Source organism: Shewanella fidelis ATCC BAA-318 (assembly GCF_000518605.1).
Taxonomy (GTDB): Bacteria; Pseudomonadota; Gammaproteobacteria; order Enterobacterales; family Shewanellaceae; genus Shewanella; species Shewanella fidelis.
The window spans coordinates 125,412-183,082 of sequence record NZ_KI912460.1 but is presented as its reverse complement, the minus strand read 5'-3'; the positions used below and the strand labels follow the sequence as shown (position 1 = coordinate 183,082).

Here is a 57,671-nt window from a genome sequence, read left to right as displayed (position 1 = left end):
CTCCAAAAGAAAGAAGCTGGCAAACACTAAGGTGATGACTAACAGCGAATAATTGACAGCGCGATGGGACTTTAGGTAATGGTCGACAGGCTCAATCAAGTTAACCCCCATTTGCCGACGCTCAAACTCAGCACAAGCACTAGAATTGAACATACAGCGTTCAAACAGCTGGCTAATATTAGAAGAAAAATTGTTACTAACCCACTCAGCGTTAAAGCCCTTATCGGTAATGTCTGAAGAGATAGGTAGGAAATCTCCGCTAAAACTAGGATGTGGCCAAGATGATGCCATTTCAATGCGTGACTCTTTGCCGATAGGGCTTACTTGCAAAGAGCCCATACCTTGTAATAAAAAGCGATAATCAAACTTAAGCGGTTGTATCTGCTGTTGAGCTGAGCGGCTATCGCTTGCTCCCAACAAATCAGTCAAATCGAGTTCAGTGTGAAAGCCCTGAACAAACTGATTTAAACCCGTACCAGGCTGCACCTCAACATTTTTACCATTGAGTGTCATATTATTTAGTTTAATTAGTCCCCTACTGTCGGTGACTCCAACAACCATAGAAACTGCATTGATCTTTTGTTGGTCTATGTTTAGTAGCGGCGCTAAATCAAAGCTGCCAGTTAACTGACTCTCAGCTTGATACAATCTAGCTTGATAGATCCCGCGATATTTAGCAAAGCTCTCAAGCTCTGCGCTGAAATTAAATGTCTCAGGCAATATATACTTACGATACTCGGTCAAAAAGCTCTTGCCTTCTCGATAAACCATCTCGGTGTAATTAACGGCAATAAATGGCCCAATAATTCTTTGCTCACCAGTACTACTTCGCGCTATTTCGCTACGCACCTCTTCTAAGCGGTTGGAACGTTCTGAGATCAAACTACTCACCATAGATAGCGGGATCTGTAACAGTACGAAAAGCAGAAGCACAAAACCAAATTTAGCTAAGGTTTGATTATTAAATATATTTTTCACGATTGACTCTCCAAATGTTGATAAAGTGAGCTTAAAACCAACAGTTGGAGATAGAGTGGAGACAATATGGAGATTAGATGGAGTTTGGCGCTAAAGGCAGGATTATCGTGACTTTAACTCCTTTAATCACATTTTCTATGTTAAGCGTGCCATGGTGAAGTTTCACCACCTGTTCGACAAAATTAAGTCCAAGCCCCGTGCTTTTACTGCCGTTTTTGCGAGGTAGTGAATAAAAGCGCTCGATAATTCTGGGCATAGCGTATTCAGGGATCTGTGAGCCTGTATTATAAATCGCTAGCTCCAGGTGTTTTTGCTCCCTTTTCAAAGACCACTTAATGGTGCCCTGCTGATCAACAAAATCAATGGCGTTATCCATCAAGTTATATAAAGCTTGTTTGAATAAAAAGTTATCACCCAGTACGCAATAATCAGCGGAGTTATCGGCTAATGAGCTGCCATCAAATTCGCATGTTACCGATTTTGTAATAAAACGAACCTCAGATGCAGCGTTAATCTCATTAATTATTCCCACAAGATCCAGTGTTACTAATGAATCAAGTTGCGGCCTCTTTTCTAAGCGAGCTAGCTCTAATAATTTATCAATTAAAGCCTGCATTCGATCAGTTTCACGCTCAATGTTGGCAGAAAATCGACTGACTTTTTCTGACGGTAATGGCGTTTGCAATATCTCACTGGCGCCTTTTATCGCAGATAACGGGCTTTTAAGTTCATGGGTGAGAGTCTCAACATACTGCTCGACATATTTTTTACCATCAATTTGCTCACGCATCTTTTCTAGTGCATGACTTAAATTGCCATATTCATAAAATACCCGAAATGTCGGTTTAACCACTTTTTCACCGCGGCCCATTTTATCGGCATAATCTTCTAACTTATGCAGCGCTGAATGGATCCGCCAAGAAAACAGTGCCCCAGCAACCAATACAAGGCCACTCATTAAGATCATCCAATAAAATACATTTCTTTTAGACAAATCAATATAGGGCTGAACTGAACGGTTGGCTTTTGCTACAGTGACGCTACCGATAATCGTTTGATTATGATAAATCGGCGCGGCCACGTGCATAACCGTAGAGAGTGGATCATTGGGATCTTCCGTGGTACTGCGCGCACCATATTGACCACGTAAAGTGAGATAAACATCATTCCACTGTGAATAGTCTTTACCAACGTCCTGCTGCCAAGAGTCAGCAATCACAATGCCGTTTTTATCGGTAATATAAATACGATGGTTAGCAGCCTTCTGACCAAACTCCCACATTCGAGCCTGAGGTTCACGCTGGCCATAAGCAGCCAGCAATCGTGAGAAACGGCTCTGTGAAATTTGCCCTTTGGCAACCTCCTCTTCAGCTAATACAGCTAACAAATTAGCCATATCGATAAGGGTTTCTTCTGTCGTTTGTCTTACCGTTGGCTTCAGCTCCTGGATCACTGTGCTACTCACCATATAAGCGGTGATCCCCACTAAAATAAAGTATAATGAGAACAGTCTTAGTCCTAGTGGGATTTTTGGCCAACGCATCATGAACTTGGACTCTGTTTGTAGAAATAACCAAACCCACGTTTAGTTTGAATAGAATCAGCTAAAGCAAACGGTTTGAGTTTTTGACGGATCGCTTTGATATGTGAATCGATATTGCGTTCGTACGAAGCAGATGGCGCAATATCAGCAGCAATAAGTAACTGCTCGCGGCTCAATACATTCGCACAGTGGCTAATTAACTTATCTAAGATCTTAAATTCAACAGCGGTTAATCCCAACATTTTCCCGTCAACACAAAAGTCAAAATTAACAGATGTTAAGCGGTCAGTGCTCGGTTGAGTTGATTGACTCTTAAGCTCAGTAACCGATACAGCACCTTGAGTAGCAGCTAGCAAAGTAGGTTTTTTAATTCGCAATTTAATACGGGCAAGCATTTCTCTTGGACTAAAGGGTTTAGTCACATAGTCATCAGCGCCAATCTCAAGTCCAACAACCCGATCTATTTCATCATTTCTAGCGGTTAGGAAAATAATCGCAACATCAGAGAACTCGCGGATTGTTTTGCAAAGCTCAAAACCATTTACATCTGGTAAGCCAACATCAAGCACCACAAGGTCAACTGCATTATCGGCTATATAAGCCAATCCTTGCTCACCTGTTGCAAACCAACAAACGTTAAAGCCATCCATTTCCAAAACATGGATCAAATTGTCTGCAATGGCTGGTTCATCTTCAATAATTACAATTGTCGCTTTAGCGCTCAACGAGTTAATCCTTTTTTATAATTTAAGATCTGCAAGCTTAACGTACAGCGAGCGTATAAATCGACATATAATTGATGCTAAACCTGCCTAATCATGGCGTAGCAATGTCGGCCAATGACCTCAATATTCACCCTAGTGTCATTTACAAATGAAAATCCGCCATGAATAGACATTCATAGCGGATTAAAGTCGATATCTAATAGCTTAACTAATTGGAGCTAACTTCAGCCTTTGCCTGTTTACGGTAAGCATGCAATAACGGCTCGGTGTAACCCGAAGGTTGCTGTTTACCTTTAAAAATCAAGTCACACGCAGCTTTAAACGCAACGCCATCGAAGCTTGGTGCCATATTAATATAATGACTATCGGCTTGATTTTGCTTATCAACCACCAGCGCCATCTTTTTAAGAGATGCCATCACCTCCTCTTCTGTACACACCCCATGATGTAGCCAATTAGCTAAATATTGCGACGATATGCGCAGTGTCGCTCTATCTTCCATTAAACCCACGTTATTAATGTCGGGTACCTTTGAACAACCTACACCTTGGTCAATCCAGCGCACCACGTAACCTAAAATACCTTGCGCGTTATTATCAAGCTCAAATTGCTTTTGCTCGGCTGTAAGCACATGGTCTGCTTCCATCAAAGGCAACGTCAGCAGATCATCTAAACTTGCACGTTGTCTATTTGCTAACTGCCCCTGAACTTCAGCTACATTGACTTGGTGATAATGAGTTGAATGTAACACCGCGCCATTTGGCGATGGCACCCATGCGGTATTTGCACCAGCTTGTGGGTGACCAATCTTTTGTTCGAGCATTGCTGCCATTTCATCAGGCATAGGCCACATGCCTTTACCTATTTGCGAGCGGCCTTGTAGGCCACACTCTAAGCCTATATCAACATTCCAATCTTCATAGGCTTTAATCCATGGCCGCTGTTTCATTACTGACTTGGCGACAAATGGACCAGCCAACATTGAGGTATGAATTTCATCGCCAGTTCTATCCAAGAAGCCAGTATTAATAAATACCACTCGCTCTCTTGCCGCACGAATACACTCTTTAAGATTTACCGTTGTGCGACGCTCTTCATCCATAATACCTACTTTAATGGTATTTCTGGAAAGCTTTAAAGCATCTTCAATACGACTAAACAGTTCGCAGGTAAACGCAACCTCTTCAGGACCATGCATTTTCGGTTTAACAATATTGATTGCACCTTTGCGACTATTAGCACGTTGATTATTATTGCCTTTTAAATCATGTAAAGCAGCAAAAGCGGTTACCATGCCATCAAGAAAGCCCTCAGGCACTTCATTGCCATCTTTATCAAGCACCGCATCTATGGTCATTAGATGACCAACATTGCGCACAAACAGCAGGCTTCTGCCCGGTAAGCTTAACTTTTGTCCGTTAGGTGCAATATAGTGGCGATCATCATTTAACTCTCGCACTATCTGTTTGCCATTCTTATTCAGTTTTGCAGACAAGCGCCCTTGCATTAACCCGAGCCAGTTTCGGTAAACCTCGACTTTATCTTCGGCATCAACCGCGGCAACAGAATCTTCGCAATCCATAATCGTTGTTACCGCAGCTTCAACTAACAGATCTTTTACGCCGGCAAGATCAGCTTTACCGATAAGGTGATGGCGATCGATTTGGATCTCGATGTGCAAGCCGTTATTAACAAGAAGAATCGCTGAAGGGGCTGATTGCTCGCCATTAAAGCCCACGAACTTAGCAGCGCTGCGAAGTTCTGTTATATCGCCACTTTGCAACTGTGCTTTTAAAACACCATTTTCGATAAAATATTGCGTCACATTGGCGTGTGAGCTGTCTTGCAAAGGCGCTGCTGTATCGAGGTGCTGCTTAGCAAAAGCAATCACTTTTTCGCCACGCTTTGGGTTGTATTCTTTGGTCAGTTCAGCGCCGTCATCTTCATCAATAGCGTCAGTTCCATATAACGCATCATATAAACTGCCCCATCTCGCATTAGCAGCATTTAGGGCAAAACGGGCGTTTTTGACAGGTACAACTAATTGTGGTCCAGCTTGGCTAGTGATCTCAGTATCTACATTTTCGGTACTGATCGTAAAATTGGGGCCTTCGGCTACTAGGTAACCTATATCATTCAAAAATGCTTTATAGGTCGCAATATCAAACGGCTTATCACCATTACCAAGATGCCACACATCTATCTGTTGCTGTAATTGCTCGCGTTTTGCTAACAATGCCCGGTTAATAGGACCAAGATCGTTGACGATTGATTCAAACTTTTTCCAAAACAGTTGTGAACTGATCCCTGTTGCTGGGCAAATCTCGCTATCAACCAACTCCCACAATGATTTAGCAATTTGCAAACCACCTACTCGAATACGTGCTGTCATAGTGTGCCCTTCTTGTTTGTAAACCATTTACACTAACGATGTCCGTTTCTGTTTCGAAACCTTTTGTTAACCTTTATCAGCCTATACTGTTAAGCCAGCATTTATAAAATTTATACTCTTTATCCTCACTATTCACCATAGTTATCAAAAAGCCCTGTTTTACGTATAAAACCGACAAAAATGTAAATTGTTTACTTTTGATATTAATTGCGGCCAAAACTATCTGCAGTTTGAGTAATAAGTTGACGCATCCATTTGTGGGCTGGGTTATGCTGCAACAATGGGCTCCATGCCATAGTAAGCGCTATAGGTTGAATAACAAATGGCGGTGGAACAATACAAACTCTATCGTTATTTTTATGTTGGTTGGCCATTTTACTTGGTATGGTTGCGATCAAATCTTGTTGCTCAGCTAACAAACAAGCAGCCTGATAGTGCCGAGTAAAAACGGTGATCCGTCGTTGTACACCTATTTTAGTCAACGCCTCATCAACCCAGCCCAAGCGCTGCACGTCATCAGGATCCATACCAACGCCAACTCCCATCCCCGTCTTACTTACCCATACATGATTAGCTTTCAGGTAGCTATCTAAAGAAAACTTATCTAAAACAGGATTTGTTTTACTAATCAGACAACTAAAATCATCGTTCCATAACACTTTCTGATGAAATGATTGGGGAATACTATCAAAACGGTTAATCACCATATCGACTCTACCCTGCTCTACATCAGGAAAACTCACATCACTTGGAGTCATAATATCTAAAATTACATTAGGTGCCTCAGTACGTAATCTTGCTATGAGTGGTGGCAGCAACGTGGCTTCGGCATAATCACTCGCCATTACGCGAAACACCTGTTCACTCTCAGCAGCATTGAACTCAGCCCTTGGCTGAACGGCTTTCTCTAAACCGATAATCAGCTCACTTATCATCGGTTGTAACTCTTGTGCTCGTTCAGTAGGGGTCATGCCCTGGCTGGTTCGGATCAGTAACGGATCATCAAATAATGTACGTAACCTTTTCAAGCCATTACTCATTGCTGGCTGGCTAATCCCTAGCTGATCTGCAGCCTTAGTAACATTTTTTTCACGTAGCAAAACATCCAAATAAACTAACAAATTCAAATCAATACGAGATATATTCATTAAACAAATACCGATAATAGAGACTATAAATTAGACTTATTTAAGCAAATGTAACTACTATTTTCAACGTAATCAATCGCCGCTAATCACATTGTTAAAGGAATAGACACATGAGCAATTACAGAACAAATATCGATGAAGCTGCTACCTTGATTAATGCTGAAGGTAGTGCATGGAATGCAATCAACCCTGAGTCTGTAGCCCGTATGCGTCTACAAAACCGCTTTAAAACTGGTTTGGATATTGCCAAGTACACTGCAAAAATCATGCGTGAAGATATGGACAACTACGACAAAGATTCGTCGCAGTACACCCAATCTTTGGGTTGTTGGCATGGATTTATTGGTCAGCAAAAAATGATCTCTATTAAAAAGCACCTACTTAGCACCAAGCGACGCTACCTGTATTTATCAGGTTGGATGGTCGCAGCACTAAGAAGTGAATTCGGCCCGCTACCCGATCAGTCTATGCATGAAAAAACCTCTGTCGCAGCACTGATCAAAGAGCTTTATACTTTCCTAAGACAAGCTGATGCCCGTGAACTCGGCGGACTTTTCCGAGAGTTTGACGCAGCATCTGAGGCAGAAAAGCCTGCGATTCAAGCTAAAATTGACAACTTCGAAACCCACGTTGTGCCAATCATCGCTGATATTGATGCCGGATTTGGTAATGAAGAAGCCACTTACCTAATGGCTAAACAAATGATTGAAGCCGGTGCTTGTTGTATCCAACTTGAGAACCAAGTATCTGACGTTAAACAATGTGGTCACCAAGACGGTAAAGTAACCGTGCCTCATGTAGAGTTCTTAGCAAAAATCAATGCGGTTCGTTATGCCTTCCTAGAGCTTGGCATTGATGATGGCGTTATTGTTGCTCGCACAGACTCATTGGGTGCAGGTCTTACCCAAAAAATTGCGGTAACTAATGAAGCTGGCGATTTAGGTGATAAATACAATTCATTCTTAGAGGTAGAAGCAGTAGATGCTGCTAACCTTGCAAACGGCGATGTGGTTTTCCAGCAAAATGGCCAACTTGTAAAACCAGCGCGTTTGCCAAATGGTCTCTTTAAGTTCCGTGCAGGCACTGGTGAAGAGCGCTGTGTACTAGATTGTATTACCTCACTACAAAACGGTGCGGATCTGCTTTGGATTGAAACAGAAAAGCCGCACGTTGCACAAATTGGTGGCATGGTGAATAAGATCCGAGAAACCATTCCAAATGCAAAGCTTGTTTACAATAACTCGCCTTCGTTTAACTGGACGTTAAATTTCCGTCAGCAAGTATTTGATGCTATGACAGAAGCCGGACAAGATGTGTCTGCATACGACCGCAATAACCTCATGAGTGTGGAATACGATAATACCGAGCTTGCTGTACAGGCTGATGAGAAAATCCGTACCTTCCAAGCAGATGCTGCACGTGAAGCGGGTATTTTCCACCACTTAATTACGCTACCAACGTATCACACAGCGGCGTTGTCTACCGACAACCTAGCTAAGGAGTACTTCGGCGACCAAGGTATGTTAGGTTACGTTGCCAATGTTCAGCGAAAAGAGATCCGCCAAGGTATTGCCTGCGTTAAGCACCAAAACATGGCTGGCTCTGACATGGGTGATGATCATAAGGAATACTTCTCAGGTGATCAGGCACTGAAGGCATCGGGTAAAGACAATACCATGAACCAATTTAGCTAAGTTGTTCTTGGACAGTAAGTTTTTGAAGTGGACTTATTGAGCCAATGAAGCTATCTCTAAAAAGCCTGCGCATTGCAGGCTTTTTTTTATCACAGCTCATAACTAAAGTAGTACAAATTCAACAAGCTTTAATCATTGCACAAGCTAAAGGGACATTTTTACACAACCTGCCATCAAAAAAGAAGCGAGTAGTAATCTATTGTATTTAAAGTAATAATAGTAATTAACAGTAGGCAAAACAGTATTTAATCTCTTTTTAAATCAATTTAATTCATCGTACAGCAAGCGTTTTACATATCAACACAATTAACTGCTAGTACAGCTAATTGATAGCACAATAATCGTACACTTTCGTTTTTAAATAGTGATCTATATAACAATTAACAGTATTTATATCCATATGTATCAGCGGTTACTTGAACCAGTGACATCGAGTGGTTAACCTGCGCGCTTTTATTTTATAGGCTTTCAATATGCAGGCTATTCGCAAATTCTCACTTGGCTTTACATTAATTGAGCTGGTTATTGTTATTTTGATTGTTGCTATTATCTCGGTTATCGCCTTGCCAAAATTTGTTAAATTTGACCGTGACGCACAGATCTCGCAGCTTGAAGCAATAGCAGCCTCTATCCATGCTCAAAACCAAATTACGTATAGCAAAAGTGCCATCGCAAATATTGAAGCGTTAGAGGGCTGTTCATTTGCTTGTGGCAACCATCCCAATTGGGATATCACCCAAGGCGAATATTTTATTGATGCCAGTGGTACCCGGCTCTATGTCAGTATGGGTTACCCTTTACCGCCGTTAACCTCTAACGCAACGGTAAATAACAATTACCGCACAGTTTTTGGTTTACCCAGCTCGGATTATTTATTTACCAGTGTGACTCGGCATTTATCTGCAACTGCAATTGTGCCGATAAAGTGGCAAGAAAAATTAAACCAGATTAAAGATGGAAATTTCGAATGCCATGTAGAATACAGCTCACCAACTTCGATTAGAAAGTACAGTGTCAAAGCATTTACCAAAGATTGCTAAGCCAATTCATTGATAAACGGGTTTATGGCCTCAGTATCGATAAGATTATCAGGCGTGCAAGCTTAGCAGCCAGACGCCTAGAGCCTAAGATTACTGTTTGCTGTGAGTTCTCCGGCTTTGATGAATTAGTTGCTTCAGCCGTTAAATGAGTATTCACGTTCTACTTTTGCTATTCGTAAGGTAAACGATGCATACCACTTTTCACGGCCTAGTCGCTGTGCTTCTAAGTGATCAGCATTTAATTTCCACGCTTTGATATCGGCAAGGCTGCGCCAATAAGACACAGTGATCCCCAACTGCTCTCGGGCTGACTCCATTCCAAGAAAACCATCTTGCCGCTCGGCCAGCTCAACCATGGTTTGCGCCATCGCTGCGTAGCCTTCGACGCTTGCTGACATTTCAGAGCTGAACACAACACAGTAGTAAGGCGGCTTAGGCGTGTTTGCTATCTGGCTCATCTTGTTATTCCTTTATTACCTGTAGAAACAAAAAAGCCAGAATTTTCATTCTGGCTTTGCCGTTTTATTTACTTTTCTGTCCAACGGTCCATCCAACCGAGCACATTTGCATACCATTGCTCAAGGTTGTCAGGGTTTAGGATCCAGTGATTCTCATCAGGGTATATGAGTAACTCTGATGGAATACCATTGCGCTGCATGTAGGTAAATGCCGCTAGACCTTGACCATAAGGAACACGGAAGTCCTTCTCGCCATGGATCACTAGCATAGGTGTCTGCCAGTTTTCTACGTAATTAACTGGGTTAAACTTCTCGTATAACTCTTTATTCTTTTCGTAAGTTCCACCAAATTCAAACTCAGGGAACCATAGCTCTTCAGTTACATAGTACATAGAGCGCATATCGAATAGACCAGCATGGTTAACTAGACACTTAAAGCCATCATTCCAGTTACCTTGGATCCAGTTCATCATGTATCCGCCATAAGAGCCACCTAGCGCACATGCATTGTTACCGTCTAACCACTTTTGCTGTTTAGTTACTGCAGCCAGACCTTTTTGTAGGTCTTCAAGTGGTTTTCCGCCCCAATCTTGAGTGATTGAGTCTGTAAAGGCTTGGCCGTAACCCGTTGAGCCGTGGAAATCAATCATCACCACACCATAACCGGCACCCGCCCATAACTGTGGATTCCAACGACTGCTAAATGAGTTACCAAATGAGCCTTGCGGTCCGCCGTGTACTAAGAAGGCAATCGGGTACTTCTCACCTGCTTTATAGTTAGCAGGCTTAATCCAGTAACCAAACACTTCTTCGTTATTCCAACCTTTAAAACTAAACTGTTGGTACTCGCCAAATTTGATCTTAGCTAGTTTTTCTTTGTTGATGTCGGTTAGACGATTTAGGTTTTGACCATCTAGATTAATGGTATATAAATCACCCGGCTCAACCAGCGACTTATGGCTGAAGATAATTTGGTCGTTGTTCACACCAACAATGCTGTTGCTGCCTTCGTTATAGATGGTCTTAACATCACCAAACTGAGTGTTAACTTCAAAGATTGACACCTGCCCCACATCTTGAGCAGTTACATAAAGCGTTTTGTTATCTTTACCAAAGGCAAGTGAACTTGGGCTGCGATCCCATAACGGTGCAACTTCTTTTTCTTGGCCGGTGACTGTATCACGCAGCATGATGCGGTAACGGTCAGCTTCAAAACCCGGCTTTGTCATTGCAAAGTAGGCTAAATAACGGCCGTCCGCTGAATAAGTTGGATGTGCATCCCACGCTTTATTCGCTTCGGTTAGGTTTTCAGCCTTACCACCTGTTACGCTGACTTTCCATAAATCATAGTTAGTGATCCATGCTTGGTCTTTACCAGGTGCTTTAGCGGTATAAACAACATGTTTACCGTCTGGAGTAAAGGTTACTTCTTCCATTCCTGAGAACGGCTTAGGTGGCGTTTCCGTATCAAGACCAGCGGTTACATCAACAGCATCAGTCACTTTAGTACCGTTCAACTGAGCAACAAATAAGTGGCTTCTTGAGTGGTCGCTCCATGTATCCCAGTGACGTACCATAAGCTGCTTATATTCGCGGCCAGTAGTATCACGCTCAGTTTCAGCGGTAAATTTATCTTTTGAGCAAGCAAGATCTTGACACTCTGGGAATACACGCATATTAACGACAACTTGTTTGCCATCTTGCGATAGCTTAAAGCCTTCAACGTCAAGCGGGAAATCGGTAACTTGAATCGCTTCACCACCATCAAGTGCAAGCTTGTAAATTTGGCTTGAACCATTACGTGCGGCGAGGAAATAGATATTTTTATCATTTGGGCCAAACGCCACACTGTGTTCAGTACCAGCTGCGCTTGTAAGCTGCTTAATTGCCGTAGAGCCGTTAAGTTGTTGCAAATAAAGGTCTGTGGTCGACTCTCCTTCTGCATCAATATTTTTCACGGCATAAACGATTTTTTGACCATCACTCGACAGAGCAGCCGAATGAAGCTTATTCATTTTTACGAGATCTTGAACGGTAAAAGGTGCTGTTGATGCAGCCTGAGCGCTAAATACAGCGCCAGCAGACGCAAGCGCCATTATGATTGCAGTTTTTTTCATCGTAGTAGTCTTATTCTTATCGTTAATCGTTATTTTTATTGAAAGGTTTTCAGTTCAATTTGCGACTTGCTTATTAATACCAAAGCTATTTACATAACTATCCACTGCCTATACTCGCTAAACACAAACCAATTGTTGCTTGAGTGCGCTCTTATTATGTGAGTATTTATAGAGTAAATATTTATCTAAATAGTCAGTAATTTGTGCTAGTTGACCAGCACATTAGCCAAAATTAAGGCCTGAATCAATACGTTCAGGCCTTAGATTGAAAGCTGACTGCAACAAATTATGTCCACCAGCTTAATCATTGACTAAACAGCTCTGCTTGTTTGAAGCCTTTAGTTTAGCCTTCTAACTTGACCTTCCAAATGGCTGGGCCAGTTTCATGGGCATTAACACCATCAGAGTCAACAGCGACTGTAACCGGCATATCTTTTACGTCGAACTCATAAATGGCTTCCATACCAAGATCGGCAAACGCGACAACGCGTGATTTCTTAATCGCTTTAGATACAAGGTATGCCGCACCGCCAACCGCCATTAAGTAGCAAGACTTATGCTTTTTAATCGACTCAACGGTAGCAGGACCACGCTCAGCCTTACCAATCATGCCCATTAAACCTGTAGTTTCAAGCATCAAATCAGTAAATTTATCCATGCGCGTTGCTGTAGTCGGGCCTGCTGGACCAACAACTTCATCACCTACTGGATCAACCGGGCCTACGTAGTAAATAAATTTACCTTTAAAATCGACCCCTTCAGGTAAACCTTCGCCGCTCTCAATTAAGCTTTGAATACGTTTATGAGCGGCATCACGACCAGTAAGCATCTTACCGTTAAGCAGCAAAGTATCACCGCTCTTCCACTGTTCCATCTCTTCTTGCGTCACTGTATTTAAGTCAACACGACGAACGCTCTCACCCACTTCCCAAGTGATCTCCGGCCAATCTTCTAGAGATGGAGGACTTAGATCCGCAGGTCCCGAACCATCTAAATGAAAGTGAACGTGACGTGTTGCAGCACAATTTGGGATCATCACCACTGGCTTAGAAGCTGCGTGCGTTGGTGCTGATTTAATTTTAATATCAAGCACTGTTGTAACGCCGCCAAGACCTTGCGCGCCAATACCTAGCTTGTTTGAACGCTCAAAAATATCTAAACGTAGTTTTTCATCGGCCGTTTCAGCACCACGGGCTTGAAGCTCATGAATATCGACAGGATCCATCAATGACTCTTTAGCCATAACCGCTGCTTTTTCAGCAGTACCGCCAATACCTATCCCCAACATACCCGGTGGGCACCAGCCTGCGCCCATCGTCGGCAAGGTTTTCTCAACCCAAGCGGCGATATCATCAGATGGATTTAACATAACCATCTTGGATTTATTCTCAGAACCACCGCCTTTAGCGGCGATGGCGACTTCAACATGGTTACCCGGCACCATTTCCACATGCACAACCGATGGCGTATTGTCTTTAGTATTCTTACGTCCGCCGGCCGGATCAGCAACAATTGACGCTCGTAATGGATTGTCTGGGTTGGTATAAGCGCGGCGCACACCTTCATCGACCATTTGTTGTACGGTTAGATCGGTTTTATCCCATTGAACTCCCATGCCGATTTTCACGAAACAGGTTACAATACCCGTATCTTGGCATAGAGGACGTCTGCCCTCAGCCGACATACGAGAATTAATTAGGATTTGTGCAATCGCATCTTTAGCGGCTGGGCTTTGCTCACGCTCGTAAGCTTCGGCCATCGCATCGACAAAATCTTTTGGATGATAATAAGAGATATATTGTAGGGCATCAGCAACGCTTTCAATAAGATCGGCTTGCTTAATAACAGGGACTTCTTTACTCACAGATACTTCCTTTTTAGCAGACACTTATTAATCGGCTTAAGTCATACAAGGGTAAACCAATATGTATGACTCTCCGTTAACACTCAGGTGTTTTTGTTTTTATTACTTGTTTAACCAATATGATACTCTTTCGCGACTTTGAGTTAAACATCACATTTTAGATAGGGTCAATAGATGAACAATTTGGCGCAAAATGCCGTTTTTAGTAAGCGTCTTGATTGGAATTTAACCACTAACCAAGTTTTTTCACACTTTGCGGCTACGCCATGGGCTATTTTGCTCGATTCAGCCAATGCAAGTCACGCTGACGCAAAAATAGATGTGATCTGCGCCGAACCTGTCGCCACAATTGTGACCCAGGCAAATACCACAACAATATCCCGCGGTGCTAATAGAAACAGTCTATTCCCTCTAGAGCTGCCATCAACAAACATTCATGTTGAGCAATCTCAAACTAATGATGACCCATTTCGTCTACTTAACGCTCTCATCAATGAATACTATCCAGATAAGAAATTGAGCCCATTTGTTTTTAGCGGTGGTGTCATGGGTAGTTTTAATTACGATCTAGGCCGTGTCATTGAGTCACTACCGGAAATAGCAAACAATGACATCTCTTTGCCAGAGATGAATCTAGGCTGTTATGACTGGGCACTTATTTTTGACTATCAAGATAAAAGCTGGGATCTAGTGCACTATTGCTCGCAACAGGCACTTGATAAGCTTGCAGCTAGACTCACAGAATTAGTTCACCGAACCTGCACCCCTACTACAGATAGCAAAATTCAGCCTTTTACCTTAACCAGTGATTGGCAAAATCAACTTAGTGAGCAAGCTTACAAGCAAAAATTCGCTAAAGTGCAAGATTACCTATTAAGTGGCGATTGTTATCAAATCAATCTGACTCAGCGTTTTAGTGCTGAGTACCAAGGTGATGAATGGCAAGCCTACATAGCACTGCGAGAGTCTAATGGCGCGCCTTTCTCGGCCTTTATTCGTCTTGAACAGCATGCGTTATTGTCTATTTCACCTGAGCGCTTTATTCAGCACCAAGACGGTAAAGTACAAACGAAACCGATCAAAGGCACTCTGCCCCGAGATACTGATCCGGCTAATGACTTAGCTTTAGCTGAGCAATTAAAAAGCTCTGAAAAAGATCGGGCTGAGAACTTGATGATTGTCGATCTACTTCGTAACGATATCGGTAAAGTGGCAGCTGCAGGTAGTGTTACTGTACCGAAACTTTTTGATGTAGAGAGCTTTCCCGCAGTACATCATTTAGTAAGCACGATTACCGCTGAACTCGACTCAAACCTCAGCCCTGTGGATCTCCTCAAAGCTTGTTTCCCTGGCGGATCAATCACTGGCGCCCCAAAAATCCGCGCTATGGCGATCATTGAGGAACTTGAACCCTCAAGAAGAAGCCTCTATTGTGGCTCTATTGGCTACATAAGTCAGGACGGCACTATGGATAGCAACATTACTATCCGCACCTTGGTCGCGCAGCAAACAGCCTCCTGCACAAATGAGCAAACAAGCAGTGGCATTATCCATTGCTGGGCTGGTGGTGGCATAGTCGCAGATTCTAAGGTCGATGCTGAATATCAAGAGAGTTTTGATAAAGTAAGCCGTATTTTACCTGTGCTTGCAAAGCTAAACCGCTAATTGCTACCTGTGCCTAGTTAAACCATAAGTAACAAGGTCGCGGCGAACATTTAACGTAAGGAAGAATATGCAACTGGCAGAGTTTACAACCCGCTTTACCCTTAGCGCTTTGCCAGAGCTAGACGCTATTCATGGTGAGTTAAGCCATTTAGATAACACACTGCGCCAAGCAGCTGTTCTTATTGCAGTACATGAAATAAACGGTGAATTACAGTTAATTTTGACTAAGCGCCCTACTCACCTTAGGGCGCACCCTGGGCAAATTAGCTTCCCAGGGGGCAAAGTTGAGCGTGCAGATCTAAACTATCAAGCCACAGCACTTCGAGAGGCACAAGAAGAAATAGGTCTACTCGCTACTAATGTCGATGTCCTTGGGGCATTACCCGCCCATAAAACGTTCACAGGTTTTGAAATTACCCCGTTTGTTGCAACGGTTAAACACGCTTTTGAACCAGTAATAGATCCCGGTGAAGTGGCTGAATATTTTACCGTGCCCTTGTCATTTTTATTGAAGCCTTATAATCGTCACACTCAACTATATAGCCGCAAAGGTGTGCAATTCCCAGTGCACTTCATTCCCTATAAACAGCACTTTATTTGGGGCGCTACCGCCGCGATGATAGACCTCTTGTGTCGGCATTTAGAAAAACACTAGTCAGCTACACCACAAAACGAATATAAAGCCCTGCAGCTAAGGAACAAGTGAATAATAGCGGAATATTTACCCACCAACCGATTTTGCTACGCTGAGCGATATAAAGGTTAAAGCCAAGATTGATAAAACTGAGTGCGGCACAAATCCATATGATGTGTTCCAACAATACAGTCTGCTCTGGATCCCACTCAAATCTTACCTCTGCGCCATGACTTTGGAAGTAACCAATAGCAGCATCGGGGCGCGCCTTATCAAAAATCATCAAAGCATAAATCGCTAATGACCAGCCGATAATCGATAGACTAGAAAGTAAAAAGTGGAAAATTTTTACTCTATTCATGGGTGCCATCCGTAGTTTTTGTCATGATTGTCGTCAGAATACCAATTTAGACACTAAGATACCCTACTTTCCACTTGAGAAAAGTGTTTATACAGGTAATATAAACCTCCAAATTATTTAAAAAAACGTTTCGTTGGAGAACTAAGCAACAATGAGCATTACATCTGTCGCTTCTGTGTTTAAAGGTGAGTTTGCGATTGGTTCGCAAATCACAGTACGTGGTTGGGTTAGATCCCGCCGCGATTCTAAAGCAGGGATTTCTTTCCTAGCTGTTTATGACGGTTCATGTTTCGATCCTATTCAGGGTGTTGTGCCAAATAATCTAGAAAATTACACCAACGAAGTGTTAAAGCTTACTGCTGGTTGTTCTGTAGTAATGACTGGTGAAGTTGTTGAATCTCCAGGTCAAGGCCAAGCGTTTGAGTTACAAGTCACTAAAGTTGAGGTTGCTGGCTGGGTTGAAGATCCAGACACTTACCCAATGGCAGCAAAGCGTCACTCAATTGAGCACTTACGTGAATTAGCACATTTACGTCCACGCACTAACATCATTGGTGCCGTTGCCCGTGTACGTAACTGTTTGTCTCAAGCAATCCATCGCTTCTACAACGAGCAAGGTTACATCTGGGTTTCTACACCGCTTATCACTGCATCTGACACTGAAGGCGCTGGTGAAATGTTCCGTGTATCGACATTAGATCTAGAGAACCTACCACGCACTGATAAAGGCACTGTTGATTACGGTGAAGACTTCTTCGGTAAAGAGTCATTCCTTACTGTATCAGGTCAGCTTAACGCTGAGACTTATGCTTGTGCATTATCAAAAGTTTACACTTTTGGCCCAACATTCCGTGCAGAAAACTCAAACACAAGCCGTCATTTGGCTGAGTTCTGGATGGTCGAGCCTGAAGTTGCTTATGCTGATCTAAACGATGCAGCTAAACTTGCTGAAGATATGCTTAAGTACTGTTTCAAAGCCGTACTTGAAGAGCGTCGTGATGACTTAGAGTTCTTTGCACAACGTGTAGAGAAAACTGCGATCACTCGTCTAGAAAACTTCGTAAACAGCGATTTCGCACAGATCGATTACACTGATGCCATCGAAATTCTGAAAGCCTGTGACAAAGATTTCGAGTTCGACGTTGAATGGGGTATCGATTTACACTCAGAGCATGAGCGTTACCTTGCAGAAGAGCACTTCAAAGCACCTGTAGTTGTTAAAAACTACCCGAAAGACATTAAAGCCTTCTACATGCGCTTAAATGACGACGGTAAAACAGTTGCTGCAATGGATGTACTAGCTCCAGGTATCGGTGAAATTATCGGTGGTGCACAGCGTGAAGAACGTTTAGATGTGCTTGACACACGTCTGGCTGAAATGAACCTAAGCAAAGAAGATTACTGGTGGTACCGTGACCTACGTCGTTACGGCACAGTACCTCATGCTGGTTTCGGTCTAGGTTTCGAGCGTTTGGTATCTTATGTGACTGGTGTTGCTAACATCCGTGACGTGATCCCATTCCCACGTTCACCTAAGTCAGCTAACTTCTAATAAGCGCTAGATTGCTTTTTAGTAAAAGCCTCTAAGTCAATTTAGCTTAGAGGCTTTTTTGTAGCCGTTGAATCTTGATTACCCATCATATCCCAACCCATTCCAGCACATATCAAAGTTGCTCACACAAAATTTTTGCGTAGCAGCAATACCAATCAGTATAAGAATTTGATCAACTCAGAACGATTTTTGGCAATCTAATTCAAGGCGAATAACTGAAAGAATGGTTGCTCCCTTGTGAAGTTATTCAACGCAGAAGTAGGTAGCCAAAAACGTTCCAGAATGGCGAGTTTTAGCGATTCTGATGCTGTGTTAACGAGCTTAACCGTAGAACAACTATGCTCTTCGCTCGTTGCGAGCTGCATGGATGCAGCGAATGTCATTAAAGCAGGAGCACTTAATGACCTTGCCTCAAAACCGCTAAACTCTCGCTGAGTGACTAAATGTTTATACTGATTGGTATAATAAACCACCACAAAAACGTGATCAGCATCACACTAAAATTGATATTGCGTCATTTTGACCCAGCTAAAACACTTTTGATGATCTAACGCAAGAGAGTAACATCCACTATCAGAGCTAAGCCTCAAAGCTCGGCATAACTTGACCCACATCAACATTCAATGCCATTTTGAGGCCTAGACTATCCATGTTGAGCAAATTCCTTACAATAAAAAAGGTTTAAACATGGAAACACATGAAGCCCTTTATCAACAAGGCCTCGCCCGAATAGAGCAACTTCGTCAGTTAGAACCTCGTAGTGGAGAATCCCTACAACAAAAAATGCAGCAAAATGGCATTACTCGCCGCGACTTCATGAAATGGAGCGCTGCGGTTACCACCATGCTTGCATTGCCTCTGCCTTTTAGCACTCTAGTTGCTGAAGCAGCAGAGCTTGCTGATAGGGTGCCATTAGTTTGGCTGCATTTAGCTGAATGTACTGGTTGTTCCGAGTCCTTGATCCGTACCGACACCCCCAACCTTGATACACTGATCTTTAAACACGTTTCACTCGAATATCATGAAACCCTTATGGCTGCTGCCGGATGGCAAGCTGAGGAAAATCTAGAACATGCCTTAGCTGAATATAAAGGTAACTATCTGCTGGCAGTTGAAGGTGCTGTGCCGACAGCAAACAACGGTGCGTACCTCACTGTGGGTTGTAAAGGCCACACTGGGCTGCATATTGTTCAAGACGCAGCAAAAGATGCCGCAGCGATTATTTCTGTTGGTACTTGTGCAGCCTTCGGCGGTATTCAAGCTGCTGCGCCAAACCCAACAGAGGCCAAAGGCGTTTATGAGGTTGTAGATAAAACCGTAATTAACCTTGGTGGCTGTCCACCAAGTGAAAAGAACATTGTCGGTACCTTGATGTACTTCATCATGTTTGGCAAGTTGCCTGCTCTTGATATGTTTAATCGCCCTAAGTGGGCTTATGGCGCTCGCGTACACGATAACTGTGAACGTCGCGGCCGCTTTGATGCCGGCGAATTTGTCGAAGAATTTGGCGATCAAGGCGCAAAAGATGGTTACTGCTTATATAAAGTAGGTTGTAAAGGACCTTATACCTATAACAACTGCCCTACAGAACGTTTTAACCACCATACTAGCTGGCCGGTACTTGCAGGCCACGGTTGTATTGGCTGTTCAGAACCTAACTTCTGGGATGATATGGCCGACTTTGAAAAGCCTTTAGGTAGGCAATTGTTGCACAGCTTAGACGCCACCAGCGACACCATAGGTGCCGTCATTTTAGGTGCAACTGCTGTCGGAATTGGCGCACATGCTGTAGCCAGTTTATTTGCCAAATCTGAAGAGGAATAATCATGAGTAAACGTGTTGTTATCGATCCAATCACGCGTATTGAAGGTCACCTTCGCGTAGAAGTCGAAGTTGATGAAAATAATGTTATTAAAAAAGCTTGGTCATCTTCCACTTTATGGCGCGGCATTGAAGTGATTCTAAAAGGCCGTACACCTATGGATGTAGGCTTAATTGTACAACGTATTTGTGGCGTATGTACCTACTCTCACTATCGTTGTGGTACCGAAGCGGTTGAAAACGCCCTAGGGGTAAAAATTCCCCTTAACGCAAAGTATCTTCGTAGTTTGATGCAAACCTCTTTGTATATGCATGATCATATTGTGCATTTTTATCACCTACACGGATTAGATTGGGTTGATGTGGTGTCTGCATTAAGTGCAGATCCAGCTTTAGCGGCTCAAGAAGCAATGAAATACACCGCGAACCCAATTGCCGCAGGTGAAGGTGATCTACGTGCAGTACAAGAAAAAGTTAAAGGGTTAGTGGCAACAGGCAAGCTTGGTCCATTTGCTAACGCCTACTGGGGTAACGGCACTTACAAATTTACTCCAGAGCAGAATCTAATCGCCCTATCACATTACCTCAAGGCATTAGAAGTGCAGCGCGTTGCCGCTGAGATGCTAGCGATCTTTGGTGGCAAATCACCTCATCCGCAATCTATTGTGGTCGGCGGTGTCACAGCGGTTCGCGATATGCTAAGCCCAGCTCGTTTACAAGAGTGGAAGCAAAAGCATGAAATCGTACAAGACTTTATTATTAGAGCTTATAAAGCCGACGTTGTAATGGCGGCAGCCGCCTTCGGTGGCGAGCCTAGTGTATTAGGCGGCGTCAATATTAAAAACTTCTTAGCCTGTGATGATTTTTTACTTGGTGATAACCAGTACATGTTTAATCAAGGTGTGATCATGAATGGCGACTTAGCCAATGTTGCTGATTTAGATCCACAGATGATCTCAGAAGACGCCACCCACGCTTGGTATAAAGCCGATAAACCAGAGCATCCATATGATGGGACAACTGTGCCTGATTATACCGGTTTTGTTGAGCGCGACACTGTCTACGGCAAACTGCCAACTGTTGATGGTGACGGTAAATACACTTGGGTTAAATCTCCTCGCTATAACGGTGAACCGGTCGAAGTTGGTCCACTTGCTTGTTTACTTGTCAGTTACGCTCGCGGTAACCAAGTGGTAGTTAATGCAGTTAACGGTTTACTTGAAGCTACAGGTTTACCTGTAGAAGCACTGTTTACTACATTAGGTCGAACTGCAGCGCGTATGCTACAAACCGTTATCGTGGCTGAAGAAGGTCTAAAAACCTTCGATGCCATGCTAACCAATATGCAGTCTGACGAAGCAACCTACATCAAGCCTGAAATTGACTCAAATAAAGAGTATGTTGGCCACGCCATGATTGAAGCACCACGCGGTATGCTCAGTCACTGGATCCGTATTAAAGGTGGCAAGGTTGAAAACTATCAAGCCGTAGTACCAACAACTTGGAACGCAGGTCCTGTTGATGCCAACGGTAAGATGGGGCCTTATGAGGCTTCACTCATCGGCCTAAAGCTTGAAGATCCAACCAAACCTTTAGAGGTGATCCGCATAATTCACTCGTTCGATCCTTGTATGGCCTGTGCTGTGCACGTTATGGACTACAAGGGGCAAAACTTAGGTGAATTTAAAATTGATCCCAACGGATTTTAATCAAGGGGGATAACATGGCAACTCAATCTGCGCCCTACCAAAGGGAACTGATCTTTGGTGCTGCAATACGAATATTTCATTGGCTAAGAGCCTTAGCCATTTTTGTACTCATAGTGACAGGGTTCTATATCGCGTGGCCGTTTTTGGTTGCGCCAGAAAACTCTGACGTATTAGTACAAGGTTATATTCGTGCAGCACACCAGATCTTTGGTTTCATGCTTGTGGCAATCACTATCGTACGAGCTTACCTGTTCTTTTTTGGTAAAAGTGATATCGAACGACGCTCTTTTAAAGATGTCATGAGCGTACAAAGTTGGATCACTCAGTTAAAGTCTTACCTATGGATGGGACATTTAGACAAAGCCGGGGTGTATGGACCGCTACAATTTGTGACCTACTTTGCAATCTCTGTCGTTGCATTGTTGATCTGCATTACAGGACTCGTCTTGTATGCCAATGTATACCATGAAGGTCTTGGCGGGTTAATTGCCCCAATGGCGAATTGGTTAACGGCATTGATGGGGGGCTTAGCGCCTGTACGAATTTGGCACCATTACCTAACCTGGGTATTTATCATCTTTGTGGTAATACATGTATATATGGCTGTTTGGTCAGGTATTCGCTTTAAGCACAACTCTGTTGACTCTATCGTCTCAGGTTATGACTACCATAAGAAAAAATAAAAGGAAAACATGAAGATATTGCTACTTGGTATTGGCAATGTCCTGTACGCCGATGAGGGCATCGGCGTACATTTCGTCAATTACATCCAAGAAAATTATCATTTCCACCATCCAGAAGATCAACTCGATATCCTAGATGGTGGAACATTAGCCCAAGGACTTATCCCTACTCTCTGCCAGTATGACAAGCTTATTGTAGTTGATACGGTTAACGCTAATGGCGTTGCTCCAGGCGAAGTATATTTCTTTGACTTTGATAAAGCGCCAGCGGAAATCGATTGGCAAGGCAGTGCCCATGAAGTCGAGATGTTACAAACCTTAATCATGATGGAGATGGTGGGTGACCGTCCAAATACCTATGTATTAGGCATAACCCCTACGGTACTCGAGCCGATGTTGTTAGGATTAACCGAACAGATCCAAGCGGCCGTACCTTTGATGGAAAAGACCTTATTACAACATTTAACAACATTAGGCTTTACTCACAAACGCATTGCTAATATCGATATCAACAGCCTAATTCCCGACTCCTACAAACGTGGCTTAATTTGCGATGAAGAAAATTAGATTCGAGTTTAATTGTACCCGCGACGTGCCTTTTTACGCTCACTTATGTGATCAATACCTATTAAAACCAGATTATAATATTGCCATTGGCCGAGAACAAAACAGTTACTATTTAGAAGCCGAAGGAGAGCAAGTTATCTTAGAGCAACTCGCTGATGAAGTTGCCAACGATTTTCTGTTATCGGTCTGCCTAACAAAGCCCGATATCAAACTGGTGGACGACTTTAGCGGCAGTAAAACCCCTTTCAACAATAACGGCTTAACCACTAGCAATTTAGGCCTAGAATATTGCCAACATTGCCAACCCAAGTTCGCCGATAACCAGTCAGCCCAGTTTGGTGAAATCGATCTCGCCTGCCCTTGTTGCCAAAGCCATTTACGCATGACCAAGGCTGAAAAATCCTTTAGTCTTGATAATGTTAAAGCCTTAGCAGCACAACTTAACTCTCAAGGCTATATTGAACTTCCAAGTCCAAACGACACATTGCCCATTATCGTTAGTTTTCAACCAATAGATAATAAAGTTGTTAACAGCTCGCAGCAGCGACCACACTTAGTGATCTGTAATCCTAACAACCTTAATGCGCACTTTTCTCTATCAGGTAGCCAAATACTTGGTTTATCCAGCATTGAAAAGCCTTTTATTAGCGCTAAACCCATTGCTAAACACCCTCGCTTGCATCACGCTCTTTACGAAATCTGTTTTGCTAAGTCACGCTTATTATTGGTGCTTTGTGAAGTCTTACGCCAACAGGGAATTGATTACCTTTATATCGCGCATTCAGACAATCCACATTTTGCGATGGTTAATGGCCATTGGAGTGAGGTTACCAGTCAATTGGGGCCTGCTCCGCTATTTATCCCAGCCAATCAAGCGCCACTGCACGATGATGCACAAGTAGGCCCTTATATTGCGAAGTGGCAAAAACATGTCATTAATGTAGTTCAGGAGCCACTTTTTAATCATCAACCTTTAGGACAAACACCTGATAATGCCGCGTCCTGTGCCCTATTAGCAGCCAATATCCGCAATAAACATGCTAAAAATACCGCAATAATTTATCTCAGTAACCAATATAAAAGTCAGATTGTGACAGCAGATAAGCAACAGAAAATGGAACTATTTTTTGAGTTTCCAGAGCTGCCCGATAATGGATATGAGATTGTCCATCAGCTATCCGATTCTCCTCAAAAAGTACTGTTAGAAAAATTTAAAAGCCAGTACCCGGAGGATTACATTCGGCTGTTATCGCTAAAACTTACCGAGCCATGCAACAACATACAAACACTTTGGGCAATCGTAGCCATCATACTTGGAGCTGAAACCACTAAGGAAACATCCAGCACGATAAAAGAGCTCACCACTTTGCATACTAAAACTGCGCTTTGCGATTTTGTTATTGCTAAAGCCATGGCCCACAAAGGCAGCAACGCTCCAAGAATTGATTTCCCATTAACCAAAGGCGAAGCCGCCCGTAGTCTAAATTGGTGTAAAACCTTAGGTAGTATTATTAGCTTTAGGCTAGCCGAACAAGGCAATATTGAAAAACTCGCCTTTGGTTTACACGACTCACTCGCTGATTACATTGCCAATTGGATAGAACATTTAGATCAAAATATCGGTTTGAAATCGATTGTACTCGCCGGTAATGAGTTTAGTAATCCTATGCTCGCCGAACGAATTGCACTGCGACTCGTTAATAACTTTACCCTAAACACCAATCCAGCAATGGATCTTGATGGCGTGAATCTCGCAGTAGGTGGACTGTTCTTAAAGCAACGTAGGCGTTAACCCTAGCTTTTGTTAGCTAAACCGAGTTAACGAAACGAGTAAACAAAGCTAGATAGCCTTTAGTAGAGCGCTATCTGGCTTTTACATTAACCACAGCCCCCCTAGTCGTTAGAGTATTGAAGTATATGCAGTCAACCAGCAACAATCCGGCCAATGCTCCACAAGCTGAAATCGAGCAAGCAAAACCCGCTCGGATCCAACTTAATATCACCGGCGTAGTTCAAGGAGTTGGGTTTCGCCCCTTTGTATATCGCTTAGCTCATGAACTTGGGTTAAGCGGTAGTGTATTAAATAATAATCAAGGCGTATTGATTAAGGCTCAGGGCTCAAAAAACGCGTTAACTCAATTTGAGCAAGCCTTTGTGTTATCACCGCCACCACTGTCACGCATCGATAGCATCACCAGTAAACCACTTGCCATTGTCGCTAATGAAACTGGCTTTAGGATTATTGCCAGCGATAATACTCAAGAAAATGGCGATAACGGTATCAATAACAATAACGGCGATGTTAACAACAGTGTCGTAGCTGTTTCGCCAGATAAATGCACCTGCAACGATTGTTTTAATGAAATAAGTAACAGTAACAATCGCCACTTTAGGTACCCGTTCACCAATTGTACAAACTGCGGCCCAAGATACACCTTAATTAAAAACCTACCCTACGACAGACCTAACACTGCAATGGCAAATTTTGCTATGTGCGACAGTTGCGCCGATGCATACCAAAACCCATTAGATAGGCGATACCACGCACAACCTGTCAGCTGTCCAGAATGTGGACCGCAGTTAAGTTTTAATAACGCTGCACTTGAGAGATTGAGTGTTAAGCAACAGGCATTAACCGATGCGGTTAATGCCTTAAAAGAGGGCAAAATACTCGCAATAAAGGGGCTCGGTGGCTTTCATCTTGTTTGCGATGCTTGCAACGATGCCAGTATTGCCCTACTTCGTGCACGTAAACACAGACCAGCAAAACCTTTTGCTATTATGGTCGAAAATCCACAAATGGCTGGCCAATATGTTTGTGGCGCTAAAAGTGAATGGCAAACCCTTAGTTCTGCCGAGCGCCCTATTACACTAATGCAGAAAATACCCGTGCCACTCTGCACTGCAATAGAATATCAACAAAACAAACTAAGTGAATTGGTCGCGCCAGCGATTGATAAACTCGGGGTATTTTTGCCCTATACACCGTTACACTTTTTACTTTTGGCGCAACTAAAGCGCCCACTAGTGATGACCAGCGCTAACCTATCAGGTGAGCCAATTATAATTGACGCGCGAGATATCAAACAAAAACTTGGCCATGTCGTTGATTTTATATTGGATCATAACAGGCCAATTCTAAATGCTTGTGATGACAGCGTGGTACAAGTCATTAACGATAAAGTTCAAGTGCTTCGCCTTGCTCGAGGCTATGCACCGTTATCTCTGTATTGTGATCAAGCAATTCCTCAAGCAACGCTGGCTGTTGGCGCACAGCAAAAAAATAGCGTCTGTTTCGGCTTTAAACGAAACATCTTTTTAAGTCCACATATCGGTGATTTGGGCTCTATTAAAGCGTTAGACTACTTTCACCACACTCTTGCGACTTTTAACACTTTTTATGGATTTGAAGCTAAAAAACTGGTTCACGATACACACCCTGACTATGCCACCAGCGTATGGGCAGAGAAACAACCACAGAAAAAACTCATGGTGCAGCATCATTATGCCCATGTACTGAGTGTAATGGCGGCAAACAATTATACAGATTCTGTATTAGGTTTTGCTTTTGATGGCACAGGTTTAGGTGATGATGAAACACTTTGGGGCGGCGAAGCACTACTGTGTAATAATCAACAATATCAACGTCTGGCCCATCTAATGCCTTTCCAATTAATCGGCGGTGAACAAGCGATAAAACACCCTAATCGAGTATTGCTTTCAATCTTACTTGAAAAATATTCACCGCAGCAGATCCTAGCGCTACAGTTACCAGCATTCACTAATATGCCAAACTTTAGCTTTAACAACCTGACAAAACTCTGGCGGGCAAATATTAGTGTAAAAACCTCCTCTATTGGCCGGTTATTCGATGCGGTAGCGGCAGCATTAGGCTTAGTTTCTGAGATCCAATATGAGGGGCAAGCGGGTATGCTGCTAGAAGCTGCTGCTAATTCTTTAGCACAGCATGCATTATTAGATACTGATAACAAGCTGTCCAAACAAGCTTTCAGTACAAGTAATCTACAAAATGACAATACAGGAGTGAATAATTCTGATGGCAGAACTTCTATTAGTAACCAATATCTAGGCAGCCCAATCCATTTTTCGATAAAATCGAATAACAATGTATGGGATAGCACCGATTTAATGGTGCAGATCATCAATGCCATTACTGCGCAACCTTTAAGCTCTTTGCGCGTTGCCCTCATAGCCAAAGCGTTTATGGATGCACTGAGTGATATAGTTTGCCTGACCGCCAAAGATCATCTTGAGCTGCCTATTGCCCTTTGTGGTGGTGTGTTTCAAAACAAATACCTATTGGGACGCTGCGAAGCTGCACTCATCGCACAAGGTAATCGAGTGTTAGAGCCTAAATACGTGCCAATTAACGATGCTGGGATCGCTCTTGGCCAACTTTGGCACTCCCTTGCCACAACAGCAAGAGATTAAAACCGAATACATCTCTAATGCCTGCTAGTGCAAGCCGTTGGATAATTTAGCAGGTGTAAAACAACACAATTAGCAGCCAAAATGCGACACACGTCTCACATACACCTTGATAAAGCTGATTTAAATCAAAACGTGCTTGCGAGGTGTGATCGACAATGGCTTAACTATAATAAACGGAGTTTCCTATGTGCCAAGACTGCGGCTGTTCTATTGCCCGACACGATCCCCTACTAAAAACTGGCCACTCGCATACTAATGGATCCCATTCGAGACATGATCAAAACCTTGCCAGCAACCCACAATTAAACGATAAAACCACCTTGTCGGTGATCCATAAAATTCTTGATAAGAACGATATTGAAGCACAGCACAATCGTGACCACTTCGAAGCCAAAGGGATCACCGCCTTCAACCTTATGAGTAGCCCTGGCAGTGGCAAAACCACACTACTTGAACACTTGCATCAATATACCGATCTAAAATATGCCGTTATTGAGGGCGATCTAGAAACTTCTCGCGATGCCGATAGATTAAAAGCCAAAGGTATTAATGCTTATCAAATTCAAACGGGTGCAGCCTGCCACTTAGATGCATTTATGGTACATAGCGCGCTACACCATATCGATTTAGATACAATCGATATTTGTTTTGTAGAAAATGTCGGTAATCTTGTCTGTCCTGCAAGCTATGACGTTGGCACCCATAAAAATATCGTTTTGCTGTCTGTTCCTGAAGGTGACGACAAAATCGAGAAATACCCGGTGATGTTCCGCCGTGCTGATCTGGTATTAATAACCAAATCCGACTTAATGCCCCACTTTGACTTCAGTATTGAAGAGTCACGTAAGCAGCTACAAAAACTCAACCCGAACGTAGAGCTGATTGAGATCTCAGTTAAGCAGCCTGAATCTTTAGAAAAAGTGGTGCAATGGCTTAATAACAATGTGGGAGTGACTGGTTAATGTGTCTTTCTATCCCGTCAAAAGTGGTTGAGCTTCATCCAGATGAACAAGCCGTTACCGTCGATACTATGGGGGTAAAACGCAAAGTCAGCAGTCATTTGCTGGCAGAACCGTTAGCGCTCGACGATTACGTACTGATCCACATTGGCTTTGTAATGAACAAAATAGACAAAGCTGATGCTATGGAAAGCTTAGCGCTATATAAGGAGATAGTCAGCAAACTTGAACAGCAAGAGCGGGAGGCATAATGATTGCCTTAGCCGATCTTTATCAAGGTTTTCGTGATCCTAAGGTGATCCGCTCGCTTGCTCAGCAAATAAGCCACTATGCCAGCCAAGTAGAAGGTAAGATTAATATTATGGAGGTGTGTGGTGGTCATACCCACACCATAATGAAGTACGGCCTTAATCAATTACTGCCAAGTAATATCGAGTTTATTCATGGCCCCGGCTGCCCTGTCTGCATCATGCCTAAAGAGCGCATCGACCATGCTGCCACGCTCGCCAGTCAACCTGATACCATTTTAGTGACACTAGGTGACATGATCCGCGTGCCCGGTTCAAAAGGCAGTTTGGCGCAGTTTAGGGCTAAAGGCTGCGATATAAGACCGATTTACGACCCGTTAGATACCTTAACCATAGCTGCTGACAACCCTGACAAAACCATCATTTTTTTTGCCATCGGCTTTGAAACCTCAACGCCAATGACAGCAGTACTAATTGACCAAGCAAGCCAGCGTGGTATCAATAATCTGCTGTTTCATATAAACCATGTGTTAGTTCCACCCGCTATAGATGCGGTCATGAGCGATCCACTTGTAAAAGTTAATGCCTTTATTGGCCCAGCCCACGTCAGTGTCATTAGTGGGGCAAAGATCTATCGACAAGCCGTAGAGACATATAGCACCCCTGTCGTGGTATCCGGCTTTGAGCCGGTAGATGTGATGCAATCTATTTTAATGCTGGTAAAACAAAAAGCTGAGCAGCGTGCCGAACTTGAAAATCAATATAGCCGCTCAGTATCTGAAAATGGTAATCAAACTGCCCAAGCCTTGATTGATAAGTACCTGACGATAAGGCCCGAGTTTCGCTGGCGAGGATTGGGACCCATTGAAAACTCCGCACTCATGCTCAAACCTGAATACGCACATTTAGATGCCGAGCGTGTTTATGCCAATGTATTACCTCAAGTAGAGATCGACGACCATAAAGCTTGTCAGTGCGGCGATATTCTAAGAGGCCTTTGTAAACCCAAAGATTGCAAAGTCTTTGGTCGTGGCTGCAGTCCAGACACTCCCCTTGGTAGCTGTATGGTCAGCTCCGAAGGTGCCTGTAATGCCTATTACCGCTATAACGGAGTCAATTTATGAATTCAGTGACAAACGATAAAGTCATTCAGCTCAGCCATGGTGGCGGTGGAAAAGAGATGAACCGCCTGATCAAAGAGATCTTTTTCAATGCCTTTGATAATGCCATTTTGCGTAAAGAGGAAGATGCCGCAGTACTGCACTTTGATGGTAATGTTGCCTTTACAACGGATTCCTTCACCGTCGCGCCGATCTTTTTTGCTGGTGGCGATATTGGCAAACTGGCTGTCGCCGGTACCGTAAATGATTTAGCCATGATGGGGGCTGAGCCGCAGTTTTTAAGCTGTAGCGTGATTATTGAAGAAGGCTTTGAAATCACAAAACTTAAAACCATTGTTGCTAGCATGGCGACTGAACTAAAAAAATCCAATACTCGTATTGTCTGTGGTGATACTAAAGTGGTTCCAAAGGGCTGCGTTGATGGCTTGTTTATCAATACTTCTGGGGTTGGCCAAATCATCAAGCCTGATGTTTCTGTGAGAAACCTTGAGGCTGGAGACTGCATTATTGTCAGTCGTGATATTGGCCGCCATGGCGCAGCGATCCTCATGGCACGTGAAGGACTCACTCTCGAATCTGAACTCACCAGCGACTGTGCCAATTTATGGCCAATCGTTGAGCAATTAATTGCAGCCAACGTTGAAGTTCATGCAATGCGTGATGCCACTCGCGGTGGTATGTCTGCAGTATTAAATGAGTGGGCTAAAGCATCAAATGTCTGTATCGAGGTGAAAGAAGACGCAGTACCTGTCAGCGATGAAGTCAAAGGCTTGTGCGAACTCTATGGTTTTGAACCATTTGATCTGGCTAATGAGGGAACATTTATTGTGGCTGTACCTGCTGATAATGCAGAGAAAGCACTGAATGTAATGCAGCAATTTTGTCATTGCCAAACAGCCAGCATTATTGGTCAAGTTACCGAGCAGCAAAACAATCAAGGCAAAGTCATCTTACAAACACCATGGGGCAGTGCCCGCTATTTGGATGTACCTCAAGGTGAATTGCTACCGAGGATCTGTTAATGCATGAGTATTCGATTGTTACGGCGTTAATCGAGCAGTGCGAGCAACTTGCATTAGATAATAATGCTCACGCTATTACTCGTGTGGAAATTAAGCTTGGGATCTTAAGCGGCGTGGAGCCAAGCTTACTTAGCACAGCGTTCGACACGTTTAAACTTGAGGGGATCTGCCGCAATGCTGACTTGGTTATGCAGATTCAACCTCTCGTTATCGCCTGCAATGAATGCGGTCAACAGAGTGAGCACAATCAGCGTAACGTGATCTGTAGCCATTGCCAAAGTAATAACACCCGCGTACTTGACGGCGAAGATATGCTACTGATGCAGTTAGAGCTAGAGCAAGGCTAAAAGCAATAGTTAAAGTAAAAGAGCAAGCAAGATAAACACCTTATGGACCCGCATGTTGAAACTCACTGGAGATTTCTGCTTTGGCCCTCTTTAGATTTTTCTGTGCTTGCTCAAAATAACTAGGTGACATATCAATAGCTCGCTCAAAAAGACCTACCGCTTGTTGATACTTACCTTCAAGCATTAAAAAATATCCCAAATCGTTAAGGGCGTCTGCTTCTGACATTGTTTGCTCAAAAGTTGCTAAAGCTTTCTTATAATCTCCTTTACGCACATAAACTAAACCTAAGTTCGTCCAAGCACGACTGTAGTTAGCATCCTCTTGAATTGCCTGACGTAGGTAGTTTTCAGCCATGGTTAACTCACCTGTTAAGTAGTATGAATAACCTAAATTAGTCATTAGCACCGGGGAATAAGGCTCTGTCGTCAATATTAATAGGAAATACTCTCGGGCTTTTTGATGATGATTTTCCACATCTTCAAGTATAGCGATGGCATTATAAGCTCTCGCAGGTGACTCACTATTCGGAACATAAAAACTACTTAGTTTATTAGCCATTTCGACCATAGCAAGCCGTTGTTGATCAAGGTTAATCGCCCTTTCTAAGTGGAAGCGAGCTTCTCGATATTGACGGCTATCCATACTGATCACTCCTAAATCAGCATGAGCCATCATCAATTCAGGGTTAAGTGCTAACGCCTCTTTATAAGCTTTTACACCAATATCTAGGTTACCTCTCATGGTATGTAGACGACCAATTTGATAAAAAGTATCAGCATTCTTAGCATTAAAATCTAAAGCCTGAATATAACCATATAGTGCTTTTTCTAAGTTACCTGATTGTTCCTCATTACGTGCCTTTTCAAGAGCTTCAAGCTCGTTTTTTGGTGCCGTATAATCATCAGATATTGACGATACCGCTGCAACATCTAACAGATCTTGTCTATCCGGTGCTTTAATTGGCGTAATTTCTTCGACTTCAGGCGTGGTGCTACACCCTTGAACAAATAAAATAACCCATAAGGAAACCAACAATCTTAAACTCATTTTTCGACCGTGGAGAACACACCTCGCTATATTCATCTCTGTCCCTCAAATGCTTGGTTCCAAGTGTATTTAACTAATATTCACTTACGATATTTCAACTCTAAAAAGCTTGTCCCCATACTTTCATTACTTTAAGCACCGCTGGGCCAACGGCAACGATAAAAAATGAAGGCCAAATACAACACATCATCGGAAATATCATTTTCACCGCCAATTTAGCCGCTTTTTCTTCTGCCGCTTGTAAACGTTTATTACGGTACTCGTCAGAAAACACTCTTAATGTTTCCGCAATTCCGGTGCCTAATCGCATACTTTGAGAAATAGCGGAGTTTAGCCCCTTAATATCTTCAAGGCCTGTTCTATCAGTAAACTCTTGCAAAGCAACTTTAATCGTCAACCCCGCCCTAACCTTACTGCACACCAGTTCTAATTCACTGGCTAAGCTTGGATGACTAAATGCGAGTTCTCTTGCTACTCTTTGCATCGCGGCCATCAAACCTAAGCCTGCTTCACAACATACGACAAGTAGATCCAATGCATCAGGAAAACCAACACTTAGTTGACGCATACGTCGATTAGCCAAACTTTGTAGCACTACAGAAGGTAATAAGAATGCTCCACCAATAAAAAAACAAACAATGTAAATGACCCACATACCTGAAATTTCGTGAAACACATTCAGCAGTACCACAGCACTAATGGCACCGAGTAACAAGAGAAAAAGACGTGCTGCGTTAAAAATCGCTAAGGCATTTTCGGAATGTAATCCCGCATGGATCAACAATCGCCTTGTTTCATGATTAGAAATATTGAAAAAAGGCTTTTTAGCCATCTCTCCAATACCATGTTCAAGCGTACCAGTCACATCATGTGGCATTGTTTTTCTCGAACCATCACTATTAATTGCTTTTAATCGTGCCTTTATTGGTGAATATAAACCGCTAATAAGGTATGAAATGGCAATTGCTAACATCACACCAGCCACTGCAGCAATAAAATAAATAGCCCACTCTACATGTACCGGATCATCAAAAAACTGTTCGAACAAACCAATTAAAAAGTCCATATCAAATATCGATCCTTATTAATCTGCTTATCCACATGCCACCAACAAACATGCCTATGGCTCCCCACATCAATAAACTATTGCCCTCTTCTGTTCCCGTTAGTTCTGCAACATAGCCAGGGGTTTGTAGGTAAATCACAGCAAACAGAACAAAAGGCAGTAAAATTAAAATCCAAGCAGATAAGCGGCCTTCAGCAGATAGGGTTCTAACTCTTCGTCTAAAGGTGAACCTCAATCTGATAATTCTTGCAAGATTGTTGATGTTTTCAGCTAAGTTACCACCTGTTTCTTTTTGAACCATTACGGCACTCGCAAAAGCCATAGCGGAAACGCTTGGGACTCTTTCGATAAAGCCAAGAATGGCTCGCTTCGTGTCTTTACTGTAATTAATATTGGCAAACATTAACGAAAATTCTTTGGCTAACGGCCCCTGCATTTCTTCCGTTACCAATTTCACCGCATCAGAAAAAGAATAACCTGCTAACAGAGCTCTACGAAGAACATCTAGTGCGTCAGGAAAATCCTCTTCTATTTTGTCCATTCGTTTTGCTGTATCTCTATTTAGTTTCAAATTGAATAGTAACAAGGTAATAACGAAGCAAAACAGTGCCACTGTAATTTGGGGCAACAGCAACCAAGCGACTACGCTAACAAACGTTGCGCTGACTACAGCTAATACAATGAATTGATGACCCATTAATTTATAATCAGCAAGCTCTAAGCGATAACTTAAGCTTTCAATAAATTCGATACTTTCAAGCCAACGACCAATTACACCTAACTTCTCTAATCTACTCTTTCGCAGTAACGAAGTTTCAAAGCTATTATCACCGGCCTCTTGTGATAGCTTTTTTAATCGCTTACGTACTAAAGCTGTATTGGCACGCTGAGGACTATAAACAGGCAGAAAGAGAGCTTGAGTTAAAAAAAGCACTGCAATAAAAACCAGACCTAAAAAGATAACTTGATCAGAAAACATAAAGGTCTCTCCTTAAAATTCGGCAAATGGATCACCACAATTAAACAATTGATAAGGTAAATCGATACCATGTTGTTTAAGTTTTTTGTGAAATCCTGGCACAACTCCAGTTGCTTCAAAATCGCCAATAATCATCGAATTTTCATCAATACCAGCACGCGCAAACCGAAATATCTCAGACATAGTTATCACTTCGCCTTCCATACCGTTTATCTCTTGAATACTAGTAACCCGCCTACGTCCATCTTCTTGACGCTCTAACTGAACGACTAAATCAATAGCTGCTGCTATTTGTGACCTAATATTACTCACCGGCATGTCAAACCCCGCCATACACACCATATATTCCAGTCTCGCTAATGCGTCGCGAGGGCTGTTTGCATGCAGTGTCGTTAACGAGCCTTCATGACCAGTATTCATGGCGGTCAACATATCGAGTGCTTCACCACCACGAACCTCGCCGATAACAATTCTGTCAGGACGCATCCTTAAACAGTTTTTAACCAGATCACGCTGAGAAACTTCTCCTCTTCCTTCAATATTTTGTGGCCTTGTTTCTAATCGGACTGTATGAGGTTGTTGCAACTGCAGTTCTGCAGAATCTTCAATCGTAACGATACGTTCATCCGCTGGAATAAAGCCTGACAACATATTTAACAGCGTGGTTTTACCGCTACCCGTTCCTCCAGACACCAATATATTTAACTTGCCCTTTACTCCGCCTTTAAGCAGTTCAATCATTGATTCCGTAACCGATCCAATATCGATTAACTGTCTTGCATTTAATTTTTCAACGGAGAAACGCCGTATCGAAAGTGACGGCCCATCTAATGCCAGCGGCGGTATGATGGCATTTACACGAGAACCATCGGCAAGCCTTGCATCTACCATAGGTGAAGACTCATCAATTCGACGGCCAACACTCGATACAATACGATCAATAATATTTAATAAATGGGCATTACTGTGAAATTGAATATCGACAGCTTGGAGTTTGCCGTGACGTTCTACATATACTCGGTCAAATGAGTTAACTAAAATGTCAGAGATAGAAGGATCAGCAAGTAATACTTCTAATGGACCCAATCCGAGTACCTCATCGATAATAAGATTAATGATGCGCTTTCTGGTTGGTAGGGTAATAGGTAAACTGAGTTCATTGAGGATCTGTTCACTAATTTCACTAATCTGCTCTTTTGCTTGTTCTTTGGAGATAGTTTCAATTAAGGAAAGGTCCATTACTGTGAGCAACTTTTCGTACAAAGCCACTTTTATCCCTTGTTCTTCTGCCGTTAATGGCTGAAAGGCGACAGTTTGTTTGGGCTGATGATTACTTTCCATTTTTACTTCCCTAGTACTCGTTGCCAGAACCCTTTTTTCCCCGCTAACTCACTGGTTTCATCTGCAAGAAACTTTTGGGCTAAATTTCTAAAATCTGCAACCAACTTTTGTTTTTTGCCAAGTTCAGTTATTGATTTACTTAACTCAACACACTCACTTGCGAGTTTATAATCATTGATAATTGTATAAACACGCTCAATGCCGATTGTTTCTTTTACATCGGCAATAGAGATGCTCGAATTTTTGTCATAACGATTAACAATTAAGTGAATATTGTCGATCGCAATTCCCATATTTTGAGTTAACTGTGTAACTAAGTCCTTGGTTTGTCTTAAATGCATAATATGCTGCTGAGTAACAATTAAGATCGTCGCATCAGTTAAGAGTTGGTAATTCCATAATTCCGGTCCTCTAGAAAGGTCTAGAATAACTTGTTTATAGAAGTGCCTAAATTTCCATAACAGCTGTTTGCTTTTTGAAAAATCAACCTGCTGTTCAAGCATAAGCAGCTCATAAGGTTTGGCAGCCAATAAGCTGACACCAGCATTGTTGGTCATCGTACTTTTCAAGGCCACTTCATCGAGTGCTTCAATCGAGGTTAATACATCACATATTGAATACTTTGCAGCTCTACCAAGCATATGAGCTAGGCTTCCTTGATGAAGATCTAAATCCAATAATGCCACCTCTACACTGGTATCTTTAGACGCAATATCGGCAAGGCTGGCGCTGATAAAACTCGCTCCAGAACCTGCTTTACCATTGACAACGGCAATAACAGGGGCGAGCTTAGCTTGTCTTAATAACTTAGCCGAAATCTTCTCTATAGAATTGACCAACTCCTCTCTAGGCGAACCCTGTGGAATGAAGTCCGTTACCCCAAATTGAAACGCAAGCCTTAAAACCTGTTGCGGAGTATTTAATCCAAGAATGACAATGTCACAATCAAAATTAGCAGCATATTTAAGTGCTGACTCAGCTTCTTGTAAATCATTGGGTAACAATAATAGTACTAGGTTGAAGTCATGTTGATTGTTAGCAAGGTAGGGCTCTAAAAAACAGCAGGATTTTGAGTGAAGATTACCAACACTTTGTAAGCTAGTTTTCAACCAGTCTAATGACTGTATGCCATTACTAACCACAACGGCCTTAATCTGAAACGGTAAACTAATATGCATAATTTTTTGTGGGTCGTTATGATCATTAGAGACGTATAGCTCAATTGGCTTATCCATATTGCATCCCCCCGTCTCAAATGTTTTGGCTATATAAACTATAGACAATAATCGGTTAGTATTTTTATTCTTTTAACTACAGTCTGTAGTACCGCCTTTAAATACCCCTAAGCTTTCTCGAGGCAAGGTTGTTACGAAAGTTGGCGAGTTTAAAGTCCGATATAAGCCCGGCACTAAAAATTGGTGCTGATAATCTTTTATTTCAGCTCTGACTAGATCAATATCGATACCGGAAGCATTATTGCCGTCATAGCTCAAGTAGCTTATTGTTAAATTAGTTGCGTTCAAATTAGGTAAGATGTCGGCATCATTGAAAAGCGCAATCGAGTTAATATCACTATTAACTTGACATACCACCGCAAGCCTAGCGGCTCTTCTTGAGGCTTCATGCAATACATTATAGGTAAATAACAGACGACCAAACTCAATGGCGGCAAACAGTAAAATAAAAAAGACTGCAGCCACTAAGGTAAATTCAATAACGTAAACACCTCGTTGTTTAATCATAATGCTGTAACCGCATAACTGGCATTTAAGTTAAAACTAATGTCGATATCTTCAGCAAAAGAGAAAGTTTGTAACTTATCAGAAAACAGCGGCGTCCAGTCATAGCTCACACTCACCACTAACACTCCGCTATCAGCTGGATACTCGACAACGGTAATATCAGCAGCAGTAAGCCCAGAAAGATTAGACGCAGAATTGACCGTATCACCAGCTAACAGCACCCGCTTCATCTTTGAAATACAGAAGTCACAGTTGGCATCAGATAGCGTACTAGGTAAAGTCCCTGTCGTGTTTACTATTGCGGTATTAGCAATGAAACGTCCGCCACTTCTGGCCATGCGTGTCAGTTCGCTATATTGAAATAACAAACGACCAAGCTCGACGGTGGTAAAAATGATCAGTACCAGTATTGGTAACACCAGAGTGAATTCTATCACCGCAATGCCTTGTTGCTGTTTTCTATCCATAATCAAGCCTAAGAGTCAGGGCTATCAGGATCTCGATATAACACGATAGTGAAGTTGTCACTGTCAAAATCAGGATCAAGTGATGCATTTCCAGAAGAACCGCATTCGGAGATGTATTCGCCAATAATAATTGATGTATTACCTGTATGTTCTACTTGTTGAGTTAAAAAAAAGCAGCCTATGGATTTTACCTCAACAACATTTTTACCATTCACTTTGCCATCGCAATCGCCTATGACTATAGGTAGCTTTCTGCGATCGGCTCGAGTAGATGAAGAGTCAATGATATTGCCCGTTTTGCAATGTAAGCTTGAAGACACTGGATTTTCATTCACATCCTGGCCATAGTAAGCGGCATAACTGTAATACTCTGCTGCAGGGTTAGTAATTTGGCTCTCTGAATCAACCAATAACCTGTCACCTTCGCAGGTATTGATATCTCGTGGGTGATCAGTCGAATTTAACTGGCCTCCATTGGGCCAAGTGCCAAAACGTGTATTTAAACCTGTTGCCACCGGGCCGACCTTATTACCAGGTTCAGTTGGAATATTTTGACCAACACTCACACACGCATTAGGTGAAAACTCACCAGCAAGCCCTTGCTCTATACCTTTACCACCGGGTCCACCTAAATCTAATAATTGAAAGTTTCCGGGGCCTAAGGTGATGTCAGGATCACTTGGTTTTTGCTTGGAGCCGATTTTCATCACATGCAAACTACCATGTGTCATGCCGTAATTATTTGTTGGCTGTGACATATCCCCGCAAACTAAAAGCGGAACAACTTTATTTAAACATTCAATATCTGTACTTCTACCTGCCACAGCAGAAGCTCTAACTGTTTTATTAAAATTAAACACTTGCGCTAAATAGTTAGCTAAATTAACCCCTTCAACGCGAACTCTTACATATTCGAACGTCTCATCGGCTCCGGCAATGAACGGATCAGGTAACGCTGAAAATTCAACAGATACATGGCTAGTGACCTGTTCGCTTGAGTAGTCAGGGCTCGCAAGTGATATAACATCTTCAAGCTCTATGTTTTCGGCATGATTTAAGTTTTGCGCCAAAATGGCTATAACTGCTTGCCTTGCCTCAGTTAAGGTTCCGCCATCTTGAAGCACTTTCGCTGCACTTAATGCGGCAGAATCAACCGAATTTTGTAATCGACCTTTATTAAGCAGCATATGGCTACCATCAATCGCAAGTGCGGCCATCGCGACTATTGCAAAAAGGCCAATAGTAAACATCACAATAATCGCACCAGTCTGAGCGTTTCTTGAAAATGATCTTTTAACGATTGTCCTCGCCATAATTAAAGCCCTCTAAACTAATTAGAGTTACCACTTGATACAGAGCCCATCCCTCGAGCAGAGGCTGGTTCTACAGTGCTAGAACGATAAGTCTGCATCACTTTTCTTCCATAATTACCATCTAGACTAAGTATAATACCGTCGTTTTTTTCTGCTGCTTGTGGGTCTAATATTTGCACTTGTTTAATACGGTAGTAGCTGTCTCCCATCTCAAAGTCATTGATTTTGGTACAACCACTAATAGCTACACCGAAAATAAAAAGTGCAACAAAATAAATTTTTTTAGCAATTGGTTTCATAAGCTATCGCCTCAAATTAGAGAGAATGACCGTATTTTTGTTGAGTACCTGTATCATCTAGCTGAGACTCAGACCTAACTGGTTGATAACGGGTTTCATCTGCTTTCTCCGGTTTTTGCTTATGGGATAATTTACCTAACAGGTAAAACTCAACATCAGATGGCAGCACAAACCCGTCTGTAGGCAAAGAGATATCCTTCTTATTAAAGGCCCTAACCAGTCTTGGGGTAACGAGAATAACTAACTCACTTTGTCCGCTTTGAAAGCTCTTACTTGTAAAGAGCTGGCCGAGTACCGGAACATCCCCAAGTCCTGGCAATTTATCGATGTTTTCTCGTAATGTATCGCTAATAAGCCCACTAATCGCAATAGTTTGGCCATCAGCAAGTTCTACGGTAGTAGCAGTGCTACGTTTCACTAGTGAAGGAACAACAAGGGAAGTTGAAGTATTACCGGTAATGACAAAACCATTGGAGTTGCTTATCTCACTCACAACCACATTCAGATTTAGATTTATCTGGCCTGAATCTAAAACTGTAGGTACAAATTTAACTCCAACCCCATAATCTCTGTATTCAATCGTAGTATTGCCGTTCTCTCCCGGTACGGGTATTGGGAACTCCCCACCAGATAAAAACTCTGCCGATTGTCCGCTCATCGCGGTCACGTTTGGCTCAGCCAATACCTTGGCTAATCCATTTTGCTTAGCAACATCGAGCGCAAAGTTCATCAACAGATCGCCATTGATATACTGCGCAAAAATACCTTTGCTATCGATACCACCAATGTTTCCGGGGTCGAAGCCACCGCCGCCACCGACTATCCCACCAGACAAGTTTGAACCTTGATTAAATATAAAAAATTTAGAATCAAACTGTCTTGCAACATTACGCTGCACCTCAGCTACCACGACCTCAAGCATGACTTGATGATCTCCACCAATGGTCATCATATTGAGCACTTTACTCGGCGCTCTCCCACCCGCTGCCGCCTCAGCGTAACCTTGTGCCAACTCAACCGCAGTGTTCATTTTTTGCAAATTTGAAGCCTGACCGCTTAATAACAACTGACCTTGTGAGGTTTGAACCCCCAACTTTTCCGATGGTAAAAACTGGTGCAAACGCAGTTTTAAGCCATTTAAATCATGGGTCACCTCAATATCCATTATTTTAGATAGTTGCTCATTTTCATTCCAAATCATGATGTTAGTACTACCTAATTGTTTACCCAATACATAAAGTTCATTATTAGGCAGCAACTTAATGTCTGCAATTGCCGGACTCCCAACGGAAACTCGATGCACCGGTTTGTCTAACATGAATATGCGAGACTTAAATATGGGTATTGGTAACACCTCATTTCTGATCCCAGCTGTTGGCCCACCAGCAATAACAAGTTGGCTATAAAAACAAGCTAGCAAACAAACCAAGATGCTATATCGAGTTAATAACATGTCGTTCTCCTTCTATAATCTGCTCTATGTTTGCGACCTGCTTATTCAGGCTTGTTTTCAATTTTAATCTCTTGCTCTTGCATACCTTTCAGCAATAAAACCTTATAGGCAGAACTTTCCATTGCCGTAGTCTTTTGGCTTATATCTGCTATTGGCTCAGGCTGATCGATAACAGCTTGTTCGAACTCATTCTTAACGGGCTTAAGATCTAAATTTGCTAACTCTATAATGGCTGTGTCATTCGGGTTTCTTAACGCTAACTGAAGTGCTCCACGACTTTTTGCAATCATCAAGGTTTCAGCTTGCTCTAGACTTAGTTCCAAAGTCACCGCTCGAACCACAACTGGCTTGTTTTCATCATTTGATGCTCGCTGATCAATCGCCAATATTTTTACATTTGACAAAACCACATCGGTTTTAAGCCCGCCTTTTGTAATAATATTTATAATATCAACGCGATTGCCAGGAAGAAGAAAACCAGCCACACCGACAACATCATTGACTCGTATCGTTACTGCTCGCATTGTTGGTGTAATAAGGCTAGCCAAAGTACTTCCTTCACCTTTAGGGGTAATTCTTTCTTTACGTAGTACTTCTCCTTGATACAAACGGTTTTTGACAACCTGCCCCTCAGCTTGACTTATTTCGGTTAGTGCACCTTTAGGTATAAAATCATCGGGCACCGGAGTTAACGCTAAATGCTTACGCTCTATAATTGTCCCAAGCGGCACTTCAGATACCATAGTGACAACCGTAGACGTAGAACCCACTTTTTCTGTTTGAGTATTTGTCTTTAACCAGTTCTGGGCAAGATAGACAGCAACGATACCGAACACTAATGATAAAATGACAAATAACAGGGTTTTATTGTTCATTTCGTTCTCCTAGGCTTCCCTTACTTTATTCAACAAAATAGATAGACCATGCCGAATCAATCAATGAGGGCGTGATCACTCGCTCAAACTCCATAAAGGCAATTTGATCTGACATAATCCCAAGTAGATCTCTTGGGTAGCAGGGAATTAATGGTTTTTTATAACGTTGATGGTACTCTTCAAGCAGATACTGAAATATTTCTTCGCTACAGTTCAAATCTAGTGATCCGCATACTTGAAACCAAATCTTGCGATACAAACGTTCATCAAGTGCATCAAAGTGAATTTTATAGCCGAGCCGCCGTAAGAAGGCCTCATCTACCAACTGTTTAGGATCAAGGTTTGTTGAGAAGAGTAATATCAATTCAAACGGAATTTCAAAGTGCTCACCAGATTGTAAACTTAAAAAGTCCCTTCGCTCTTCCATTGGAATAATCCAACGATTAAACAATTGCTTAGCACTTATTTTTTGACGGCCTAAATCATCTAAAAGTAAAATGCCATTGTTCGCTTTTAACTGTATTGGCGCCTTATAAGTTCTACTATGGCTATCAAACTGGACCTCTAACATTTCAGCGGTCAGTTCACCACCTGTAATCCTTAATGGCCGCTGACACCTGAACCAACGGGGATCATGTCCCTCACTAAGTTTCAGTGATTTAACACTGCTATCTTTAACTTTATGATGTAACTCAGGATCGAATACTTGAATGATTTCATTGCCTATTGCTAATGCATAGGGAATAAGTACCGAATCACCTAAGGTTAAATTGAGATGCCGACATAAATAACTTTTACCTGTACCTGGCGGGCCATATATTAATACTGGCCGCGTAGAGTTCATTGCTGGACCAATTTTAAATAGTAAATTGTCAGGCAAAACTAACGCTGATAGGCCTTTCGTTAGCATCTCATAAGTAATTGGTTTGGCGCGACTAGATTGGGCTTTGCAAACGTGAGCGTATTGACTTAAAGGGATTGGCACTATGCCAACATATCCACTTCGTGCTAGTGCTTGTTTTGCATGTGTCTCGCCCCCCAGACTAAGCGCATAACGCATTTGACCATCAGGTGTAGTTTGTCTGTTTTCAACCCAGGCAAGTTGTTTGGCCGTATCCAGTAACTGTTGAATAATCCCGCCCGTAACCCCCATTAATTCAGTTAGTCGCTCTTTGGTTAACACTCCTGCCACTAAGCAGTGCTTTAGCATCAAATCTAATAATAAGGATTCACTGAGTCCGGTTTGGTCTATATTGATGGGTCTAGCCACCAAAGGAGTGGTAACTGTGGTCTCTACGCCATGACTTCCTAGGAGCTGATGCGCTTGACTGTTGTTTGCAGAAGTCATAATAAACTTCCTACCGAAGAGGCTATTGATTGGCTAACTGTAGTATAGAGTTGGCTTATTTGCGGGTTAAAAGCACAGGCAAGTAACCAACCAATTGCTAGCGCTGGTGCATAAGGTACTTTTTGTCCTGCCGCTTCCCCTTCCTCAGGCCTAAAGTAGGTTTTACAATATAAACAATCCCAGTAACGCTTGATCGTTTGGCTTACGCCGCTAATACCTGTTTTCCACAATATAAGCAGTAGACTCGTAACAGCTCCAGCCGCTATGCCGTAAGCTAGATTCCACAATAATAAATTAGGGCCCATTAGTGCGCCTATGCCCATCATTAATTTAACATCGCCAGCACCTAATATTCGTAGCAAAAACGCAGGAAAAAGTAGGACAAATGCTAAGACAAACCCTAAAAATGCGTGTAGTAAACCATTAAAATGGGAGAAGTAACTATTGATTAGAAATCCACTGGCTATTGCGGCTAGAGACAGCCAATTTGGGATCTTGTGAGTTAATAGATCATATGCAATAGCTACAAATAGAAAAACACCACAAAATAGTACTTGAGAAACAATCTGATCATCGTTCATTTAGAAACCTTTAATTAAAGTAAAGATCGCATTCAATTACTTGAACTTGACCTTTACCCTTTGTATCTAAATTCATTTAACAGTTTGTACTATCACCATTTACTGCCGACGCTAAACATTCAATTCGACTTGTAGCGTTATCACCTAACTCACTAAAAGCCGCAATCATACCACCAACAACTAAACCACCAGCAATAGCATACTCTACCGCTGTTAAACCACTTTCATCTTCAATAAATTGTTTCATTACGCTTTTAATATTCATGAGACTCTCCACTATGGTGCTCAATTACCTATATATTGGTAATCCCCTGTTTGCTACGTAATCAAGCAAAATAAGCTATCCCTCGTAACGCTACTTATAAAAGTAGCAAATGGATCAAACTCGAACCATGTGGAATAATTTGATGATCTATTTAAAATAAAACACTTCTTATTTTAAGTTAACAATTAATACTAAAGTTTGATTATTTTTCAAGTTATGTTGATGAAAAATATAGGGTTAAACTTGTTTAAAATAAGACACTGTATGTAATAATATTTTAGCTATAGAAGATGCTAACTAGCTTAAATAACTCAATAATCTCTTAAACTTTACCGTCAAAGCCACAAACGTAAGCAACTTGTAAAATTAGACCAATTTATTAATCAACATTAAGACCGCAACAAAACAGAACCTCAACTATAAATCATTGAAAAAATTGAAAAACAGAAAATAAAGAGCGTAAAAATCAAAGGCCAGATGCATTTTATTGCAACGCTTAAAGCCTTGTAGAATTGATAATCATGAAAAGTAACTGAAAATGACTTTATTGTAGGGAAGAGTTTACAACCAAAACGGCAACCAAAGTACCCTAAATTTAAATTACTATAAAATTTAATATGCATACGAACAAATGAGTCTTTTGGAAAAATTAAATATCAAGCCAAATTGATTACAACAAGCAATAACAAGATATTATTACATATCCCAAGTCATTATTAGATTGATTTTTAACCATAATCACAGTCTATCTATTAACTTGTAAACACTTGATATTTCATATTTAACTCCAAAATTATCTTCAATATATTGTTGCACTTCAACTCCAGTAATATTGTTTTTACTATCACCACCAGTATTAATAAATGACTTTAGCTGACTTAACTGTGCAGCAGATAAAGTGTTTGGCCTTCCTGAATGAGGCTTCTCTTTAAGTCCTTCTAATCCTTTTGATAAATAATCACTCACCCATCGATTGACGCTGGTTCTACTTACTTTCAGATAATCGGCAATTTGATAGCGAGATTTACCATCCTGAAAGTGCAGAATAGCTAACAATTTCAGCTTCATTCGAGCATTTTTTTCTTTCCTGAGGATCTTAACTAAAGACTCATTATCATAACAAAAACTGTCCATCTCCCCCCCCTTTACACTATCTAAAATTATAGCCAAAATTTAATTTCTTACCTGTAAAGCACCTAATCCATCCAACCAAATACTGTCTGATACAATATGCACAGGTAACGGCTGACTCAATTTAAAATATGTTTTGCTACTACCAGCGACAGCCTGACTAAATGAATGCCTAAATTGATTAGTCTCTTTTTTAATTAAATAGCTTGCTAGTTTATCTGGATGAAGCAACCTAATGCAGCCGTGGCTCAGCGCTCTATCTTTAAGCTTAAATAAGGTTTTATCCGGTGTATCATGTAGATAAATTGAATTTGAGTTAGGAATTGAAAAGCGGTACTTGCCTAATGCATTATTTGAGCCCGGTAATTGAACAAGTTTATAAGCTCTAGTCGCTGAATCAAAATTCGATATGTTTATTAGCTCAGATGTTGCTTTAAGCCTCTTACCTTTCTTATCGACAATAACAAAGTTGTTACTATTTAGATAGTTATCATATTTAATTAAAGACTGCTTTAAATCTGTATCAATAATACTTCTAGGTGGTGTCCAATCAGGGTTAACAGTTATACGCGTCAAAAAGGTATTAAGTTGAGGTGTTTGTTTTGATGGGCGCCCAACAATCACAGGCATTTCAATGATAATATTTCCAGATTTTATTACTTTTAATAACGCACTTTTGAGATTTACTTCGATATATTCGTTAGCCTGTGTTTTTCTAACAATATGTTTGCTTAATGTCTCTCTTAATTCATCTAGAGTATCTAAAGGATTATTATTAATAAATGCCAAGGTTTTTTCATTTAGATCCCCAGTTGCGGTTATTCCGTGACGGCGCTGAAAAGCCTTAAGGGCTTCTGTAATAGATGGATCAACAACACTTTCTTGATAAGGCGAGATGGAGTATGGTTGCAGATCGCCATACATTCGCAACATCCACCTGAGTTTTGCTACCTCCACATGCTTAAATCCGAGCTTTATCTCAATACCACTCAATTCAGGCCACTGATAGTCAACTAGTGCGTTATAACTAGCGATTTTCAACCTTAATGCGCGAATGTCGCTGTCATATAAGATATTGTAATAAAACTCAGCAGTTAACGTTTTGCCATGGTCAAATCCAACGTTAAAAAACGTCAGCTCTAGCCTACTATTTAAAAAATTAATTACCTCATCTAATTGTAATCTATTTATCTCTTTAGGATTGGCACCAAGATCCACAGCAAGTAACTTTAACTGTTGTGATTTATTGCTGTCCTCTGCCGTATCAACTATTGAAACTTGCGATGTAAAACAAAGATTTGAATGAAAAAATATCCAAACGTAAATCATTAGAGTGAAATAGCGCATTAACATACTTTTTAGATGCATTACGATTCCCTCAAGCTTAGCGAAAAACATTTTATCTGTAGAGAAGTCGCTAACTTTTGCCAATATTAGCTTTTAGGTTTAGTACATAATCTAAATAACTGGTATAGACAGATGCTTTTTAAAGCCAATTGTTTGCAAACCATCGCCTACAATCTATCCTATAATGGAAATTACCAACAAACGCTGCAATGAACTTAGGTTTAGCCATTGAAAAAACAAACAAGTGATTTAACTAGCTTACTTTTAAGTTTGCTATTAATGGTTCTTTTAAGCGGCCATGGGTATTTTATGTGGCATTCGTACACTAAGGCGAAAAATATGAAGTCCGAGAATCCTTCAGGCTCTACGTTAGCAGAAAGGTATTTAATCTTAGGTAATTGGCCGTCATCTAAAACCATCGACTTAAGTCAAACCCACGATGCTTATCCAATAACACCAAGAAAAGGCCAGAAAAAAGAGAACTAGAAAATGCAGAAAACTGATTACAATCTGGTATCGACAAAGGTTTTACTCAGAGTCTTCATTAAAAGCTTTGCTGCCTTGATACTTGCAGCGGTAGTCATGTTTAATTTCAAATCTGCAATTCAACCATATTCAATATTTTCATTAGCAAGAACAATGAGCAAGGTCGAATTTGATATTTTTGCTAGCAATGGCTTCTTATATGACATTATATTTTTCATTGCTGTATTTATAGCAATAAAATTAATATGGTCATTTATAATCACCATTTCCGTTTGCAAGCCATTCATACAACTCAATTCAACCAATCAACATGATTTATATTGGCTATGCATATTACTATTACATTTAACTTTTATCATAGCTTTAAACTCTTATTTTTACCCTACCTCTTTAGTTTCGTACTTCAGAGGAACATTTCTGGTAACACCAACCGTTTTAATCGGTTTAGGATTCTTTTTAATATTTTTGTTTTTTAGGGGAGCACTAATTCTATTCTCAAATAAAACACTTGTTATATCATCAACAATCACTGCTGCAATAATAACTTTCCCATACATTAATTTACCCAGTAATCATTTTCAAACATCGAAACCTAATATTATTATTGTCGGTATTGATGGACTCAGACCTGATCATCTGCAGGCATTTACAGGTAAAAGCGACTTTACACCATTTTTAAGCAGAAAATTGGCCAAAACACAATTATATAAAAATAGCTATACCCCACAAGGACGGACCTATGTTGCTTGGATGAGTATATTGACAGGCCAATACCCTATCAATAATGGAGCAAGATTCAATCTTGCTCCAACCGAGGCAATCAATAAAAATTTGCCTTTAATTAAGCAATTAAAATCTGCTGGTTACAATACTACATTTGCTATCGATGAACGCCGTTTTAACCAAATTGATGAAAGTTATGGCTTAGACAATGCTGTAGGTCCTCAAATTGGTGCAGCAGATGCCATTATTTCGGGGATTGGTGATTTACCATTTATTAACGTGTTATTAAACCATCCTCTTTCCAGTTACTTTTTTCCCTATCTATACATTAATAGAGCTTATGGAAAAGGCTATTCACCAGTTGACTTCAATCGTTCTGTAACCCAACCCCTATCTGGCAGTAAACCGAATTTCCTTGCGGTACATTACTGTCTTTTACACTGGCCGTACACGTCAAAAAGTTTTATAAGCGACCCACAAAGCAATTGGAACGGCAATTACAACCATTATATGTATAAGGAAATGTTAAAGCTCTTAGATCTACAAATTGAAGACTTATTTCATAAGCTAAAGCAACAAGGCGCGCTAGAAAATGCCATTGTTTATTTTATTTCCGATCATGGGGAAAGTTTCAATCAGCAACATCATGCCCCCATACAAGCACCAGCGCAAAAAATTCCGCCTACAAAATCATGGGGCCACGGAACAAACATTTTCGATCAACAGCAGTCTCATGTTTTACTTGCCAAAGCAGTGTATCGTGATAATGCCGTGATAAGTAAACCAAATCACTACCCTGGAAATTATTCTTTAATCGATATAGCGCCTAGCATTGCGCAAGAACTAAATATAGCAAAATCTTCTTTAGGGGATTTAGATGGAGTTCCGCTCCCTACAAGCCTCGATGACGTCGACGAAGAGCGATTTGTTTTCATCGAATCATCTTTACCTGTGAGATCTATCAATAAGAGTTTTATTGATAAAGAAGAGCTAATGTCTGAGACTGCATCTCATTACGAGTTAAGAGCTGATGGTCGAGCCTACATGAAGCTATCCAGTTACAACGAGTTAATTGGTAAAAAACAACGCGCTGTATACTATAAAAACTGGCAACTAACCATGATCCCGAAAGACTCACAGTTATTTCTCTATAATAGACAAACTAACGAAATTTTTGTTGCCAATGATTACCAAGGTACATTCAATTGGCAGCCGTTACTTGCTGCACTCTGCCAACAGTACGATAAAGACCTAGGTTTTGATAAAAACAAAAGTTGTCCAGACTCTTTTGTTCATTTTGAAAATATAGTCGATAAATAGTTTAACGGTAGCAATTGATTACTCGAGCGATTGCCGCTAATCAAGCTATTTATAATCTAAGATTAGCCAAGTTAGTCTAATCAGTTATAGAATTGCAATTACTGCCAAATAAACAAAGCCTGTAATTGCTTGCAGACACTGATATGATTAAATAAATCAATTTAATTCTATTCTATCTATGTGGTTTCAAAAAAAGATTTCCCTAACAGCTAAAACACGTGGTTTTCATTTAGTCACTGATGAAATTGAGCGAGCGCTACCAAGCCTAAGCCGTATTAAAATAGGCATGGCTCACCTGCTTTTACAGCATACTTCTGCGTCACTTACACTTAATGAAAATGCTGATCCCAGTGTACGAGCTGACTTTGAAGCCTATATAAACCGACTAGCACCAGAACGAGCGCCCTATTACACCCACACCTATGAGGGTGACGACGATATGCCCGCGCACCTTAAATCAAGCTTGTTAGGAGTTAGCTTAGCCATACCTATCACTAATGGGCGCTTTAATTTAGGTACTTGGCAAGGGATATATTTAGGTGAACACCGAGATTATGGCGGAAAACGCAACGTTATAGTGACCATTAATGGCGAGTAAGACCAATTAACATAAGAATTTGAAAAACAATAAAAAAGAGCACGTAAGCGCTCTTTTTATTGGATTGAAATACGCTGCATTATGCTTCTGCAATACGTTCAAGCTTAGCAAGATAAAAACCGTCAAATCCGGTTTCTGCCGGGCTAATGGTTTCATCTTCAATAAATCTAAAATGTTTGTTTTCAGCTAAAAATGCGTCAACTTGATCGCGGTTTTCTTCCGGCATAATTGAACAGGTCGCATAAACTAGCATACCGCCCACTTTAACCATGCGACTGTAGCTTTGCAGAATTTGTTTTTGCAACTCAACCAGTACAGGTAATCGTTCTGGGGTATCACGCCATTTAGCATCAGGATTACGCTTAAGTACACCTAAACCAGAACACGGCACGTCTAAAAGCACACGATCACAAGTTAGCTTTAAGCGCTTAATGGTTTTGCTACTGGCAATAATACGTGTTTCAACGTTATGTGCGCCTGCACGGCGAGCACGTTGCTTTAGATTATCGAGTTTCCATTGCTCAACATCCATCGCAAGTAAACGACCTTTACCTTGCATCTGTGCAGAAATGGATAAGGTTTTACCACCTGCACCTGCGCATGCATCAACAACGCGCATACCCGGCTTAGCATCTAATGCTAAAGCCACTAACTGTGAACCAGCATCCTGTTGCTCAAACCAACCTTTTTTAAAGGTTTCTGTTCTAAACAGAGCTGAGTCAGACACGACTTCAAGTGCGGTATCAACACCAGGGACAATAACCGTTTCCACACCTTCTTTACGCAGTGCAGTTGCTAACTCTTCACGGCTACACTTTAAAATATTGGTACGTAAAAAGCGTTTTGCCGGCTTATTTAGTGCTGCACGTTCTGCAGGCCACTTGTCGCCCATTTGTGCTTGGCCCATTTCATTTAGCCAATCTGGGCAACCATCCCAAAGTACAGGTTGCGCTTTCGCAGCTTCAATGCGGCTAGCTAATTCTTGTGGGTCGATTTGCAGTGCATACTGCATTTTCGGTAACGGTAAATCGTTAAATAGATGCCAAGCGTTTAGTAAACGGGTACCCAAACGTGCCATTTCTTCAGGCTTAACATCTGATAAGAAACAATAGAGGTTCAATCTTCGTAATATATCGCCCACTACCAACGTAATGCGACCTTGCTCTTTTGGTTCTAGTTTTAGACCGGAAAAGTGTTGCGAATAAGCACGATCTAAAGGCTTTCCTTCAGATAAAACCAGATCAAGAATACTGATCACTAGTTCGTTAGAGCTAGGAGATAGCGAAGATTTTAACATTAACAAGTTACCCTAATTAGAAAACGCTGCGATCATAGGAGCAAAGCGCTAAATACGCAAGCAACTGCAAAGCAATCGGCGCATAAAAATCGTTAAATGAAGCAGTAATAACGTAACGGTTAATAAAAGGTTTTAATCTAGGCAAGCTTTAATCGATTTTAAGCGCTAACCTAGTTTACTAATGCGGCCTTGTTTAACTTATATTCGGCGCTTGCCAATAGACACTTACTTCATCACCTTGGCAAAACAAGACATCTAGCTACTAGTGTAATGTTACCGTTAAACTTGAATATTGAAGCCAAAGCAGCAACTAAAACGCCGCATAATGGATGCGGCGTTGTGCAGTGTAACGACAATGTTTGGAGATTAGCCCTTTAGAATATAATCACTTCCGTCTTTGGCGGTAAACACTTGCTCTTGCATCGATGAAGCCACGACCGTTCTTTCTATATCAATTAAGCTAATCCAGTACTCATGACCTTCTAAACGAATATCGTTAATTTTTGCCAGATCTTGATTAAGATTGTCTTTACTACGCTCAAAACTAAGCTCCACATGCACGCCATTATCTCTCAGTAAGATAGCGGTAGGCTCGCTTTTATGACCGTTTAGTGCAACAAACTGCTTAGGCAATTTCAATCCAGTTTGGCTACCATCAGCCATAAATACCAATAGTTGCTGGTAATAAACAACATAGCTACAGGCATTTTTATGTGAACCATTTGCCAACGGAAACTTCGCGTCTAAAAACGCTTTTGCACAAGGGGCCGTTGTGTCTTGCTTTGTCACATTGACAGCATTCACATCAACAAGCGCGGCAGCAGTAAAATTACTATTTTGGTTTACTTGAGTCGTATTGATTGTTGATATATCCATGGCCCGATCCTCTTACTTATCAAATCCTAGAAAGTGTCGCAATTTACGGTTTCATTGTTTCTTCTCTGTATAGCAACCAAAAGTTAATGGCTTTTCCTGATTGCTTGATTTGTAGTCTAGAGGAATTTTCATTACAATTTCACAATAAAAATTTTACATTGTGAATTTTACAAGATGAAAAATAATCAGAGCTTGATCAGGAAGTCACATTTTCTCGGTACCAAGATAAGGAATTTGCGTAAGCGCAATCATCTTACAATGGAAGATTTATCTGCCCGTTGTGTACGGGTTGATCCTGAATCAGCGCCCTCTGTATCCTATCTTTCTATGATTGAACGAGGCAAGCGAGTACCCAGTGCAGCCATGCTGGCAGTCATTGCTGCTGTATTTCAAAAAGAGGTGGATTGGTTTTTAGATGATGTGCCTGAAGATGATGCCATTACGCCCGATAAAGGACGGCGTGGCGGGATTAGTGGCATGGCATTAGAACCTAGCTTTCTGTTCTCTAATGATATTTTACAAATTGCGATCCCTGAAATGCTGTCGCAAACAGGTACAACAGGTCGGGAGTTTGCCCACTTGCTGATCCGCGCTCACCAAGAGCATCATCAAAATCATTTTCCAGATCTTGAACGCGCCGCTGAAGAAGTCGGCCATAAACGTTTACCCCTAGCCCTTGACGACCTTAAACAGATCGCAAAAAGCTTAGGGCTCAAACTAAAGTGGGTCGATAGAACGCCGCAAGAAGTGGTCGATGAAATGGGGGTAAGTACAGCCCATGTCGTTACCTCTTTTTTTGAGCCGCCCTCAACTATCTATCTCAATAAAATGCTTAAGTCCTACCCTACTCGACTTAAATACGATCTAGCTGTGCATATTGGCCACTGTGTTTTACATAACAAAGACGGCCTAAAATGCGTATTGACCGCCGGGCGACGCCATACAGCATCTCATGATGAAATTGCGACACAAACATCATCAACCCTTAACGCACAAGACATTTTGCATGCTTGGCGTGACTTTGAGTCGAGCTTTTTTGCTGGGGCTCTACTTTGCCCCAAAGTGCCGTTTAGACAACTACTTGACCGTCACGGTTATGAAATTAACGTTAACAAAGCTTTGGGGGTCTCTGCCTCAGTAGCCATGCGGCGTATGACTGTTGTATCACCCTATCCACATTGGCATTATTTCGATGCGTATGCTCCGGGCAAATTAAAAGCCGTCTACAGGGGCAATGGTATTCCACTGCCGTGGGGCAATATGCGAGTGGTTGAAGATCCTTGTCAACATTGGGCTGTTTTTAGGATGATCAATGAACCCACTGTTGGCACATCTGCGCAGATTTCAATCCTCGATGTCGCTGAAAAACCAAGAATTTATTGCTGTGAATCGATAAAAATTGAAGATATGGCCGGAAACAACCATGTGCTATGCGCAGGCATCGATCTAAACCCAGCAATTGAAGCACAAGGCGGCGATGCCGAAAATATTGCCGCTGAATTGAAACAGTCTTGCGCAACTAACAACGGTACAGTAGAAATGCCTGCGAACATCAAAAAGAGTTTAATGAGCGTAGCTAAAATTCTTAATATCAATTGGATTGAGCGAGGAGTGGAAAATGAAGCACGTTTGATCTGCTCTCGAGGCGCAGTTTGCCCCCGCCAACCAAGTTGCTATCAAGCTGGGCGTGCATTATGTGATTAAGTGCTGAAAAGCATCAAACATATAAGCTCGGTGACGATAAGAAAATATTCTCACCGAGCTTATAAAATTTTAATCTCGCTCTTCGAAATACCAGAAACCTGCGTTAACCCAAGCAGTTAACTGTGCCATAACCGCATTATTATTAAGCCACATTGCAAGATTGTCTTTACCTAGCTGCTGTTTATCACAGACAAGCTTAACAAATTCGCTGTACTCTGAGCCGAGTTCTAGCTGTTCACCATTAATGTAGATTACGCCAGCATCAACGCTGTTAGCAAAATACAAACAACGTAGTCCACCTAGTCGAATTAGCGGCTGCTCGGTGATAATCGATTGAATGTCATCTACTTGAAAACCAAGGTTTTGCTCTGGAAGATCCAATTCACATTTAGATTGAGTTAAGTAGCGACCACTAAATTCGCTCACTAGATTATCATCTAACGTATCAATTAACTGTTGCTTTAATCGAGCTAAATCTTGTTCGCTGACTAAGCCTGGGTTGTGGCTAAGTGGGCGATCAGGATCGTTGATTTGGCTTGCACCTAAGTCTTTATCAATCAGATGATCTGCTAGTGCACTTACCATATCTTTAGTCGATGCTGTTCGATAGCCCACAGAAAAGCTCATTGATGGCTCAAGTGTTACACCATCGTGTGGAAATCCCGGTGGCAGGTATAAAATATCACCAGGCAATAGTTCAACATCAATAATTGGCTCGAACGCTTCGGTGTGCAATAACGCTGGGTGCGCGGCAAACTCTTTATGTGGGCCCTTGTCACCAACACGCCATCTACGACGACCGGAGCCTTGGCAAATAAAAACATCATAAAGGTCAATATGTGGCCCTACTCCGCCGCCCGGTACAGCATAACTCACCATAACGTCATCTAAGCGCCAGCGTGGAATGAAATCAAAACATTTAAGTAGTTCTTCCGCTTCAGGCACCCAGTTATTCAATGCTTGAACAATTAGCGTCCAATCTTGTTCACCTAAGTGTTCATAGGAGTCAAAAGGGCCAAATTCAGCCTGCCATTCACCATTTTTTTGGTAAACACGGCGTGACTCAACCATCTCTTCACATGCAAGCCCCGCCATCTCATCTGGTGATAATAGGTCTTGAAATTGCTTAAAGCCTTGACGGATCACTAACGGTTTCTTTTGCCAGTATTCGTTTAGAAACTGTTCTGGCGTTAAGCCATTGATATCTAATTGCATGTTAATCACTCACTAAAATTTGCGGGCGATACTAGCAGAAATATTTATAAAAAAAGGCCGCCAAGATCATAAAAGATGCTTTTACTCTGCAGCTATGCTCTACTTCAACCAAGCAAGCCCCATCAATCGTACCAAAAAGCAAACAAGATTGACTGCCTTTAAATCATCAATACAATAGCCGTTAAAATTTATCACTGAAGCAAAAAATTGACACTTAACAATCAACACAACAAGCCAGCTGATACCGTAGTCGTTCTCGATTTCGAAACCACTGGCCTATCACCAAACCAAGGCGATCGCGCCATTGAGATCGGTGCCGTCATGTTAAAAGACGGCAAGGTCATCGACAGGTTTCAACAGCTGATGAACCCAGGTTTTCGAATTAGTGGCTTTATTGAAAACTACACAGGTATTAGCAATATGATGTTAAGTGATGCGCCATCCTGTGAAACCGTTATGGCAGAATTTGCAGACTTTATTGGCGATTACAATTTAGTCGCCCATAACGCTTCTTTTGACCAGCGCTTTTTGGATGCAGAGTTCCGGCAGATTAATCGCCAATATCCTGGCAATTTTGCCTGTTCAATGTTAATCGCACGCAGGCTGTATCAAGATGCTCCTAACCATAAACTGGGCAGTTTAATTCACTATAAAAATATCCACCATGAGGGGGTATTTCACCGTGCTTTAGCCGATAGTGAGATGACTGCTGACCTTTGGTTAGCGATGCTTGAAGATCTACAGCAAGAACACCAGATAATTGCACCTGACTTTAGTCTGTTGCAATCAATTGCTAAACAAAGCAAGGCCAACGTGTTGCAGTTTTTGCGTAAACAAAGCTAGCCTGTGTTTTAAGTGATGCATAACCGCAGTTTTAGAAGCAAAACTGCGGTTTTAATTTTATAAACCGAGTTCATCCAATAAATCATCAGCACTTGACTCTGTAACAGCAGGCTTTTCCTTTTTTGATTCTTTACCTGCAGAAGCCAAAATTTGTCCATGCTCTGCAAGCAACTCATCTAAATCAAACTCGTCATCTGCTTCAAATTCGCTCAACTTAATAAACTCGGTTTTATCCATAGCAAACTCTAAATAAAACACGTGGTTGTTCTGGGTTTTAAAAGACACTCGACGTGCAATACCATCATCTAAATTGGTATCAATCGAAATAGTTAACTCTTTATTGATAGTCAACATCTTAGGTTGACTTTGACTGATACTAGTTTGTAATTCTTTGCTAATTTTATTGATAAAATCACCTAAGATCTGATTCATCAGCTCGCCCATCACATTGCCAACATCGTCAGATGTATATGACATCGCCAGTTCCGATTCAGGCATTGCCATATTGAGCATGTACTCGCGGTAAATTTCCATTGCAGCAGGCGCTGAGAAATTTATCACTACCAAACCAGAAAAACCGCCATCAAAAATAGAAAAACAACCTAAATCAGGTTTCAAACAAGTTTTGCTAATCGATTGCACCATGCCTGCGTGAGAGATCTGGCTATGTGTGGTACTAGATAAAACATGAGCGACAGAATGGCATAGTTTTAATAAGATATCGTCAGTCGTAACAGAAACTGTGCTTTGCATAAAAACAACCTTTTATTGATAATCAGCAATATATTGCCTCAGGAAGTTAACAAAACATAGTAAAAGCCTTCATCATTCTTATTTAAAGTCACATTTCGATATTTTGTGCTGACCAATCAGGTTTTTTATATCTAAATATTTATAAAAGCATACGAAAGCGCAAGCTCCACAGTACATTAGACTAAGCCTTTGTTTGCTTGCATTTTTACGTTTTCTGGATGCAGTTAACATATTAAAAATAAACATTTGGCGAGTTATTTAATTGTCATGCTAAACAGTGGTAAGTTAACACTATGTATTCGTAAACAAAATGACAACAATATGATTGCTTTACTAAGACAATTTACGATTCTACAGCGGTTAATTTTAATGTTAATGCTTGCCGCAATTGGTACAGTCTGTTTTGCAAGCTTTTCGATAAACGAACAATACTCCAATTTAGTTAGCCAAAAGTGGCTGCAAAACGACGCGCAAATCAACACCGCCATCAGTTTACTGGACTCACAAAAACAGCTAGTTTCAAACAACCAAGCCTCATTAACCCAAGCACAAGATGCAGCTAAGCATCTATTCAATTCAATTAATTTTGGCAATGATGGTTACTTTATTATTTTAGATAACCAGCAAAATATTGTCGCCCATGGCGCAGACTCACAAGTCATTAATCAAAACGCGCAGCAAGTATTTCAGTCGCAACAGCCAATAAACCTCAATACATTGGTGAATGACGCCAAGAGCAGCCAAGTCGCAACAGCCGAGATTAACTTCCCCAACCCAAGCACTGGTCTATTAGAGCCCAAGCTAGTAGAGGCTCGTTATTATCAGCCATGGGACTGGACAGTCATAACCGGCAGTTACACTAAAGACATCAATGAGGTCATGTATTCAATGGCTATCGATTATTTAATCATTATGCTGATGATCTCAATTCCCATTTTTCTGTTCTTTTTAGTGCTTAATGTTTCTATCACTGCCCCACTAAAAGAAGCGATTGCAGCAATGCGTGATATTGCTCAAGGTGAAGGTGATTTGACCCAGAAATTGCCAACCAAAGGCAAAGATGAAGTCGCTGATCTCGCTAAAGCATTTAACTTGTTTGTGGTAAAAATTCGCGACATGGTTGCCGAGTTAAAGCCTATCGGACACAACTTAGATAATGATGCTCAGCGACTACTAAATGCAGCTGAGGAATCAAATGTAAGTGTTGAACACCTTCATCGCGAAACCGCAAGCGTTGCAACCGCAATCAACCAAATGTTATCGACCACACAAGAAATGGCAAATAACACTAACCAAGCCGCTGACGCCGCTAACAGTGTAAAAAGCCAAGCCGAACAAAGCATGCAGATGATGAGTGCCACGCTAGATAACACTGAGCTTTTAGCCACAGAACTTAAAAATGCTCAGCAAGTAACCCACGCCTTGGGCAAGTCATCATCCCAGATCGGTAGTATCTTAGATGTTATTCGCGGTATCGCCGAACAAACTAATTTGCTTGCGC

The 57,671-nt window shown here is 41.6% G+C and carries 52 protein-coding genes (2 of these 52 cut by a window edge); 23 read left to right on the top strand and 29 right to left on the bottom strand.

What is annotated here, in order from left to right; genetic code table 11:
- The 5 genes from creD to L884_RS0118645 form a co-directional block, all read right to left on the bottom strand.
- Positions 1–978 carry the 5' portion of a cell envelope integrity protein CreD gene (gene creD, locus L884_RS0118665; RefSeq protein ID WP_028768914.1) on the bottom strand. 408 nt of this gene lie to the left of the window's left edge, so the window shows 978 of its 1,386 coding nt (coding positions 1–978); it begins with the start codon at positions 976–978; its stop codon lies beyond the left edge, outside the window.
- Between the two features lie 73 nt (positions 979–1,051).
- A complete protein-coding gene (gene creC, locus L884_RS0118660) occupies positions 1,052–2,524 on the bottom strand; it encodes a two-component system sensor histidine kinase CreC (protein WP_028768913.1) in 1,473 nt (490 codons plus the stop codon).
- Positions 2,521–3,246: a response regulator gene (locus L884_RS0118655; RefSeq protein ID WP_028768912.1), complete on the bottom strand. Its 726-nt coding sequence runs from the start codon at positions 3,244–3,246 to the stop codon at positions 2,521–2,523. Before L884_RS0118655 ends, creC begins: the two co-directional genes overlap by 4 nt.
- A gap of 208 nt (positions 3,247–3,454) precedes the next feature.
- The gene (locus L884_RS0118650) at positions 3,455–5,638 is read right to left on the bottom strand and encodes a malate synthase G (RefSeq protein ID WP_028768911.1); all 2,184 of its coding nucleotides are present in this window, start codon (positions 5,636–5,638) and stop codon (positions 3,455–3,457) included.
- A gap of 203 nt (positions 5,639–5,841) precedes the next feature.
- The gene (locus L884_RS0118645; protein WP_028768910.1) at positions 5,842–6,786 is read right to left on the bottom strand and encodes a LysR family transcriptional regulator; all 945 of its coding nucleotides are present in this window, start codon (positions 6,784–6,786) and stop codon (positions 5,842–5,844) included.
- A 110-nt stretch (positions 6,787–6,896) separates the two neighbouring features.
- On the opposite strand from L884_RS0118645, the gene L884_RS0118640 reads away from it, so the two are divergent.
- A complete protein-coding gene (locus L884_RS0118640; protein ID WP_028768909.1) occupies positions 6,897–8,480 on the top strand; it encodes an isocitrate lyase in 1,584 nt (527 codons plus the stop codon).
- A 473-nt stretch (positions 8,481–8,953) separates the two neighbouring features.
- The gene (locus tag L884_RS0118630) at positions 8,954–9,520 is read left to right on the top strand and encodes a prepilin-type N-terminal cleavage/methylation domain-containing protein (protein WP_028768908.1); all 567 of its coding nucleotides are present in this window, start codon (positions 8,954–8,956) and stop codon (positions 9,518–9,520) included.
- 134 nt (positions 9,521–9,654) lie between these two features.
- Here the strand turns inward: L884_RS0118630 and L884_RS0118620 are convergent, their stop codons facing one another.
- The 3 genes from L884_RS0118620 to L884_RS0118610 form a co-directional block, all read right to left on the bottom strand.
- A complete protein-coding gene (locus L884_RS0118620) occupies positions 9,655–9,978 on the bottom strand; it encodes an antibiotic biosynthesis monooxygenase family protein (RefSeq protein WP_028768907.1) in 324 nt (107 codons plus the stop codon).
- A 68-nt stretch (positions 9,979–10,046) separates the two neighbouring features.
- The gene (locus L884_RS0118615) at positions 10,047–12,095 is read right to left on the bottom strand and encodes a dipeptidyl-peptidase 5 (protein WP_028768906.1); all 2,049 of its coding nucleotides are present in this window, start codon (positions 12,093–12,095) and stop codon (positions 10,047–10,049) included.
- A gap of 343 nt (positions 12,096–12,438) precedes the next feature.
- Positions 12,439–13,959 (bottom strand): fumarate hydratase, encoded by a 1,521-nt coding sequence (locus L884_RS0118610; RefSeq protein WP_425423501.1) that lies wholly within the window; start codon positions 13,957–13,959, stop codon positions 12,439–12,441.
- A gap of 174 nt (positions 13,960–14,133) precedes the next feature.
- Between L884_RS0118610 and pabB the strand changes: the two genes are divergently transcribed.
- Together pabB and L884_RS0118600 are read left to right on the top strand one after the other, a co-directional pair.
- Complete coding sequence (gene pabB, locus L884_RS0118605; RefSeq protein ID WP_028768904.1) at positions 14,134–15,624, top strand: aminodeoxychorismate synthase component I; 1,491 nt, start codon at positions 14,134–14,136, stop codon at positions 15,622–15,624.
- Between the two features lie 67 nt (positions 15,625–15,691).
- Positions 15,692–16,279, top strand: coding sequence for a CoA pyrophosphatase (locus tag L884_RS0118600; RefSeq protein WP_028768903.1), 588 nt, complete (start codon positions 15,692–15,694; stop codon positions 16,277–16,279).
- Positions 16,280–16,283: 4 nt separating this feature from the next.
- Here L884_RS0118600 and L884_RS0118595 read toward each other — a convergent pair whose 3' ends face one another.
- The gene (locus L884_RS0118595) at positions 16,284–16,619 is read right to left on the bottom strand and encodes a hypothetical protein (protein WP_028768902.1); all 336 of its coding nucleotides are present in this window, start codon (positions 16,617–16,619) and stop codon (positions 16,284–16,286) included.
- Positions 16,620–16,770: 151 nt separating this feature from the next.
- On the opposite strand from L884_RS0118595, the gene asnS reads away from it, so the two are divergent.
- From asnS to L884_RS0118530, 13 genes are all read left to right on the top strand, one after another.
- Positions 16,771–18,171: an asparagine--tRNA ligase gene (gene asnS, locus L884_RS0118590; RefSeq protein ID WP_028768901.1), complete on the top strand. Its 1,401-nt coding sequence runs from the start codon at positions 16,771–16,773 to the stop codon at positions 18,169–18,171.
- Positions 18,172–18,408: 237 nt separating this feature from the next.
- A complete protein-coding gene (locus L884_RS23115) occupies positions 18,409–18,606 on the top strand; it encodes a hypothetical protein (RefSeq protein WP_028768900.1) in 198 nt (65 codons plus the stop codon).
- Between the two features lie 252 nt (positions 18,607–18,858).
- On the top strand, positions 18,859–19,995 hold the full coding sequence (gene hyaA, locus L884_RS0118580; RefSeq protein WP_028768899.1) for a nickel-dependent hydrogenase small subunit: 1,137 nt from the start codon (positions 18,859–18,861) through the stop codon (positions 19,993–19,995).
- 2 nt (positions 19,996–19,997) lie between these two features.
- Positions 19,998–21,701, top strand: a complete 1,704-nt coding sequence (gene hyaB, locus L884_RS0118575) for a nickel-dependent hydrogenase large subunit (RefSeq protein WP_028768898.1) — start codon at positions 19,998–20,000, stop codon at positions 21,699–21,701.
- Between the two features lie 14 nt (positions 21,702–21,715).
- The gene (cybH, locus tag L884_RS0118570; RefSeq protein ID WP_028768897.1) at positions 21,716–22,384 is read left to right on the top strand and encodes a Ni/Fe-hydrogenase, b-type cytochrome subunit; all 669 of its coding nucleotides are present in this window, start codon (positions 21,716–21,718) and stop codon (positions 22,382–22,384) included.
- Positions 22,385–22,393: 9 nt separating this feature from the next.
- Positions 22,394–22,951: a HyaD/HybD family hydrogenase maturation endopeptidase gene (locus tag L884_RS0118565; protein ID WP_028768896.1), complete on the top strand. Its 558-nt coding sequence runs from the start codon at positions 22,394–22,396 to the stop codon at positions 22,949–22,951.
- Positions 22,938–24,743 carry a Kae1-like domain-containing protein gene (locus L884_RS0118560; RefSeq protein ID WP_028768895.1) on the top strand — a complete coding sequence of 602 codons (1,806 nt, stop codon included), beginning with the start codon at positions 22,938–22,940 and terminating at the stop codon, positions 24,741–24,743. Before L884_RS0118565 ends, L884_RS0118560 begins: the two co-directional genes overlap by 14 nt.
- 125 nt (positions 24,744–24,868) lie before the next feature.
- Positions 24,869–27,403 carry a carbamoyltransferase HypF gene (gene hypF / locus L884_RS0118555; protein ID WP_084221468.1) on the top strand — a complete coding sequence of 845 codons (2,535 nt, stop codon included), beginning with the start codon at positions 24,869–24,871 and terminating at the stop codon, positions 27,401–27,403.
- A 185-nt stretch (positions 27,404–27,588) separates the two neighbouring features.
- Positions 27,589–28,365, top strand: a complete 777-nt coding sequence (gene hypB / locus L884_RS0118550) for a hydrogenase nickel incorporation protein HypB (RefSeq protein ID WP_028768893.1) — start codon at positions 27,589–27,591, stop codon at positions 28,363–28,365.
- Positions 28,365–28,613, top strand: a complete 249-nt coding sequence (locus L884_RS0118545; RefSeq protein ID WP_028768892.1) for a HypC/HybG/HupF family hydrogenase formation chaperone — start codon at positions 28,365–28,367, stop codon at positions 28,611–28,613. Before hypB ends, L884_RS0118545 begins: the two co-directional genes overlap by 1 nt.
- Positions 28,613–29,734: a hydrogenase formation protein HypD gene (gene hypD / locus L884_RS0118540; protein WP_028768891.1), complete on the top strand. Its 1,122-nt coding sequence runs from the start codon at positions 28,613–28,615 to the stop codon at positions 29,732–29,734. Before L884_RS0118545 ends, hypD begins: the two co-directional genes overlap by 1 nt.
- Positions 29,731–30,753, top strand: a complete 1,023-nt coding sequence (hypE, locus tag L884_RS0118535) for a hydrogenase expression/formation protein HypE (protein WP_028768890.1) — start codon at positions 29,731–29,733, stop codon at positions 30,751–30,753. Before hypD ends, hypE begins: the two co-directional genes overlap by 4 nt.
- Positions 30,753–31,100, top strand: a complete 348-nt coding sequence (locus L884_RS0118530) for a hydrogenase maturation nickel metallochaperone HypA/HybF (RefSeq protein WP_028768889.1) — start codon at positions 30,753–30,755, stop codon at positions 31,098–31,100. Before hypE ends, L884_RS0118530 begins: the two co-directional genes overlap by 1 nt.
- Before the next feature lie 40 nt (positions 31,101–31,140).
- On the opposite strand, the gene L884_RS0118525 is transcribed toward L884_RS0118530, so the two are convergent.
- The 16 genes from L884_RS0118525 to L884_RS0118450 all read right to left on the bottom strand — a co-directional run bounded on the left by L884_RS0118525 (position 31,141) and on the right by L884_RS0118450 (position 46,439).
- Positions 31,141–32,148, bottom strand: a complete 1,008-nt coding sequence (locus L884_RS0118525; protein ID WP_156925722.1) for a tetratricopeptide repeat protein — start codon at positions 32,146–32,148, stop codon at positions 31,141–31,143.
- Positions 32,149–32,248: 100 nt separating this feature from the next.
- Entirely contained in the window at positions 32,249–33,214 is a 966-nt protein-coding gene (locus tag L884_RS0118520; protein ID WP_028768887.1) for a type II secretion system F family protein, read from the bottom strand.
- A 1-nt stretch (position 33,215) separates the two neighbouring features.
- Positions 33,216–34,193, bottom strand: a complete 978-nt coding sequence (locus L884_RS0118515) for a type II secretion system F family protein (RefSeq protein ID WP_028768886.1) — start codon at positions 34,191–34,193, stop codon at positions 33,216–33,218.
- Between the two features lie 12 nt (positions 34,194–34,205).
- A complete protein-coding gene (locus tag L884_RS0118510; RefSeq protein ID WP_028768885.1) occupies positions 34,206–35,534 on the bottom strand; it encodes a TadA family conjugal transfer-associated ATPase in 1,329 nt (442 codons plus the stop codon).
- A 2-nt stretch (positions 35,535–35,536) separates the two neighbouring features.
- Complete coding sequence (locus tag L884_RS0118505) at positions 35,537–36,538, bottom strand: CpaE/TadZ family protein (RefSeq protein WP_245603168.1); 1,002 nt, start codon at positions 36,536–36,538, stop codon at positions 35,537–35,539.
- A gap of 303 nt (positions 36,539–36,841) precedes the next feature.
- On the bottom strand, positions 36,842–37,276 hold the full coding sequence (locus L884_RS0118500) for a TadE/TadG family type IV pilus assembly protein (protein ID WP_028768883.1): 435 nt from the start codon (positions 37,274–37,276) through the stop codon (positions 36,842–36,844).
- Positions 37,273–37,743, bottom strand: coding sequence for a TadE/TadG family type IV pilus assembly protein (locus L884_RS0118495; protein WP_028768882.1), 471 nt, complete (start codon positions 37,741–37,743; stop codon positions 37,273–37,275). Before L884_RS0118495 ends, L884_RS0118500 begins: the two co-directional genes overlap by 4 nt.
- Positions 37,744–37,751: 8 nt before the next feature.
- Positions 37,752–39,056 carry a pilus assembly protein TadG-related protein gene (locus L884_RS0118490; RefSeq protein ID WP_028768881.1) on the bottom strand — a complete coding sequence of 435 codons (1,305 nt, stop codon included), beginning with the start codon at positions 39,054–39,056 and terminating at the stop codon, positions 37,752–37,754.
- A gap of 17 nt (positions 39,057–39,073) precedes the next feature.
- On the bottom strand, positions 39,074–39,355 hold the full coding sequence (locus L884_RS0118485; RefSeq protein ID WP_169731794.1) for a hypothetical protein: 282 nt from the start codon (positions 39,353–39,355) through the stop codon (positions 39,074–39,076).
- Positions 39,356–39,371: 16 nt separating this feature from the next.
- Positions 39,372–40,808 (bottom strand): type II and III secretion system protein family protein, encoded by a 1,437-nt coding sequence (locus L884_RS0118480; RefSeq protein ID WP_028768879.1) that lies wholly within the window; start codon positions 40,806–40,808, stop codon positions 39,372–39,374.
- A gap of 41 nt (positions 40,809–40,849) precedes the next feature.
- The gene (gene cpaB / locus L884_RS0118475; protein ID WP_028768878.1) at positions 40,850–41,683 is read right to left on the bottom strand and encodes a Flp pilus assembly protein CpaB; all 834 of its coding nucleotides are present in this window, start codon (positions 41,681–41,683) and stop codon (positions 40,850–40,852) included.
- A 25-nt stretch (positions 41,684–41,708) separates the two neighbouring features.
- Complete coding sequence (locus tag L884_RS0118470) at positions 41,709–43,031, bottom strand: AAA family ATPase (RefSeq protein WP_037411195.1); 1,323 nt, start codon at positions 43,029–43,031, stop codon at positions 41,709–41,711.
- Complete coding sequence (locus L884_RS0118465) at positions 43,028–43,612, bottom strand: A24 family peptidase (protein WP_028768876.1); 585 nt, start codon at positions 43,610–43,612, stop codon at positions 43,028–43,030. Before L884_RS0118465 ends, L884_RS0118470 begins: the two co-directional genes overlap by 4 nt.
- A 76-nt stretch (positions 43,613–43,688) precedes the next feature.
- On the bottom strand, positions 43,689–43,877 hold the full coding sequence (locus L884_RS0118460) for a Flp family type IVb pilin (protein ID WP_028768875.1): 189 nt from the start codon (positions 43,875–43,877) through the stop codon (positions 43,689–43,691).
- 738 nt (positions 43,878–44,615) lie between these two features.
- On the bottom strand, positions 44,616–45,011 hold the full coding sequence (locus L884_RS0118455; protein ID WP_028768874.1) for a helix-turn-helix domain-containing protein: 396 nt from the start codon (positions 45,009–45,011) through the stop codon (positions 44,616–44,618).
- 39 nt (positions 45,012–45,050) lie between these two features.
- Positions 45,051–46,439, bottom strand: coding sequence for a L,D-transpeptidase family protein (locus L884_RS0118450; RefSeq protein ID WP_156925721.1), 1,389 nt, complete (start codon positions 46,437–46,439; stop codon positions 45,051–45,053).
- A gap of 255 nt (positions 46,440–46,694) precedes the next feature.
- Here L884_RS0118450 and L884_RS23110 point away from each other — a divergent pair, with 255 nt between their 5' ends.
- From L884_RS23110 to L884_RS0118440, 3 genes are all read left to right on the top strand, one after another.
- The gene (locus L884_RS23110; protein ID WP_156925720.1) at positions 46,695–46,841 is read left to right on the top strand and encodes a hypothetical protein; all 147 of its coding nucleotides are present in this window, start codon (positions 46,695–46,697) and stop codon (positions 46,839–46,841) included.
- A gap of 3 nt (positions 46,842–46,844) precedes the next feature.
- The gene (locus L884_RS22385; RefSeq protein WP_051435693.1) at positions 46,845–48,884 is read left to right on the top strand and encodes a sulfatase-like hydrolase/transferase; all 2,040 of its coding nucleotides are present in this window, start codon (positions 46,845–46,847) and stop codon (positions 48,882–48,884) included.
- A 178-nt stretch (positions 48,885–49,062) separates the two neighbouring features.
- Positions 49,063–49,482 carry a secondary thiamine-phosphate synthase enzyme YjbQ gene (locus tag L884_RS0118440; protein WP_028768872.1) on the top strand — a complete coding sequence of 140 codons (420 nt, stop codon included), beginning with the start codon at positions 49,063–49,065 and terminating at the stop codon, positions 49,480–49,482.
- Positions 49,483–49,561: 79 nt separating this feature from the next.
- Here the strand turns inward: L884_RS0118440 and L884_RS0118435 are convergent, their stop codons facing one another.
- Together L884_RS0118435 and L884_RS0118430 are read right to left on the bottom strand one after the other, a co-directional pair.
- On the bottom strand, positions 49,562–50,779 hold the full coding sequence (locus L884_RS0118435; protein ID WP_028768871.1) for an RsmB/NOP family class I SAM-dependent RNA methyltransferase: 1,218 nt from the start codon (positions 50,777–50,779) through the stop codon (positions 49,562–49,564).
- A gap of 366 nt (positions 50,780–51,145) precedes the next feature.
- The gene (locus tag L884_RS0118430; protein ID WP_028768870.1) at positions 51,146–51,655 is read right to left on the bottom strand and encodes an aldolase/citrate lyase/malate synthase family protein; all 510 of its coding nucleotides are present in this window, start codon (positions 51,653–51,655) and stop codon (positions 51,146–51,148) included.
- 174 nt (positions 51,656–51,829) lie between these two features.
- On the opposite strand from L884_RS0118430, the gene L884_RS0118425 reads away from it, so the two are divergent.
- The gene (locus L884_RS0118425) at positions 51,830–53,359 is read left to right on the top strand and encodes a DUF3612 domain-containing protein (RefSeq protein ID WP_028768869.1); all 1,530 of its coding nucleotides are present in this window, start codon (positions 51,830–51,832) and stop codon (positions 53,357–53,359) included.
- A 69-nt stretch (positions 53,360–53,428) separates the two neighbouring features.
- Here the strand turns inward: L884_RS0118425 and L884_RS0118420 are convergent, their stop codons facing one another.
- Positions 53,429–54,574, bottom strand: a complete 1,146-nt coding sequence (locus L884_RS0118420) for a ribosomal protein uL16 3-hydroxylase (protein ID WP_028768868.1) — start codon at positions 54,572–54,574, stop codon at positions 53,429–53,431.
- A gap of 207 nt (positions 54,575–54,781) precedes the next feature.
- Between L884_RS0118420 and L884_RS0118415 the strand changes: the two genes are divergently transcribed.
- Complete coding sequence (locus L884_RS0118415; protein ID WP_028768867.1) at positions 54,782–55,417, top strand: 3'-5' exonuclease; 636 nt, start codon at positions 54,782–54,784, stop codon at positions 55,415–55,417.
- Positions 55,418–55,474: 57 nt separating this feature from the next.
- Here L884_RS0118415 and L884_RS0118410 read toward each other — a convergent pair whose 3' ends face one another.
- Positions 55,475–56,170 carry a DUF3334 family protein gene (locus L884_RS0118410; protein WP_028768866.1) on the bottom strand — a complete coding sequence of 232 codons (696 nt, stop codon included), beginning with the start codon at positions 56,168–56,170 and terminating at the stop codon, positions 55,475–55,477.
- A 321-nt stretch (positions 56,171–56,491) separates the two neighbouring features.
- Between L884_RS0118410 and L884_RS0118405 the strand changes: the two genes are divergently transcribed.
- Positions 56,492–57,671, top strand: the 5' portion of a protein-coding gene (locus L884_RS0118405) for a methyl-accepting chemotaxis protein (protein ID WP_028768865.1). It continues 461 nt past the right edge of the window; 1,180 of the gene's 1,641 nt are visible here — the first part of the coding sequence; its start codon is at positions 56,492–56,494; its stop codon lies beyond the right edge, outside the window.

What these genes read in the sequence shown, in the direction of transcription:
- L884_RS0118420 (WP_028768868.1), bottom strand. Translation starts at nt 54,574, where the DNA reads ATGCAATTAGATATCAATGGCTTAACGCCAGAACAGTTTCTAAACGAA.
- L884_RS0118630 (WP_028768908.1), top strand. Translation starts at nt 8,954, where the DNA reads ATGCAGGCTATTCGCAAATTCTCACTTGGCTTTACATTAATTGAGCTG.
- L884_RS0118425 (WP_028768869.1), top strand. Translation starts at nt 51,830, where the DNA reads ATGAAAAATAATCAGAGCTTGATCAGGAAGTCACATTTTCTCGGTACC.
- cpaB (WP_028768878.1), bottom strand. Translation starts at nt 41,683, where the DNA reads ATGAACAATAAAACCCTGTTATTTGTCATTTTATCATTAGTGTTCGGT.
- L884_RS0118435 (WP_028768871.1), bottom strand. Translation starts at nt 50,779, where the DNA reads ATGTTAAAATCTTCGCTATCTCCTAGCTCTAACGAACTAGTGATCAGT.
- L884_RS0118525 (WP_156925722.1), bottom strand. Translation starts at nt 32,148, where the DNA reads ATGAGTTTAAGATTGTTGGTTTCCTTATGGGTTATTTTATTTGTTCAA.
- L884_RS0118440 (WP_028768872.1), top strand. Translation starts at nt 49,063, where the DNA reads ATGTGGTTTCAAAAAAAGATTTCCCTAACAGCTAAAACACGTGGTTTT.
- L884_RS0118490 (WP_028768881.1), bottom strand. Translation starts at nt 39,056, where the DNA reads ATGGCGAGGACAATCGTTAAAAGATCATTTTCAAGAAACGCTCAGACT.
- L884_RS0118500 (WP_028768883.1), bottom strand. Translation starts at nt 37,276, where the DNA reads ATGATTAAACAACGAGGTGTTTACGTTATTGAATTTACCTTAGTGGCT.
- L884_RS0118480 (WP_028768879.1), bottom strand. Translation starts at nt 40,808, where the DNA reads ATGTTATTAACTCGATATAGCATCTTGGTTTGTTTGCTAGCTTGTTTT.
- L884_RS0118530 (WP_028768889.1), top strand. Translation starts at nt 30,753, where the DNA reads ATGCATGAGTATTCGATTGTTACGGCGTTAATCGAGCAGTGCGAGCAA.
- L884_RS0118495 (WP_028768882.1), bottom strand. Translation starts at nt 37,743, where the DNA reads ATGGATAGAAAACAGCAACAAGGCATTGCGGTGATAGAATTCACTCTG.
- L884_RS0118595 (WP_028768902.1), bottom strand. Translation starts at nt 16,619, where the DNA reads ATGAATAGAGTAAAAATTTTCCACTTTTTACTTTCTAGTCTATCGATT.
- hyaB (WP_028768898.1), top strand. Translation starts at nt 19,998, where the DNA reads ATGAGTAAACGTGTTGTTATCGATCCAATCACGCGTATTGAAGGTCAC.
- L884_RS0118650 (WP_028768911.1), bottom strand. Translation starts at nt 5,638, where the DNA reads ATGACAGCACGTATTCGAGTAGGTGGTTTGCAAATTGCTAAATCATTG.
- L884_RS22385 (WP_051435693.1), top strand. Translation starts at nt 46,845, where the DNA reads ATGCAGAAAACTGATTACAATCTGGTATCGACAAAGGTTTTACTCAGA.
- L884_RS0118465 (WP_028768876.1), bottom strand. Translation starts at nt 43,612, where the DNA reads ATGAACGATGATCAGATTGTTTCTCAAGTACTATTTTGTGGTGTTTTT.
- hypB (WP_028768893.1), top strand. Translation starts at nt 27,589, where the DNA reads ATGTGCCAAGACTGCGGCTGTTCTATTGCCCGACACGATCCCCTACTA.
- cybH (WP_028768897.1), top strand. Translation starts at nt 21,716, where the DNA reads ATGGCAACTCAATCTGCGCCCTACCAAAGGGAACTGATCTTTGGTGCT.
- L884_RS0118455 (WP_028768874.1), bottom strand. Translation starts at nt 45,011, where the DNA reads ATGGACAGTTTTTGTTATGATAATGAGTCTTTAGTTAAGATCCTCAGG.
- L884_RS0118410 (WP_028768866.1), bottom strand. Translation starts at nt 56,170, where the DNA reads ATGCAAAGCACAGTTTCTGTTACGACTGACGATATCTTATTAAAACTA.
- L884_RS0118600 (WP_028768903.1), top strand. Translation starts at nt 15,692, where the DNA reads ATGCAACTGGCAGAGTTTACAACCCGCTTTACCCTTAGCGCTTTGCCA.
- L884_RS0118645 (WP_028768910.1), bottom strand. Translation starts at nt 6,786, where the DNA reads ATGAATATATCTCGTATTGATTTGAATTTGTTAGTTTATTTGGATGTT.
- L884_RS0118520 (WP_028768887.1), bottom strand. Translation starts at nt 33,214, where the DNA reads ATGGACTTTTTAATTGGTTTGTTCGAACAGTTTTTTGATGATCCGGTA.
- hyaA (WP_028768899.1), top strand. Translation starts at nt 18,859, where the DNA reads ATGGAAACACATGAAGCCCTTTATCAACAAGGCCTCGCCCGAATAGAG.
- hypE (WP_028768890.1), top strand. Translation starts at nt 29,731, where the DNA reads ATGAATTCAGTGACAAACGATAAAGTCATTCAGCTCAGCCATGGTGGC.
- L884_RS0118620 (WP_028768907.1), bottom strand. Translation starts at nt 9,978, where the DNA reads ATGAGCCAGATAGCAAACACGCCTAAGCCGCCTTACTACTGTGTTGTG.
- L884_RS0118515 (WP_028768886.1), bottom strand. Translation starts at nt 34,193, where the DNA reads ATGTTTTCTGATCAAGTTATCTTTTTAGGTCTGGTTTTTATTGCAGTG.
- L884_RS0118560 (WP_028768895.1), top strand. Translation starts at nt 22,938, where the DNA reads ATGAAGAAAATTAGATTCGAGTTTAATTGTACCCGCGACGTGCCTTTT.
- L884_RS0118545 (WP_028768892.1), top strand. Translation starts at nt 28,365, where the DNA reads ATGTGTCTTTCTATCCCGTCAAAAGTGGTTGAGCTTCATCCAGATGAA.
- L884_RS0118485 (WP_169731794.1), bottom strand. Translation starts at nt 39,355, where the DNA reads ATGAAACCAATTGCTAAAAAAATTTATTTTGTTGCACTTTTTATTTTC.
- pabB (WP_028768904.1), top strand. Translation starts at nt 14,134, where the DNA reads ATGAACAATTTGGCGCAAAATGCCGTTTTTAGTAAGCGTCTTGATTGG.
- L884_RS0118430 (WP_028768870.1), bottom strand. Translation starts at nt 51,655, where the DNA reads ATGGATATATCAACAATCAATACGACTCAAGTAAACCAAAATAGTAAT.
- L884_RS0118510 (WP_028768885.1), bottom strand. Translation starts at nt 35,534, where the DNA reads ATGGAAAGTAATCATCAGCCCAAACAAACTGTCGCCTTTCAGCCATTA.
- hypF (WP_084221468.1), top strand. Translation starts at nt 24,869, where the DNA reads ATGCAGTCAACCAGCAACAATCCGGCCAATGCTCCACAAGCTGAAATC.
- L884_RS0118640 (WP_028768909.1), top strand. Translation starts at nt 6,897, where the DNA reads ATGAGCAATTACAGAACAAATATCGATGAAGCTGCTACCTTGATTAAT.
- asnS (WP_028768901.1), top strand. Translation starts at nt 16,771, where the DNA reads ATGAGCATTACATCTGTCGCTTCTGTGTTTAAAGGTGAGTTTGCGATT.
- L884_RS23110 (WP_156925720.1), top strand. Translation starts at nt 46,695, where the DNA reads ATGAAGTCCGAGAATCCTTCAGGCTCTACGTTAGCAGAAAGGTATTTA.
- hypD (WP_028768891.1), top strand. Translation starts at nt 28,613, where the DNA reads ATGATTGCCTTAGCCGATCTTTATCAAGGTTTTCGTGATCCTAAGGTG.
- L884_RS0118460 (WP_028768875.1), bottom strand. Translation starts at nt 43,877, where the DNA reads ATGAATATTAAAAGCGTAATGAAACAATTTATTGAAGATGAAAGTGGT.
- L884_RS0118470 (WP_037411195.1), bottom strand. Translation starts at nt 43,031, where the DNA reads ATGACTTCTGCAAACAACAGTCAAGCGCATCAGCTCCTAGGAAGTCAT.
- L884_RS0118615 (WP_028768906.1), bottom strand. Translation starts at nt 12,095, where the DNA reads ATGAAAAAAACTGCAATCATAATGGCGCTTGCGTCTGCTGGCGCTGTA.
- creC (WP_028768913.1), bottom strand. Translation starts at nt 2,524, where the DNA reads ATGATGCGTTGGCCAAAAATCCCACTAGGACTAAGACTGTTCTCATTA.
- L884_RS0118565 (WP_028768896.1), top strand. Translation starts at nt 22,394, where the DNA reads ATGAAGATATTGCTACTTGGTATTGGCAATGTCCTGTACGCCGATGAG.